Genomic DNA, 56,761 nt, shown 5'->3' on the forward strand with positions numbered 1-56,761 from the left:
GGGCGGCGCGGGCCAGCGATCCGCCGATCAGGCCCAGACCCAGCACGCACAACGCCGGCGGCAGCAACGTCGCGAGATCGGTGGACGGCGCGCCGGCGTGCATGGCGCCATCATCGCCGGTGCCCGCCCGCCGCGACCCGGCGACCCCTTCGGGGGACCGCGGCGTGGCCCCCGCGGCGGGAAGGCCGTAACGTTCTCCCGGTGAGCGCTGCCGGGACGACAACCACCGAGGGCTTCGGGGTCGCGGTGACCCGCGAGGACACCACGTGGCGCTGTTCGCTGCTCGCGCCCGAGCTGCTCGACGACCTGGACGGCGTCATCACCGGCCTGCGCCGGGTCGCCTCCAGCGGTCCGGTGTTCGCGATGCTGGCGGTGGACGACGAGTTCTTCGTCATCGTCCGGCCCATCCCCGGCGGGGCGACCCTGCTGCTGTCCGACGCGACCGCGGGCCTGGACTACGACATCGCCGCCGACGTGCTCGACCTGCTGCAGGTCCAGATGCCCGAGGACGACGAGGTCGATGACGATCCCTGGCCGGAAGGTGATCTCGGCCTGCTGGCCGACCTGGGCCTGTCCGAGCAGGAGATGCAGCTGATCGTCGACGACGTCGACCTCTACCCGGACGAGCAGCTGACCATGATCGCCGCCCGCTGCGGGTTCGCCGACGCGTTCGGCAAGATCCTCGAGAAGGTCTGACCGCCCGGTCGTAGGCGGCTGATGACCGCGCGACGGGCCGCCGACGAGGCGCTGATCCGGCAGGCCCTGCGGCTGGCCCGCCGGGCACCGGCCACCGGGGACGTGCCGATCGGGGCGCTGGTGGTCGACGCGGCCGGCACCGTCATCGGCGAGGGCTGGAACCGCCGGGAGGCGACCGGGGATCCGACCGCGCACGCCGAGATCGTCGCGCTGCGCGCCGCGTCGGCCGGCGCCGCGAGCTGGAACCTGACCGGCTGCACCCTGGCGGTCACCGTCGAACCCTGCACGATGTGCGCCGGCGCGATCGGGCTCGCGCGGATCGACACCGTCGTGTTCGGCTGCTGGGAACCCAAGACCGGGGCGGCCGGGTCACTGTGGGACGTGCTGCGCGACCGGCGGCTGACCCACCGGGTGCAGGTCCGCGGGGGCGTGCTGGAGGACGAGTGCGCGGCCCTGCTGCGGGAGTTCTTCGCCACCCACCGCCGGACGGGAGAATGAGCCCCATGCAGCTCGGCGTCTACAGCTTCGGCGACATCCACCCCGATCCGGTCACCGGCGCCCGCACCTCGCCGGCCCAGCGGCTGGCCGACCTGTTGGAACGGATCCGGCTGGCCGAGCAGGTCGGGCTGGACTTCTTCGGCATCGGCGAGCACCACCGCCCGGACTACGCGGTCTCGGCGCCGGGCACCCTGCTGGCCGCCGCGGCCGGGCAGACCTCCCGGATCGGGCTGAGCAGCGCGGTCACCGTGCTGTCCACCGAGGACCCGGTGCGGGTGTACCAGCAGTTCGCCACCATCGACCTCATCTCCCAGGGCCGGGTGGAGCTGATGGCCGGTCGGGGGTCGTTCATCGAGTCCTACCCGCTCTTCGGGGCCGAATTGGCCGACTACGACGCACTGTACGACGAGAAGATCCAATTGCTGTTGCAGATCGACGCCGGCAACCCGGTGACGTGGTCCGGGCAGTTCCGGCCGGCCCTGGACCGCGCGGTGATCCTGCCCCGGCCCTACCCCAAGCCCGGCGTCGGCGAGCACCTGCGGATCTCGGTGGCGACCGGCGGCAATCCCGAGTCGTCGGTCCGCGCCGGCCTCCTCGGCCTGCCGGTCAACTACGCCATCATCGGCGGTCAGCCGGCCCGGTTCGCCCCGCTGGTCGACCTGTACCGGCGGGCGTTCGCGCAGGCCGAGCGACCCGGCGCGACCCAGGAGGTCGCGGTGTCCGGCATGGGCTTCGTGACCGACGACGGGCGGGCGGCCGAAAGGTTCTTCCCGTACTGGCTGGACTCGATGCGCCGGATCTCCCGCGAGCGCCGGTTTCCGATGCCGGACCGCGCCTCCTACGACGCCCAGGCGGCGCCCGGCGGGGCGTACTTCATCGGTTCCCCCGACCAGGTGGCACAGCGGATCGTGGACCTGCACGGGGTGCTCGCACACGACCGGCAGGGCTTCCAGATGGACCTGTCCAGCGTGCCGCAGGCCGACTCCCTGCGGGCGATCGAGCTGCTCGGCACCGAGGTGGCGCCGCTGGTCCGGGCCTCGCTGGGCTGACTCCGTCCGGCCCGACGAGCGAACTTGTACAGACAAGTGTGCACAAGTTCGGTCATGTCTATTGCGCACGATCCAATTCCCGTGCACACTGAGTTGCACGTACGACGGTCGGTGGTCCGCCCGCCGACATCAGGGTCGGTCGCGACGACCGCCCGCCCACCTCAGGCCCCTGGTCCGTGCCCACTGCCGTGTGCGGGCCAGTGGTGGCCACGCCGATGGGTGCCGCACGCGCGCCCCGCGGCCGGCCCACCATCCGATGCCGAACGAAGGAGTTCAGCGCATGCGAGCAGTACGAGTGGTCGGTTACCACCAGGATCTGGAGCTGACCGAGATCGACAAGCCCGAGGTCACCGGGCCGTTCGACGTGATCGTCAGGATCGGCGGGGCCGGCGTCTGCCGGACCGACCTGCACATCCTCGAAGGCCAATGGGAGCCCAAGACCCACGTGGCGCTGCCTTACACGATCGGGCACGAGAACGCCGGCTGGGTCGACGCGATCGGCAGTGCCGTCACCAACGTCACGGTCGGCGACAAGGTGATCATGCATCCGCTGATCACCTGCGGCCTGTGCCGGGCCTGCCGCTTCGGTGACGACGTTCATTGCGAGAACTCGCAGTTCCCGGGCATCGACACCAACGGCGGGTACGCCGAGTACCTCAAGACATCGGCGCGCAGCGTCGTCAAGATCGACGACTCGCTGGAGCCGGCCGACGTGGCCGCCCTCGCCGACGCGGGGCTGACCGCCTACCACGCCGCCGCCAAGGCGGCCCGCAAGCTGCGCGCCGGCGACCGCTGCGTGATGATCGGCGCCGGCGGCCTCGGCCACATCGGCATCCAGGTGCTCAAGGCGCTCTCCCCGGCCGACCTGATCGTCGTCGACCGCAACCCGGACGCGCTCAAGTTGGCCCAGGAGATCGGGGCCGACATCACCGTCGTCGCCGACGGGACCGAGGTGCAGCAGGTGCTGGACCTCACCGGCGGCAACGGCGCCGAGCAGGTCATCGACTTCGTCGGTGAGGGCGGTTCCACGGCCAAGGGCCTGGCCATGACCCGGCGGGCCGGCGACTACCACGTGGTCGGCTACGGCGAGAACGTCGACATCGCCACCATTGACATCATCTCCACCGAGCGCAACATCATCGGCAACCTGGTCGGCTCCTACAACGACCTGGTCGAGCTGATGGCGCTGGCCGCCCGCGGCAAGGTCACCCTGCACACCGCCAAGTACAAGCTGGACGACTTCCAGCAGGCGATCGACGACCTGGATGCCGGCAAGGTGCGCGGCCGGGCGATCCTGATCCCGTAGCCCCGATCCCCTGGCCGGCCCTCGCTCAGCTCAGCTCGGCCGGCCGGCCGGGCCGGCGGGCCCGGAACGACGACAGACGAACCCCGGTGAGCAGCCAATGGCTGTCTGCTCGCCGGGGTTCGGCGTCGTTCGGGGGTCGTTTCGGGGACGTCGGGGTCGGGGTGCCCCGATGGTCCCGGCGTGATGCCGTGCGGCCCAGCCCGTTTCCCCGGCGCACCGCTTTAGGGCGCCGCGTCGACCCGCCGGATGGCCGGCACGAGGTACTGCTGGGTCAGGACGGCCGGGTCGGGTTCGTACATGCGGAGCACCGGACGGAACGCGCCGGCGGGGGCGGGTAGCCAGTTCGCTCGCTCGGTCGCATCGGCCGGCCGGGCATGGGAGATGGTGATGACGAGCGACCCGTCGGCCTCGTAGACCAGGCCGGCGGTGCGGTCGCCGATCGAATAGCGGTTGATCGGATTCTCGACGAGGTAGTAGTTCGGCACGTCGTACATCGTCAGCGACCAGAATGCGCTCACCGGGGGAGTGGGGTCCAGGTGCAGCCGGTAGGTGCGCTCGCCGCTGAGCGGTTCGCCCCGGTCATCGATATAAGTGGCGATGTAGGCCGCTTCGAACGCCTGGTTGCCCCACAGCCCGCCCAACGCCGCGCCGGCCCGTTGCACGATCCGGCGCTGGGGGTCGTTGATCTTGAATCGGGGGTCGTCCAGGGAGCCGACCTCGAAGAAGTCGAGGTTGTAGTCGAAGGAGTGGTAGGTCAGGTTCCAGCCGTTGACCAGGGCGTTGCCGCCACCGGAGGCCAGCAGCTGTTCCAGCGTCTGCTCCCCGGCCGCAAAACCGGACGCCAGCGCCGCAGACTCCAGCGCCGCGGACTCGAGCGGCGCGTGGCCGGTCAGGCCCAGCGGAGCGAACGATTGCTGCAGGTCCCGGTCCCTCGGCGCCGGGGGGAAGGCCTGACTCCAGGTCCGGTACTTGGCCCAGAAACCCATTGCCGGCGATCCGGACGGCCCCGGTTCGGGCAGCCCGGCCGGGACCGCCGCGGGGTCCAGCGGCGTCAGCGTGGTCGCGTCCTGGAGGGCGTGGACCGCGGGCAGGTCGTCGTCGCCATTGACCGCCCAGCGGCCCACGATCGAGGCGATCCGGGTGGGCACACGCACCACCGTGGTGTCGACGGGAGGGTCGCCGGTCCAGTCGTGGGGGACCAGCAGGTAGCGGGCCGCGCTGCTGCCGGTGGCGCGGTGACCGATGTAGGCGAAATTGTCGGTCCAGGCGCTGACGAACTGGAGCACGAAATAGCGGCCGGCGGTCTCCGGGACCTGCAACAGGATGGGGCCGACGCCCAGGTCGAGCTGGGCCATCGAGTACACCGTGTCGTTGTTGATCGTCACGAACGTGTCGGCCGGTCCGGCCAGGGAACGGGCGTGGCTGAAGGTGTTCCAGTCCGCGGCGGGGTTCTTCCCGATGCCGGTGGCCACGTAGCGGGCGACCTGGTCGAGGTTGAACACCAGCGGGAACCCGTACAGGTAGGCCGTCCGGGCCAGGTCGGGCAGCGGCGCGGTCATGACGCACCGTCGCCGGCCGGCGGCGCGGCCTGGATGCCCGGGAAGGCCCAGGCGCCGGTCAGCGCTTCCGGGCGGGGCCGGTAGAGCCGGACCAGGTAGTTCCAGCCCTCGGTGATCGGGATCGTGTTGGGCCGATCGCTGGAGCCGAACCGGACGGTCGTGGTGCCATCGGGGTTGGCGACGCCGGTGACACTGTTCACGGTGTTGACGTGCCGGTCGTTCGGTTCGAAGTAGCCGTCCTTGTTGTAGACCGAGATCGACCAGAACGCGTCCACCGGCACGTCGCCGACGGTCAACGTGTAGTCGCCCACCGGGAGACCGGGCTCCACGTTGATGTACATCGCCTCCCGTTCCGGCAGCCCGCCCCACCCCGCGGCGGCGCCGAGCAGGTGGTGCACCGGGTCGGTCTCGGTCCGGTCGCCGAACGCGCCGTGGAACGAGGGCAGTCCCTTGGCCAGGGCCAGTACATGCCCGCGCACCTCGGCGTGATCGGCTGCGTCGTACGCCGGGTGGGCGAAGTCGCCCCCGGCGACCGAGGTGACCTGGCAGCGGTCTTGCAGCCGGTTCACCTCGGCGACGTCGGCCGGGTCGTCCGGGTTGACGAGGAATCGGATACCGATCATGACGAACGCCGACCCGCACACGTCCGGGGTCAACTCGAACGTGCCGGCCCGGTGGATCAGCAGCGGAATGTAGTGGTCCTGGTTGACGACCATCGCCGACATGTACCGCTCGCCGGGGTCGGGCAGCGTCAGCGTCGCGCCCTGGGAGACATCGACCACGGTGCCGCTGTAGAGGGTGTCCCGGTTGAGCCGGATGATCGGCTGGTGGTCCAGGGGGGTGGGCGCACGGCGGATCGTCCACTTCCCCGTACCCCCGGCGTCGGACACGACACTGTCGAACATCACGTCGGTCTCGGCGCGGACGAAGTTGTCGACCGTTACCGCGATTTCCTGATCGGACATCAGCTCCCTTTCCCGCCCGACACGCCCCGTCTGACCCGTCAGGCCTGGGCCGATGCTAGTGAAGCCGGCACGCCGTCGGCCCGGCGCCTGGAGCGGGTAGCTCGGAAACCCAGCAGCGGGATGGTTCCTCGCTCGGGTCCCCGAGGCGGGGGATGACCAGCGTGCAGGCCCCTCGTGAGCGAACCGGTGCGCAGCAGGTGATCTGTGCCGATCAGCTCTCGGCGCCCTTGCCGCGCAGGGTCATCCAGGCCAGGGCGGCCGCCGACAGCACCAGAACCACCGCGATTGCCGCGGTGAACACCACGCCGCTGTCGAACGCGTGCCGGGCCGATTCCAGCAGCTGGGCCGCGGCCGGCTCGGGCAGGGTCGCGGCCACCGCGGTGGCCCCGCCCAGGGTCTCGCCGGCGCTGGTCGCGGCGGCCGCGTCGAGACCGGCCGGGACGACGACCTGGGCCGCGTACACGGCGGACAGGATGCCGCCGAGCACGGCGGTGCCGAGCACCGCGCCCAATTCGTAGGCGGTCTCCGAGATCGCCGACGCCGCGCCAGCCTTGTCGGCCGGGACGCTGGACACGATCACGTCGTTGGAGATCGTCTCCGCGGCGCCGATGCCCAGGGACAGCAGCATGAACGCGAGGCCCAGGCCCCACGCGGACGGGTCGTCGGCGGTGAACAGGATCGCCACGTACCCCGCGGCGCTGATCAGCAGACCGCCGGCGACGACGATCCGCGGCGAGAGCACCCGGACCAGCGGCACCACGGCCAGGCCGGCGATGATCGTCACCAGCAGGCCGGGCAGCAGGATCAGGCCGGACTCCATCGGGCTGTAGCCGAGCACCAGCTGCAAGTGCTGGGCCACGAAGAACAGGAACCCGACCAGCGCGAACACGGCAAGCAGGTTGGCCAGCACTGCGCCGGTGAACGCCGACCGCCGGAACAGCCGGACGTCCAGCATGGGGTTGGCCCGGGTCAGCTGCCGGCGGACGAAGGTCGAGCCGGCGAGCAGGCCCAGCACCACCAGGCCCAGCGCGGCGGCCGACAGCCCGTCGTGGGCGATCGACTTGATCGCGTACACCAGCGGCACCATGGTCAGCAGGGACAGCGCGATGCTGACCACGTCGATGGCGCCCGGGTTCGGGTCCTTCGACTCCGGCACGAACACCGGGGCCAGGATCAGCAGCAGCACCAGCACCGGGACGGCCATCAGGAAGGCCGAGCCCCACCAGTAGTGCTCGAGCAGGAAGCCGCCGACGATCGGGCCGAGCGCCGCGCCGCCGGAGAAGCCGGCCGCCCAGATCGCGATGGCCAGCCGGCGCTGCTGCCGGTCGACGAACAGGTTCCGCAGCAACGACAGCGTGGCCGGCATCAGCATCGCGCCGAAGAAGCCCAACGCCGCGCGGGCGGCGATCAGCCATTCCGCGCTGGGCGCATAGGCGGCCAGCGCGCTGACCGCGGCGAACCCGACGGCGCCGATCAGCAGCAGCCGGCGGCGACCGGTCCGGTCGGCCAGGCTGCCCATTGAGACGAGCAGGCCGGCCAGCACCAGCGGGTAGATGTCGACCATCCACAGCAGCTGGGTGCCGGTCGGGGCCAGCGACTGGGAGATCGACGGCAGGGCGAAGGACAGCACCGTCGCGTCGACCGCGACGAGCAGCACGGGCAGCATCAGGACGGCGAGCGCGATCCACTCGCGGGCGCCTGCGCGGCCCTGGTTGGTTTCCGGGGTACGGATATCAAAGGTGGTGACCGGCGCGCCTGACGCCGTGCCGGCGCGCTGGTGCATGGTCGAGGTCATTTCTTCACAGCTCCAGGTTGATCTTGCTTGTACGGTTAACTATACCGACCAGACGGTATAGTAACAAGGTGGGTTGCTCCGGCATTCCCGGCATCACACCGGCCCCGCGCTCCCTCGAGCCGGTTACCCCCTGGATGATTTGGCTGCCCCGGCCGGGCGGCCCTTCCTCGGCCGCCCGGACCCGCCCGGCACGGGTCGCCGCTATACCGTGGTGACCGTGCCGCCACCCCCTGCCGCCCGGGACCGGGTGCTCGACGCGTTCGAGCGGCTGCTGGTCGACCGCGGGGAACGGGCCGCCACCCTGGATGCCGTCGCCCGCGAGGCCGGCGTGTCCAAGGGCGGCCTTATCTACCACTTCCCGTCGCGGGACGCGATGGTCGAGGGCCTGCTGGACCGGATGCATGCCCGCGCGGCGCAGGACGACGCGCTGATGCGGGCCGCGCCGGAAGGGGTCGTCGCCTACTTCCTGCGCACCTCGCAGTTCGCCGACACCCCGTTCGACCGGACCCTGGTCGCGGCGACCCGGCTGCGCTCGCACGCCAGCGCCCGGGAGGCCCTGGCCGGGGTGCAGCGGCATTGGTACGACGCGGTCCAGACCGCGGTGGGGGATCGGACCGTCGCCCAGATGGTCATGCTGATGGGGGACGGGCTCTACTACAACGCCTCCGCGCCCGATGCGCTCGCGTCGACGGGCACACCGCAATACCAGGCGAACGTCGACGAGATGGTCACGCTGGTGTCGGAGCTCGTCCGGCTGCGGTCCGGGGGTGCCGGTTCGGACAGCGGGTCGGTCAGCGGCTGAGCCCATGGTCCGGGGTGGTGGCCGCGCCGGGTGCGGGTCCGGTCGGCGGGCCCTCGGGCTGCATTGGTGTCGTCCCCGTTGGTTTCCAGGTGCCGGTTCCGGTCGGCCCGGCTTCCGGTCGACCGGCTCCCGGACGCCAACCGCCGGGGCGGACTTGAGCGTGCTCGGCAGCCGGTATAGTTTCCGCCGGTAGCGTGTCCGAGCGGCCTAAGGAGCACGCCTCGAAAGCGTGTGAGGGGGCAACTCCTCCGTGGGTTCAAATCCCACCGCTACCGCCACGACCAGCACAAACGCCGAGCGTCTCCTCCGGGAGAGCTCGGCGTTCGGCGTCTTAGTCTCATATCTAGACTCATTCGCGGCCGGGGGGCTTATCGGGCCCTCCGCGAGCTGCGTCAGCTGAGTGTGCAGAAGGTGCCCCTTCAACGCGGCGGAAGGGACACCTTCTGCACACTCGCGGGGGCTGCAGTTGTCCAAGTGCTCGCTCCGCATTCGTGATCGACGATCAGAACGTCTACTGATGATCCGCCGCACGGACAGCGGCCTGTTCGCCCTCCCCGGTGGACGTCACGAGCTCGGCGAGACCCTGACCGAGACCGCGATCCGGGAAACCGTTGAGGAGACGGGCGTGACCATCTGCGTGGACGGGCTGGTCGGGATCTTCTCGAACCCGCATCACGCCGTCGCGTTCTCCGACGGCGAGGTTCGGCAGGAGTTCTCCGTCTGCTTCCGCGGCCGGCCCACCCGGGGGCACCCCCCGGTCGAGCAACGAGTCCACCCACGTCGATTGGGTGCCTTGAGACCAGGTGGGCGGGCTCAATATCCACCCGTCGATTCGCCTGCGCACCGAGCACGGGTACGCAAGCGGTGAGCCCTCCAGCACGTGCGTCGAGGCGGCGTCGCCGATCCAGGCTGCGGCTATCTCGATCGCGACCTCTCGTTGCGGCCAGTTCTCCGCCAGCGCTCGGGCCGCGCGGACTTCGAAGGCGAGATTGGTTTGGGAGCAGGAGAGCTCGCCGTCGGCTTCCCGTTCATGGCCTATATCAGCGACTTCCGGACGTGGCCGCTGAGGGCCGGCTCAGCGATGGACGAGCCCAGAAGCTCCTGGCGACTGAACCGGCCCACCTCCGTTCAGTGGCCGAAAGTCTCGGGGTCGAGCACCAACTCGGTGCCGCGGTCCAGCGCGGCGAGCTGGGCGACTTCTTCGGGCGTGAGAGTGAAGTCGAACACGGCGATGTTCTCGCGCAGCCGCTGCGGATCCTCGGACTTCGGCACCGGCACCAGCCCGAGCTCGATGTGCCACCTCAGCACGATCTGGGCGGGCGTGCGCCCGTACTTGTGGGCCAGTTCGGTGACGACGGGCTCCGAGCGAAGTCCGGGCCCTCGAGCCAGCGGTGACCACGACTGGACCAGGATCCCGTGCTGGGCCGCGAAGGCCCGCCCCTTCTCCTGTACGACGTATGGGCTGATCTGCAGCTGGTTGACCTCGGGTGCCGATCCGGTCTCGTCGATCAACCTCTGCAGGTGCGCCGGGGTGAAGTTCGACGTACCGATCGCACGCACCAGACCGGTGCGCCGCAACTCGAGCAGCCCCTGGAAGGCCTCGACGTACCGGTCCTGGTCCGGGTTGGGCCAGTGGATGAGGAACAGGTCGAGGTAGTCGAGGTTGAGCCGCTCGAGGCTCGCCTCGCACGCCTGCCGGACGCCGTCGACGCTGTGCCACTTCTTGTTGAACTTGGTGGTGACGAAGAGTTCCTCCCGCGGAACACCCGTGGCACGCAGCCCACGGCCGACCCCGCGTTCGTTCTCATAGTTCTCTGCCGTGTCGAAGAGCCGGTACCCCGCCTCGACCGCGGTCGGCACCACCCGTTCGACGGTGGCGTCGTCCATCGGCCACGTCCCCAGGCCGACCTGCGGGATACGGTCTCCGTTGGACAGCGCAAGCGTGGGGGTGGCCGGTGTGCTCAAGGCTGCTCCTCGGGTCGGGATCGTTCGGTCGGGCTTGCAGCATGACTGAGATGGTTCCCGGCCGGTAGGCGCACCCCGTCGTCCAGCCGCGGTTGATCCGCTGAAGTAGTCGACGCAGACCCGCAGCCGACTCGGCCGGGGCGGTCGCGTTGCGGACCGGTTCCCGCTCGAACGAGTGGATCCGGCAGCCGATGGTCGGCGGTACGCCCAGGACGAACATGTGGCGATCCGGCTGGCCCGGCATGGGATCGTCGGCCCCGTGAACGATGACCCGGTGCCGAGCCTGCACGACTGGGTGGGTGGCACGGCGGCGTTGCGGCGACTGATCGACGCGTTCTACGACCGGGTGGAAGGTGATGATCTGCTCGCCCCGTTGTTCCCCGGCGGGGTCGGCGAGCAGCACCGGGCGCATGTGACGCTGTGGTGGGCCGAGGTTTTCGGCGGGCCCGCGAGATACACCAACGAGCATGGTGGGTACGAGAACATGCTGGCCCATCATCGCGGGCTGAACATCACCCCGGAACAGCGGTTCCGGTTCGCCGGGTTGATGTCACGCGCGGCCGACGACGCAGGGCTGCCGGCCGATCCCGAGTTCCGAGCGGCGTTCGTGGGGTACGTGGAATGGGGTACCCGGCTGGCGTTGGCCAACTCGCGGGCCGGCGCCGACGTCGTCGAACACGCCCCGGTGCCTCGGTGGGGGTGGGGAGTCGCGCCGCCCTACCGGCCATAGCTCGGCCATTCCCGGAAGCGCCGTCCGAGCGGCGATGGGTGGATGGTCATCAGAGCTCCGCAGCATCCACAGCGGAACCGGCATCGATCTGCGGATCGTGCCCAGGCGCCTCGCCCCGGTGCGGGCCGGCGGGTTCACCGACCCCGGGATCTACGCCCCGGCGGCGACCAGGACCAGATCGGTCGCGACTCCCAGGAACAGGCCGGTCAGCACGCCCCAGCCGACCAACGCCGCCCGACCGGCCCGGTCCGCCACTCGGAGCAGCTGCAGCACCACGAACAGGATCGATCCGGCGGCCAGGGTCAGGAACAGCACGGACAGTGCGTCGTTCACCACGACCTGCCCGAGCAGGGTGCCCACGAGGGTGGGACCACCGCCGATCAGCCCGAGCAGGGCGAGGAACCCCCAGCCCGGGCGGGGGGACTCCGCCGCGAACGGGGCCACGATGCCAAAGCCCTCGGTCGCGTTGTGCAGGGCGAAACCGATGATCAACAGCACCGCCAGGGACAGCTCACCGGCGGCCGCGCTCTGCCCGATCGCCAACCCCTTGGCGAAGTTGTGCAATCCGATGCCGACCGCGATGAGCAGGGCCAACCGTCCCGCCGGGGTCGTGGCCGCGCTCGGTCGCCGGCCGGCCAGCTCACCGGCTGCTGCCGCTCCCGGGCCGCGCCGCACAACGCCTCGACCGGCGACCCAGCCCTGGTATCCGATCAGGCCGATGAACCCGACCACCACTCCGACTCGCCGGTGCCGGTGAATGTGACCGTGCGGGTCGGCCGGCTGCCCGCCGCGATCGAGGCCTGCGTCTATTTCGTCTGCGCCGAGGCCCTGACCAATGCCGTCAAACATGCTGCGGCCGAACATCTTCGTATCGCCGTTCGGCACCAGGACGCGGTGGTTGCCGAGATCGGCGACGACGGGTCGGGGGGTGCCGACCCGTCGGCCGGCACCAGCCTGCGCGGCTTGGCCGACCGGGTCGAGGCCCTCGGCGGAAACGTTGACCATCGACAGCGCGCCCGGGGAGGGCACCACCGTGATGGCGACCCTCCCCGGGTAGGCGGGGCCGGTCGTCGTCAGTGTGGGAACGCCCCGGCCGGCGGTGGGCATTGCGGGTCGAGCGCGGCCGGGTCGGGGTCGCCGGTCCGGGTGAGGTCCCACGAACCGCCTTCGGGGATGGGTGAGATCGCACCGGGGGCGTTGGTCGGGGACAGTCCTTCGCGGTACAGGGACCAGCGGAAGGCGAGTTCCTCGCCCGGCCGGTTGGCCGCGCCGTGCCCGCCTCCGTCCTGGTAGTTCCAGGTCATGGTGTCGCCGTCGAGCGTCACCGTCCCGTAGGCCCAGGTGCAGTCCCGATCGTTGTGGCCGTTGTGAGCGAAGCGTCCGTGGTCGATGACCAGCACGGTCTCGCCCCAGTCGCCCGCGCCCGCGCCGGCCGCCGCGGCCTGCTCCTCGGTGACGACCGAGCGGTAGGTGCCGTCGATCGGCCCGGTGTCCGTCGACGCGGCCGAGCCCGCGGAAACGGCCGACGTCGACGCCGCCGGGCAGCCGGGTGCGGCATCGTCGGGATCGATGGCAGTGTCGTCCGCGATCTGCCGGATCCGGTCGAGGAAACCGGATGTCGCTGGGTCTTCGCGAAGCCATTGATACACGGGCTCGTACGCCGACCGCAGATCGTCGAGCTGCCCAGCGCTGGCATCGATCAGCGCAATCTGGTCTCGTCGGCAGAGGACTCCCAGATCCTCTGTTTCATAGGTGAGGTCGTTCGCCGCCTTGGCGTCGATCGTCGCTTGAGCAGCCAGCTTCAGCAGGGTTCGATTCTCCTCGCTCAGCGCGGCAAGCGCGTCTGAATTGCCGTACAGCACCAACGGTCGCGGGCGAACGCTGACGTTGACCGTCACCGATCGGGCTGGATCGTCGTAGCCGTTCCCTTGAACGCTGGTCAACTGCTGCTCGAAGCCATCGAAGCCGGCCACCGATGCGCCACTGAACAACGAAGCCGTCTGGTTCGCACCGAGCGACTCGACCGAGCGCACCAGAACGGCGCCGGGCGGGATCGCAATCGAGGCTCCGCGGTAGTCGGACACATCGAGCAGGTCGCGGGTGACACCCACTGGATGCTGGAACGGGCCCGGCAGGATCCCGATTCCGGTCAATCCAGAACCCTCGAGGCCGTCGAGCATCTCCGACGCGATGTCGCTGTGCAGGACTGCGGTCTGGACCGCGCCACGGTCGATCAGCATGGGGGCGAGGAGCGCGTCGAAGGCCGGCACACCCTTGTCGTGCCATGCGCGAACAGCGGTCAGCCCGAGCGGCGCAGTGCCGGCGCGCACCTCATCGATGGAGTCCGATTCCCGGCTCGCGGCTGCCTCGGTGTCCTCGTGCCAATGGTCGACCGGCTCGACGCGCAACGAACCGCCCGAGAGCGACTGGACCTGCCTGACGAACCCCTCCGACTCCCATTCACCCGCTGGGTTCAGCATCCGCAGCACCACCGGCTCGCCCGGCACCCTGCCGCCGGCCTTCGCGCCCGCGGCGGAGGCAGACGGGTCGGTGGCGCCGCACCCCACGAGCGGCGTCACCAGGGCGACAACGGCGACCGCGCAGCACGCCGACCGCCACCGCACTGTCCGGACCGGTGATCCTCGTCGATTCAGTCGCATCGCCCTGGCTCCTTCCGGGTGCCATCATTGCGGACAAACAGGACGGTAGGCAGCGATGGACCGAACCGGATCAGCATGTGCCCGCCGATCGGCCGAGCGAAATTAGGTGCGTGCCCTGATGTGGAAGCCGCCCGGCGACGCCAGGCTGGTCAGGGTGAAGGTGGCCGCGGTCGGCCTGCTCGTCCTCGGGATCGTCTGCGCCGGGATCACCTTGACCGTTGCCGCGCGCGACGGCACGACCGGAGCCCTGCTGATCGTGGGCGCCGGATCCGCCGCGGTACTCGTCGGGAGTGCCGCGGCGATGCGCCGCGACGGCACCAGGTTCGGTCTGTTGCTGGCCCTGACCGGCTGCCTGTGGTTCGTCACCGCCTGGAACGATCCGTGGGTCGGCTCGGCCGTCCCGTTCACCGTTGGGGCTTGTCGGCGGGGGCGCCTTCCCGGTCGTGGCGGCGCAGGCCGCGCTGACCTTTCCGGGCGGCCGGCTGGGTTCGCGGCCTGAGCGAGCTAACGAGCGAACCATAGGCACAGGAGCGGCGGCGGGCGCGGGCGGACCGAGCCGGCGAGGTGCCCGGCGCCGGCGGCGGCGCGACCGGATCGCTGTCGTCACCGGCTATGTCGTGATGGTGGGAGTGCTCGGGGTCGGTTCGGCACTGCTGATGGACCCGGCGGCCGCCACCTGCGCCGCGTGCCCGAGGAACCTGCTGATGGTCCACCCGGACCCGATCCTGTCGGCCGCGGTGTTCCGGCTTGGCGCGGTGGCCGCGATCCAGGTGACGCTGGCGCTCGCCGCGATCTGCGTCGCCCGAATCGTGCAGTCGTCGCCGGCGGGACGTCGCCGGTCGGGGGTGATCCTCGGCTCCGCGGCGGCACTGCTGCTCGCCGAATCAGGGATGCTGGCTCGTTCGATCGGCCCGACCGCCGTCCCGCTCGACCGTTCCACGCTGATCCTGACTGCGGTGCAGGCCATCTCGCTGCTGCTGCTCTCGCTGGGGGTGGTTCTGGACGGGTTGAGGCTCCGTCGGGCGCGGTCCAAGATGGCCCGCTACGCGCTCGACCTCGGCCGCAGCACGGCGGCCGTCGACATGCGTGCGGTGCTGGCGGCCGAACTCGACGAGCCGGACCTGGCCTGGCCTACCCGCTGGCGGACGGGCGATGGGTGGACGCCGCCGGCGCGCCGGCGCGGCCGGAAGGTTCCGGCCGCGCCACCACCGCGCTGGCTGTCGACGGGGACACGCTAGCCGTGCTGAGCCACCGGCCGCGGCTGAACGAGGATCACCGGCTGGTGGCCGAAGTCCTGTCCGCGGCTCGGCTGCCGCTGGACAACGAGCGGCTCGCCGCCCGGGCCCGGGCTCAGGTCGTCGAGCTCACGGCGTCGCAGGCACGCATCATCGAATCCGGTGACGCCGAACGGCGACGCCTCGAACGGGACCTGCACGACGGCGCGCAGCAGCGACTCGTCGCGTTGATGCTGGCGCTCCGGCTCGCCCGAGCAACCGCCTCGGCGGCGGACGCCGGGCTCATCGAATCGGTCGTGGTGGACCTGCGGGAGGTGGTCGCCGCCGTCCGCCGCGTCGCGTCCGGCATCTATCCGGCGGTCCTCGCCGAGGCCGGCCTCCGCGGTGCGCTGGCGGCGTTGGCCGAGGACGTCCCCGGCCCGGTGCGGGTGCGCGCCGTCCCGGCCGACCGGTTCCCGGTGGCCACGGAAGCCGTTGTATACCGGCTGGTCTCGGTGATGGCCAGCTCCGGTGCGATCGAGGTCGGCATCCACCGCAGTGAGCTCAACCTCGTGGTGGACATCGCCGCGACCGGTGATCCCGGACCGCTCACCGATGTCGAGGACCGGACCGGCGCACTCGGCGGCACCCTGGTGATAGACCGATCCGCGCCCGGAATCTCGGTCCATGCGGAGTTGCCGTGCGGGTGATGATCGCCGACGACTCGGCGCTGCTCCGGCAGGGGCTGGCCCGTCTGCTGGCCGACGACGGCTGTGACGTCGTGGTCGATGTCGGTGACGCTCGCGCGTTGCTCCAAGCCGTCGAGGCGGATCCGCCGGACGCGGTGATCGTCGATATCCGGATGCCCCCCAGCCACACCGACGAAGGTCTGGTCGCCGCCCGGACGATCCGGGAACGGCACCCCGGAGTGGCCATCTTGGTGCTGTCCAGTTATCTGGAGTCCGAGTACGCCGCCCGACTGCTGCACGAGGTGCCGGCCCGGGCCGGGTACCTGCTGAAGGAAAGGGTTTCCGACGTCGGCGTCGTCACCGACGCACTACGCCGGCTGGTGGACGGCGAATGCGTGATCGACCCGACCATCGTCTCCCGACTGCTGCGCCGGGCGTCCGGAGCGGTCAGCGGCTTCGACCGCCTGACCGGCCGGGAACGGGACGTGCTCACCCTGATGGCCGAGGGCCGCTCGAACGGCGCGATCGGCAAGGCGCTGTTCCTGTCGAAGAAGACCGTCGAGGCCCATGTGCGGGCGATCTTCCTCAAGCTCGCCCTGACCACTTCGCCCGACGACGACCGCCGGGTGCTGTCCGTGCTGACCATGCTCCGTTCGATGCCCTGACCCGGGCGGTGGTGTCCCGGCCGCCGGCGACCCCGGCCGGGGCCGCCGGGCCCGGCGGCGGTGGTGTGCGGTGGCTCGCGGGCGATGAGATCGCCGCCACCGCGGATGACGTTGGGTCGGGCGGGCTCGGCGAGCTTGTCTGCCCCTGGATCCGACGTCAAGAAGGAGCTGACGGGGGCGATCACCGGGCGGCGGCCGGGACGATGGGCGCGACGATCCAGGGTCTGCCGCGTGCGGACCCGGCGACGTGGTGGTGCCGGGCGAATCGCCACCGAATGCGTCCGACAGGCGCATGGGCCGTTGCGGGCCGGGGAGCGGCGGCGCGGCCATCGGCATCAAGGGGGTGGTGGCACCGTGGCGGAGCCATCGACCGAGCGGGTCGTCTGCTTCGGCCAGCACGGGTCCGAGCACCGCGCCGGTCACGACGACGAACGCCATGCCGGTGAAGAACGTGACGAACGACAGTGCCACTCCGAACGCGCCGAACTGCCGGAAGTTGTCGGTGACCGTCAGCGGCATCCACACGTCGGCGACGACCGCGTAGAGCGAGATTCCCGTGGCGGTGAACAGTGCGGACGGAAGCAGGGGCCGCCACCGAACCTCGCCGCGCAGCATCAACCAGGCGGTCCACCACCACAGCAGGGTCCCGACGGCGACGCCGGCCAGCCAGGTGCCGACGGCGCCGATGTCCCCGCCGATCAGGCTGCTGGCAAACGCCAGAGTCATGAGATAGACCAGAGCCCCGCCGACCCACAGGGCACCGCGACCCTTGTTCCGCAGGCCGCCACCGGACGGGCGCCGCCAGGCCCGCAGGTAGGCCCGTTGCAGTGCCGTCGTGAACGACACCGCGAATGCGACGGTCAGCAGCACCCCGACCGCGCCGGTGGCCGCTCTGGTGGCCTCGGGCGTCGCGAACGCCTGCTGGACCAGGTCAAGAGCTCCGCCGCTGACGCCGAGGCGATCCATCACCGCCGTGACCATCGTTTCGCGGACGGAGTCCCGGGCCAGCGCGGCCGTAATCACCAGCAATGGGAAGAACGACACGAATAGCTTCGCGGCCAGCGCCACGGATCGGTCCACGAACTCGACCTCCAGCATGCGTGACCACAGCACGCCGGCGGGTGTGGACTCCAGCCATTTCGCGCAGCGCCGGACCCGGATTCGGGACAGGTGCAGCAGCCGGACGGCCGGGTCGGTGAGCCCTTCGACCGTCCGCCGGGTCGGATCCAAGCGATCGCCCATCAGTGCCTGCCGATGCGCCCCAGTTGGCGAATCTCCACCTCGGGGCCGGGCCCACCGACGAGATGCATGTCGTGCGCGAGAGCGGCCACCGCACCGGCCAGCCAGAGTCCGGCCCTCAGGCGCGGAGTCATCAGCCACAGACCGGGAACGGCGTGCTCCTCGACGGTGTGATGGTGTCCCGGCCGGTTGATCCTGGCGCCGATCGGCATCCCCCGTCCGGCGATCGCCGCCGGCCTGGTCAGCCGTTCGACCAGGGCGAGCAACCTGATGACGACGCCTGCCTGCCACTTGGCGAGCCACACCGCGATCAACGTGCGCATGTCACTCACTCCTCTGCCGCGATCGGAGCTACGGCTATGGGCGGCCGGGGAAGCGGAACCTTCTCAGCCGCCCATTCATGATCTGACGCCGGCTGCGCCGGGAACAGCTGTATTGGTCCCGCCGGGGTGGGCAGAAGGACTCCCTCGAGTGATGCCGGGGGCGCCGTCCCGGCCCGGCGTGGGACCGGGTTCGTCCGGACCGCAGGAGCCGGGCGACCCTCGCGGGATTTCGGGTCGTTGGACTCTGACCCGCTTCACGCCAACGGCTTACGGTTCTACTTGAGTGCACAGACGGCTTCGGAAGGGAGTGCCGTGATGAGCAATGTCCAGGTCACGAGGTCCCATGGTTCGGCTTCTCCGCCGAACGAGTTCGCAGTCGGGCTGACGTTGTTCGCCGCGGTCATGATGATCATGGTCGGGGCGTTCCAGGCGCTGCAGGGCCTTGTCGCGCTGTTCAATGACACGTTCTACGTGGCCGGCGAGAAGTGGATCTTCTCGTTCGACATCACCACCTGGGGCTGGATCCACCTGGTGGTGGGCGCCGGCGTCGCCGTCGCCGGGTTCTTCGTCCTCCGCGGCGCGGTGTGGGCGCGGGTGGTCGGTGTTGCGATGGCCGCGTTGAGCGCGGTGCTGAACTTCATGTGGCTGCCGTACTACCCGGTCTGGAGCCTGGTGATCATCGCCCTCGACGTGTTCGTCATCTGGGCGCTGATCGCGCACGGGCGCGACGTGGCCGCCTGAGCCGGCCGGTCGGGGGCATCATCAGGACGACCCCGACCTGCCGAGCGAAACGCCGAGCAGCTCCTCCGGGAGGGCTCGGCGTTCGCGTCGCCGTCATCACCGGGCCGTGTCCCGCCGGGCCGCCCGCAGGGGCCGCGGTCGCCGACCTCGTCGTTCGAGGCCGATCGAGCCCCTGGTGGTCCCGGGCCGGAGCGCAGGCGCGGTCCGCGGCGCCGGCAATCGGAACCCGACATCCCCTCACCCGGCGACGGCTCGCGGACACGGGGACCTGCCGCGACCGGTCTGCGCACCGGTCATCGGATCGGTGGATCCAGGACGGTGCGCCCGGCGACGGCCAGCAGGATGTCCGCGGCCGGCAGTTCGGTGACCACAGGGCCATCGCCCAGGACGAGGTCGGTGTCGGTCGCGACGAGCCGGCGGCCGCTCAGGTCGACGCCGAAATAGGCCAGTTGGCGAGGCCCGGCGCCGGCCAGCACCAGTCCGATCCGGTCGGCCGGTGGGCGCGGCAGGCCGAGCGGCTCGGTGATGTCCAGCCCGTGGATGACGTCGTGGCTCAGCGCCCCGGCCTGACCGCCGGCCGGCGGCTGCCACGGATGCCGGACGTTGTCGCGCAGGCTGGCCAGCAGCTCCGCATCCGACAGGGCGGCCGTGTCCTGCCGGGCCTGCTCGTCCGCGAAGCTGTTGAAATCTCCGCCGTGCGCGGCGATCCCAGCCATCACCGTCTCGCCGGTGTGCCGGTAGGGCATCGTCATGTGCGCGACCACCTCGCGCACCCGCCACCCGGCGCAGAGCGAATCGGCGGCCCATTGCTCGGGGCCGGCGTCGGTCAACAGGTCCACGAGGCGTTCGCGTTCGGCGGTGGTCGCCCGGGCGAGCGGGTCGGTCAGGTCGAGCATGGTGAGATCCTTCCGGTTGGGCTGTCGCACCGGGTACGAGCGCCGACGGAGAAATTCATCGGTCCGGCGGCAAGAATTCCGGGAGCTCGAACTCGGCGAACCGTGACCCGCTGCCCAGGAACGTCACGCTGTCGCCGATCCGGCCCGCCCGCGGCTGCACCAGGACCAGGGCGAACGGACGCAGGACGCCGTCGTCGTCGGGCCGGTACTGGCCGAACCCGGGCGACCCGCAGATGTCCGTCGGAACCAGCCGCGCCCCCGCGCAGCCGCCGGCCGCCACCAGCCCGGCGATCCGGGCACCGCCCTGGATCCACCAGGCGAACGGCGGCATCGAGGTGGTCGCGTCGTCCCGCAGCACGGCGGTGAGCGCGTCCACGTCGTGCGCCTCGAACGCGGCGACGTACCGGTCCAGCAGCTCCCGCTGGGCCGGGTCGGCCGGCTCGAACGGGTCGGTCGGGGACGGGCGGTGCCGATCGAGGGTTTCCCGCGCGCGCTGCAGGGCGCTGTTCACCGCGGCGGCCGACGTGTCCAGCAGCGCGGCGGTTTCGGCGGCGGAGAAGTGCAGGACGTCGCGGAGGATCAGGGTGGCCCGCTGCCGCGGCGCCAGGTGCTGCAGCGCGGCGACGAACGCGAGCCGCACCGACTCCCGCTCGACGACCAGGTCGGCGGGATCGGTGGCCGACAGGAGGCGAGCGCCGGGCATCGGCTCGACGAAGCGGTCCGCGGGCAGCGGCGCACCGAGCGAACCGTCGACCGACGCGGGTCCCAGGTCGACGGCCAGCGCCCGCCGCGCGACACCGCGCAGCAGGTCAAGGCACACGTTGGTGGCGATGCGGAACACCCAGGTGCGCAACGATCCCCGGCCCGGGTCGAACCGATCGAGGTGTCGATGCGCGCGCAGGATCGTTTCCTGGGCGGCGTCGTCGGACTCGCTGGACGCGCCCAGCATCCGGTACGCGTAGGCGGTCAGCGGGCGCCGCAGCGCCTCCAGTTCGGCGAGCCGGTCGAGGTCGGTGACGGTCACGGCGCCATCATCGGCGGTGCCGCAGGTAGTCCGCGACCACCGAGGCGCCGAGCCCGTCCAGGTCGGGGGCGACCACGCGTCCGCCGCAGCGGCGGGCGAGCTTGTCGGTGAACATGGCGAGCCGGGGGTCGTCACCGAGGATGAAGAAGGTGACGGCGGCCCGCAGCCCGGTCAGCCGGTCCAGTTCGCCGATCGTCGCGTGCACCGTCTCCGGTGCGGGCGGGTAGGAGAACGTCGGCGAGCCATCGGGTTCCAGGTGGGCGGTGGGTTCGCCGTCGGTGACGACCAGCACCACCGGGGTGGCGTCCGGGTGCCGGCGCAGGTGCTGGCCGGCCAGGATCAACGCATGGTGCAGGTTCGTGCCCTGCACGTACGCGCCCTCCAGCCCGACCAGCTCACCCAGGTCGACGGTCGACGCGTGCCGGCCGAAGGTAATCAACGCCAGGTCGTCGCCGCGGAAGCGGGTGGAGATCAGGTGGTGCAGGGCGAGCGCGGTGCGCTTCATCGGCACCCACCGTCCCTCCTGCACCATCGACCAGGAGGTGTCCACGCACAGCGCGACCGCGGCGCGAACCCGGCGTTCGGTCTCGATCACCTCGACGTCGGTCACGTCCAGGGCGCGGGGATCACCGCCGGCCCGGCGCAGCTGGGCGTTGAGCAGCGTCCGCGGCACCGACCACGGCTCGGTGTCGCCGAACTCCCACGGCCGGGTCGCCCCGGACGCGTCCCCGGCGGCTCCGGAGCGGCGGGTCTCCCGCTCGCCGGTCCGGCCGCCGATCCGGTCGGCGACGTCGGCCAGCGCGGTCTGCCCCAACCGGCGCAACGCCTTGGGCGACAGCAGCAGCGACCCGTCGGGGGCCCGCTGCAGGATGCCCTGGTCGCGCAGCTCGCGTTCCAGTTCGGCGAGCGCGCGGGCGTCGACCCGGGCCTGCTCGCCGAGGACCTCTGCCAGCAGATCCAGGTCGATGTCGTCGAGGCTGGCGCCCGGGTAACCCTGGGCGAGCTGCTCGCCCAGCGACTCCAGCCGGCCCAACTCCTCCAACGCCCGGGTGGCCTCACCCATGCCCATCGGGTTGTCCCCGCGGAACCGGCCGGAGCCGTCCCAGTCCTGACCCGGCCGCAGCTGCTGCAGCATGGCGTCGAGCTGCGAGAGCGACTGGGCCAGCCGCGGGTCGCCGAACGCCTGCTCGGTCAGTGCGGCCAGCTCGGCCCGCTGGTCGGCCGACAGCGAATTCATCATCCGTTGCGCGGCGGCGGATCTCGCCGCCAGGACATCGATGAGCTCGTCGGTGGTGCTTGGATTCTCCGGGAAGTAGTGCCCGTGCTTGTCCATGAACTGCGCGAACTGCTCGGTGGTGTCAGCCAGCCGGGCGTGCTCCTGCAGCAGATCGTTCAGGTCGTCCAGCATCTCCCGGATCGCCTGCACGTCCTGCGATGTCGCGTTCTCCAGGGCCTGCTTCATGCCGGCGAACCGCTGATCGAGCATTTCCCGGCCGAGCAGGTCCCGGATCTGTTCGTAGGCCGCGCGCCCGTCCGGGGACTGCCAGTCGTAGCTCTCCAGTTCCCGCACCGCGCCGCCGGTGTCGCTGGGCAACGCGTCGAGCTGCAACTCGTTGAACCGGGCGTCGTCGGAGTTCTGCCGCGCCAACGTCTCTCGTTCGGCCGCCAACGCCCGGTCGAGCAGTTCCCGCACCTGCTGCAGGGTCCCGTCGAGCCGGTTGTTGCGCTGGAGGTCTCGCCGTCGCTGCCACAGCTGCCGGTTGAGTTCGTCCAGGCCGCGCCGGTCACCGAGGCCGCGGCGCATCAGTTCGCGCAGGGCCTGACGCGGGGAGCTGCCGTCCAGCACGTCCTCGCCGAGCCGGTCGATCGCGGCCCGGAGATCGAACGGTGGCGCGAGCGGGTCGGGACCACCGTCGTAGGGGCCGTAGGAGTATCGACGCCTCATGGCTCAGCCGTACTGGACGGTGTCGTCGTCGGCGCTCTTGGCCAGCTTGCGGGTGAGGAACAGCAGTTCCAGGGCGAGTTCGGCGGCCGACGCCATCGGGCCGGGATCCTCGGTGCCGACGACGCCGAGGCGGTTGGCCACCTCGGTGACGATGCGATTCGGGCCGCGGCCGGACGGCAGGGACTCGACGACGGTCGCGGCCGACACCAGGTCGCCGGTGCGGACGGGGGCGGCGGTCACCGCTTCGGCCAGCGGGCCCAGATCCACGCCGCGCAACGCCCGGCGGGCGGTGTCTGCGGTCGCCCGACGCAGCAGGTGGTCGAGGATCTCGTCCTCCCGGCCCTCCTCGCCGGCGGCGAACTCGAGCTTGCCGCGCAGCACCGACGGCACGGACAGCAGGTCGACCGGCCGTGCGGTGGCAGTGTTTTCGCGGACCAGGGCGGCCCGGCGCAGCGCCGCGCCGGCCACCGTCTCGGCGGCCGCCACCGAGAACCGGGCGGACACCCCGGATCCCTGGTCGATCGCCGACGACTCGCGCAGCAGCCGGGTGAACCGGGCCAGGATCTCCAGCAGGTGCTCCGGCACGGCGGCGACCAGGTCCGCCTCCTGCTTGATCACCGCCACCTCGTCGGCCAGCTCCAGCGGGTAGTGGGTGCGGATCTCCGCGCCGAACCGGTCCTTGAGCGGGGTGATGATCCGGCCGCGGTTGGTGTAGTCCTCCGGGTTGGCCGAGGCGACGAGCAGCACGTCCAGCGGCAGCCGCAGCGTGTAGCCGCGGACCTGGATATCGCGTTCCTCCATCACGTTCAGCAGCGACACCTGGATGCGTTCGGCCAGGTCGGGCAGCTCGTTGATGGCCACAATCCCGCGGTGCGCGCGGGGCACCAGGCCGTAATGGATGGTCTCCGGGTCGCCCAGCGACCGGCCCTCGGCGACCTTGACCGGGTCGACGTCGCCGATCAGGTCGGCGACCGCCGTGTCCGGGGTGGCCAGCTTCTCGGTGTACCGCTGGGATCGGTGCCGCCAGCCGACCGGCAGGTCGTCGCCGAGGTCGCTGGCCCGTCTGACAGAGATCGGCGCAATGGGTTCAAAGGGGTGTTCACCCAGGTCGGAGCCCTCGATGACGGGTGTCCACTCGTCCAGCAGCAGCGGCAGGGTGCGCAGCAACCGGGTCTTGCCCTGGCCGCGTTCGCCGAGCAGGACGATGTCGTGACCGGCCAGCAGGGCGCGTTCGAGTTGCGGCAGCACGGTGGTGTCGAAGCCGACGATGCCGGGCCAGGGATTGTGCTCGGCCCGCAACGCGGTCAGCAGATTCTCCCGGAGTTCCTGCCGGACGCTGCGCAGGCGGTGGCCCGAGGCGCGCAGTTCCCCGACGGTCCGCGGCAGATCGGTGGGTGCGGTGATCGTCACCCCGCCGACGCTACGCCCGGCGGGCGCGGGCCCGGGGGCGTTGTTCGCCCTCGGCGGACGGCGCCCGCCCGGTCGGGCCCGGGGCCCGGTGCGGCGCGCCGGCGGCCGATCCGCCGGCGGCCCGGGGGCGCCACCATCGGGTTCGCCGCCGGGCCGGGCGTCCGGCCGGGCGGCGAGGATCGTGGATATGACGGAAGTCTGACGTGGCGCTGACCAACCGGTGACGGACCGCCGCGGAGGCTGCTGCGGACATGGGCGGCGGCCTACGTTGACCGTCATGCGACGACTGCTGGTACCCCTGATCGGTTCGATGCTGCTGCTGGCCGCCTGCGGCGGGTCGGGCGGGGCCGGATCCACGGCCGCCACCTCGGCGGCGTCCGCGCCGGCGGCGTCGTCGCCGGCGACCGAATCGATGGCCGCTGCGTCGATGAGCGAGCACATGACCGAATCGATGGCCCCATCGGCGGGCGCCGCGGCCGACGATATGCACTCGAGCATGACCGAGGACATGCACTCCTCGATGGCCGAATCCATGACCGAATCCGCGGCCGACCCGATGACCGGGTCCATGACTGATCCGGCCACCACGGGCGTGTCCATCACCACGGCGTCGAGCACCTTCGGGGACATCCTGTTCGACGGGAACCGGCAGGCCATCTACCTGTTCGACAAGGAGACGACGACCACGCCCGACTGCTATGGCGACTGCGCCGCGGCCTGGCCCCCGGTACTGACCACCGGATCGCCGGTGGCCGCGGGCGGGATCAATGCCGCACTGCTCGGCACGACCACCCGGTCGGACGGATCCACCCAGGTCACCTACGCGAACCATCCGCTGTACTACTACGCCGGCGAGGGCCCGGGTGAGGTGACTTGCCACAACGTGCGCGAGTTCGGCGGGCTGTGGTTGGTGGTCACTCCGGCGGGCGAGGCGGCCGCGGCCTGAGTCGGGTGGCCCGCGCCTCGAGGGGGACCTTGGACCCTGGCTCCGCCGACGCCGGGCGGCGATCCTGAGATCGGGCCAATGGCGTTCCATTCAGGCAAGGAGCCACCATGAACACCAACGAACGTCGCATCAGTCAGGAAGCGGCACGCACGGTGGCGGCGCGGGCCGACGGCGTGAACCGGTACGAGCGGGCGGCCGGCCGCAGCATCCGGCCCCGCCCCGCACGAACACGCCGTCGGATTCATAGACTCGCCGGCATGGCGAAGAAAAAGTGGTCCGAACTCAGCACCCAGGCCAAGGTCGGGGTGGTCAGCCTGGCAGCCGTCGAGGCCGTGGTCACCACCATCGCCGCTCGTGACCTGCACGGCCGGACCGATGCTCAGGTGAACGGGCCGCGCTGGCTCTGGCGGATCGCGTTCTTCGTGCAGCCCTTCGGCCCCGTCGGCTACCTGATCTTCGGCCGGAAGCGTTGACCCGCGTCGCGAGGCGTTGACCCACCGTTGAGCCACGCGCGGCCACGAGATGGACCCCGCGCGGCTCATCTCGTCGACTCCTGACGCACCCGTCCCATTCGGTGCGAGTTCAGCCGCGCCGGCGTTGTTGATCCGCGCGGGTGGCGCCGGTGACGACCGGGGCGGTCAGCTGGGATCGGTCCCGGGTTCCGGATGGGTCCCGGGATTCGGATCGGTCCCGGGATTCGGATCGGTGCCGGTGCCCGGATCGGTGCTTCCGGTGGTGGCCTCGGCGCGGCGGGCGCGGGCGCGACGCTTGCCCTCGTGCATGGCCGCGACCCGGGCGACGGGGATGGCTCGGCCCTCCTCGACCAGGGCATCCGGCAGGGCCTGTCGCGCCGGCATCAGCTCCGCCCACGGGTCCGCATCACCCAGCAGACCAGCCGCATTCCGGATGGTGAAGTCCGCCGGCTGCGCGCGGTCCAGGTCGGACCAGGGGAGCGGGAACGACACCGGAAGTCCCGGCCGCAGCCGCGGGCTGTAGGCGGCGACGACCGTGGCTCCGCCGGACCGGGTCGCGTCGATGAACACCTTTCCCTGCCGGTCCTCGACGATGTAGGCGGTGGTCGCGACCTCGGGATCCAGCCGGGCCGCCCGGGCGGCGATCGCCCGTGTCGCGGCGGCCGCCGCCTCCGGCTCGACCCCGTCCACCAGCGGCACGAAGATGTGCACGCCCTTCGATCCGCTGGTTTTCACCGCACCGGCCAGGCCCAACTCGTCCAGCGCGGCCCGAACCAGATGCGCGGTGGCGACGACGACGTCGAACCCCGACCCGGGCGGCGGATCCAGGTCGAGGACGACGAAATTCGGATGCACTGCGCCGGCGGGAAGCAGCGTCACGTGGTATTCGACGGCCCGCTGATTGGCGAACCACAGCAGCGTCCGCCGGTCGTCACCCAGGGCGTACCGGATCTCCCGGTGCGACGCGTACGCCCACACGTTCGTCGTGCGCACCCACTCCGGCGTGTATTTGGGCAGGTTCTTCTGCATGAACGGGGGCTGTCCGGGTCGCACCCGGACCACCGACAGCGGCCGCCCCGTCAGCACCGGAACGATCCGGTCGGCCACCGCATCCAGGTAGTCGACGAGCTCCCGTTTGGTCTCGTCGCCGTCGGCCAGCGGCACGTCCAGGTTGGTCAGCTCCACACCGTCACGGATCTCGGCCGGCGGCGTCGGACGGCGGACGGCATCGGGTGACATGTCCGAACGGTAGTCGCCCGGGGTGTCGCGCGTGTGACCCGCCATATCTTGTCGAACCGCGGGATAAGGCCGCCAGCCGGGCTGGGACGAGTTCATCAATACATGGCTGATCATCGGCCGGATGCCACTGTCCGTGTCCCTTGGTGAATGGTCCAGGCCGCGAACCGGAGCAGGCGTACGGAGCCGGCCCTGGATCACCCTGGCTCCGCCCGCGGTTGGTAGTTCCTCGGTCCTGACCGTCACTGACCTGGATGCCCCATGATCACGATCAAGAATTCCAGCTGGAACGGAAGTTTGGGCCACCCGGAAGACCCTTGAGGGCTTTGCATCCGAGTCGTCTGCCTGGTCTGGACGGAGTCGTCTACGGCGAGGCGTCGACCGGATGCCGGCGCAACATTCGATCACCGATCACATTGCGGTGTCCAAATTAGAGCTCGCGTTCCGATCCGCAGCCTGGGAGACTTCGTAGCGTGAACCTCGCGGCCGCGCACGGCTCCGGCACCGAGATCGCGAACGATCTCGAACTCCTCCGAAATGGCCTGACCGGGAGTGGCATTGTCGACCTCGACGGAAGAGCCATATCTCCGAACGCCATTCGGGCCGCTGTCATCGAGAGATCGCCTGTTGTTGGTTCGCCGCCAACGCCCCCTTCAGGTATCGATCCGCATGGTTTACGGGTGCGAAACGCATTGGTTGCGGGTATTATCGATCTCGAAAACGCGTCAATTCCCTTTGCCATTAGCTTCACCTCGTGCAGAATTCCGGGACTGCGAATCGCAGGCGCGAAACTGGACCAAGGTCTTGATCTGACGGGTTCGACAATAGGAACTGTCGACATGTCTGGAGCCGAAATTGCGGGGGCGATGGATCTGACCGGGGTCAGACTGACCGGCAGGGATTCCAAGGGAAATAGCCTTGACGGGACAGGTGTCCGCGTGAGCGGGGACCTCGTACTAGGAGATCGGTTTGTTGCCGCCGGCGGCATACGACTTCTGGGCGGCTACGTAGGCGGTCAACTGATACTTCGTGGGACCCGGCTGAACTCGAAGAACGAGAACGGCTGTAGCCTCGACGGCGATGATCTCGCAGTTGAGCGCAGTGCATTCCTGGATCGCGGGTTCACGGCGGCCGGATGCATCCGTCTCCTGGGGTCGCACGTCAAAGGGACGTTGGAAATGACCGAAGCGCGGATCGACGGCACCGACAAGTCGGGCCTCAGCGTGCAGGCGAATCGATTGCGCGTCGACAGTGATTTGTTCTTGGATGGTGGGTTTGTTGCGGCTGGCGTCGTCAGCATGCGTGGAATGCGGGCAGGAGGCCGTGTCATTGTCGATATGAGCGGAATCCCGGCACTCCTGCCTGAATCACCGGACGGCGAAGCCCTTTGCGGGCTGATCCTGGACGGATCGTCGATCGACCACCTGAAGATCGAGCTCAGCGGTGATAAGCTTAAAAGTGGCCGCAGAGCGCAACCGGAACCCACTAAGGAATCGGCAAGACGACGGAGAAGAATCTCGCTCGAAAACTGCGTCTATCGTGCGAGACCTAGTTCTGAACAAGAAGATTCCGCAACGGCTTTGTTGGATGCTTGGTTGAGACTAGTGCGATTCCACACGCCAAGATATCAGCCTCAAGCCTATCAACAATTGGCAGCGGTGCACCGAGTCGCCGGATACGATCGCGAGGCTGGCATGATCATGATGGCGCAGCAGGATCATCGTCGGGCCGCTTTGCGTCGGAAAGAGGCAAGCGCGTGGCACCGTGCATCGTTGTGGCTCTCGCGGTTGGGACTGCTGATCTGGAAGATCACATTGGGATACGGGTACCGTTCCCGGCGGGCCCTGGTCTGGTTGCTGATTGTACTGGCCATCTCGACGTGTTTGGTTGCAGTCGCGGCTAGCATTCCTGCGAATGCCCCGACAGTCCCTGGCTCAGCGAGTGATCCGGTTGGGACGAGCCTGCCGGTGGCCTATCGCCCGGGAGACCCGCAAACAGGTCAGCAACCCGGTCATTGCACCGTAGGTGAGGCCGCCGGATTGGTCGTGAGAATCACCATACCCCTGATCTCGAATGTCGGACAAGGATCGTGCATCATCGATACAGCAAGCGGGCTGGGCAGCATCATCGTCTTGGCGTCCATTGCGCTGCAAGCTTTTGCGTGGATTCTGGGTGGTCTGACGGTCGCCGCATTGGCAACCGCCATCAAACGCAGTAGTTAGCCGGGCTACGGGTTGGCGCGGCAGCGTCCTTCCGGGCTATTGCTGTCTGACGATGAATTCCCAGTCTCCTGGGGTGATGACGCGACTTCTCGCGACGCGGGGTCATGGGCGTGCCTCCCGATCGGCCGAGCCGCCCAGCGACACACTTCGCCTGAGGATCGACATTGAAGCCCTCCTATTCAGCCGGTGTTGCACGGCCCTCGACATCCGCTCACCCGGCCATGCAACATCACTTCATGATCTAGTGGTCGTCGCGGTCGAACCGTCAAGCCGCGGAATACAATTGTGTCGAGCGACGGTCACCCTCGTAAGTTGGCAGTCGCGGCCGCGACCGATGCCCAGGCCGCCGCCAGCCCGACGGAGTTGCCTCGAGAGTCTGTAGTGCCACAATTCTTGTAGCGGCCGATATGGTGGACGTGTGCGTCGCGCTCCGCTGCCGGTCCGGGACGGGCTGAATCCGAGCCGGATCCGGCTGCCCGACGAGGGCCCGCCGACCGTCCTGGAATACCTGCTCGACCGGTTCGCCGGGGACGCCGACCGGGTGCGGGAGAAGGTCGAGGCCGGTGAGGTCGTCGACGGTGACGGCGGGGTGATCAACCCGGCCACGCCGTTCGCGGGGCAGCAGTGGGTGTTCATGTACCGCGACCCGGCGCCCGAGCCGCGGGTGCCGTTCGAGATCGAGATCCTGCACCGGGACGACGATCTGCTCGTGGTCGACAAGCCGCACTTCCTGGCCACCATGCCCCGCGGGCTGCATGTGGTCGAGTCGGCGCTGGTCCGGCTGCGGCGGCAACTGGACCTGCCCGACCTCAGCCCGATCCACCGGCTCGACCGGGTCACCGCCGGAGTGCTGATCTTCAGCCTGCGGCCGGCCAATCGCGGCGCCTACCAGACCATGTTCGCCCAAAGGAAGGTCACCAAGTACTACGAGGCCGTCGCCCCCTACCGGCCCGACGTGAGCATGCCGGCGACGGTCGAATCGCGGATCGTGAAATACCGGGGAACGCCGACCGCGCAACAGGTTCCGGGGGAGCCGAACGCGTTCACGCGGATCGAGCTGCTCGCCGTGCACCGCCATGCGGACCACGACCGGGGCCTGTACGGGCTGCACCCGGCCACCGGCAAGGTGCACCAGCTGCGCCTGCACATGAACTCGCTCGGCCTGCCGATCGTCGGCGACAACTTCTACCCGACGCTGCTCGACACCGACCGGCAGGATTACTCCGACCCGCTGCAGCTGCTGGCCAAGAGCATCGAGTTCGACGACCCGATCACTGGCGAGCACCGGCGGTTCACCAGCCGCCGCCGGCTGGCCGGCTGGGCATCTGCCGTCACCACCGCCGCCGCCTCTTCGAGTTGATCATGGCGTTCTCTGCGCGACACGCCGACGACACGCCGGCGGCGCAACAGAGATTGCCATGATCAACTCGAAGGGCGGGGTCCGGGGGGTCCGGGGGCCCGAGGGCGCGAACGGCCGGCCGGCCGGGCGGGTGGCGGACAACGGCGGCGGACAGAGGGAGCACCACATGAAATCGCTGGTCCAGGACTACGTCGACGGGCTCTACCGGGACCTGACCGGGGAGCGGGCCGGATCGGTCGCCGACTACATCCCCGAGCTGGCGGTGGTCGACCCGGACTCGTTCGCGATCTGCCTGGCCACCAGCGACGGCTACGTCTACGAGGCCGGCGACAGCCGCAAACGGTTTGCCATTCAGTCGATCTCGAAGCCCTTCACGTACGCCCTGGCGTTGACCGACCGCGGCCTGGGCGCGGTCGCCACGAAGGTCGACGTCGAGCCGTCGGGCGAGCCGTTCAACGAGATCAGCCTCGACCCGGTCACCGAGCGGCCCCGCAACCCGATGATCAACGCCGGCGCGATCACCTCCGCCTCCCTGGTGCTCGGCGACGGCGTCGACGAACGGTTCGAACGGATCCGGCAGTTCTACTCCCGGTTCGCCGGGCGCGAGCTGACCCTCGACCGTGAGATGTACGAGTCCGAGGACCGGACCGGGAACCGCAACCGGGCCATCGGCTACCTGCTGCGCGAGTACGGGATCCTCGAGGAGGACCCGAACACCACGCTGGGCGTCTACTTCCGCCAGTGCAGCATCGAGGTCGACTGCCGCGACCTGAGCCTGATGGCCGCCACCCTGGCCGACAGCGGCGTGCACCCGTTGACCGGCGACCGGGTGCTGGACGCGGCGACCAACCAGCGGGTGCTGTCGGTGATGACGACCTGCGGCATGTACAACGCCGCCGGTGACTGGGTCACCGAGGTCGGCCTGCCGGCCAAGAGCGGGGTCGGCGGCGGCATCCTGGCCGTGCTGCCCGGCCAGCTGGGCCTGGCCGTGTTCTCGCCGCGGCTGGATTCGCACGGCAACAGCGTGCGTGGCGTCGCCGCCTGCCGGCGCCTGTCCAAGGACCTGGAACTGCACTTCCTGCACGTCAGCCGGGCCGCCCGGTCCGCGGTCCGGGCGTCCTACGACGTGGTCGACCGGCCCAGCCGGCGCCGGCGCTCCCCGGCCGAGCACGAGCTGCTGCTTCTGGTCGGCCGCCGGGCCCGGGTCTACGAGCTGCACGGGGACCTGCTGTTCGCCGGCGCCGAATCGGTCATCCGCCGGCTCACCGGGGAGGCCGACGACCTGGATGTGCTGGTGCTGGACGTCCGTGGGGTCGACGAGACCGCCGCCGTCACCCGCCGGATGATGGTCGAGATCCGCGAGGAGCTGCGGGCCTACGGCGTCGAGGCCGTCCTGGTCGACCCGACCGGCGCGGTCGTCCAGCTGGATCCCGACCCGGCCAAACGGGTCCGGCACTTCACCGACATCAACGAGGCGGTGGCCTATGCCGAGGACGTCCTGCTGGCCCGGCACACCGGGCCCGCCGAGCACCCCGGCGTCATGCCGATCGAGGATCACCCGTTGCTCCGGGACCTGCCCGCCGACCGGCTGGAGCTGATCCGGCCGCGGTTGGAGCGCCGCACCTACACCGACGGCGACGCCGTCGTCCGCAGCGGTGACCCGGCCCAGGGCCTTTTCCTCATCGTCGCCGGACCGGTCGAGGTCAGCGTCGACGACCAGGCGGGCGTCCGGCACCACCTGTCGATGTTCACCGCCGGGACCACGTTCGGCGTCGCCTACGCGGTGGCCGGTCGCGAGTACGACATCGACGCCACGGCCCGCGGCGAGGTCGAGGCGATGGTGCTGCCGGCCGCGGCGATCGCCGAACTGACCTCTGCCGCCCCCGACCTGCTGCTGACGTTGATGAGCCGCCTGGTCACCGGCGCGTTCGAGCAGATGGACTGGGTGACCCGGGCGCTGGTCAACGGCTGATCGGGCGGGCGCCGACGGCTGCCGCCGCGCCCAACAGGGTCAGCACCAGGGTCCCGGCGAACGCCGTGAGCAACGACGCGGTCCAGACGCCGGTCGAGTCGTGCAGGGCGCCGAGCAGGGTCGGGCCGATGGCCGCCACGCAGTAGCCGCCGGTCTGCACGATCGAGGAGAGCTGCCGGTTCTCCCGCAGGGTCCGGGCCCGCCACACGACGACCGTGAAGATCGTGACGAAGCCGCCGCCCTGCGCGACGCCGCTGGCGGCGCTCCACACCGCCCACAGGTCGGGCGCCAGCAACAGGCCGAGCGGCAGCGCCGCCCACAGCACACCGTTGACCAGGAACGACACCAACGGTCCGCCCAGCCGGTTGATGATCACCGGGGCGCCGAACGCCCCCACCAGGGCGGCGACCTGGAAGATCGAGGACGCCGCGCCGGCCGCACCGCGGGACATCCCCTGCTGGTCGACCAGCACCGTGGGCAACCAGGCGGTCAGCCCGTAGTAGGCGTACGCCTGCCCGGCGAACGCGCCGGTGAGCAGCCAGGTGGACGGCCGGCGGAACACCGAGGTGCGGGGCTCGGCGGGCTCGCCGGCCGGCCGGACGTGGGGGTGGGCCGGCGGGACCGGGCCACGGCGGGCGCGGGCCGCCAGCGGTCCCCACACCGCCGCGCCCAGCACCGGGACCACGGCGGCGGCGGCCAGCGCGACCTGCCAGCCGAACGCGGCGGCCAGCGGGCCGCTGAACGCCAGCACCAGCATCGAGCCGACGTTGAGCGCGGCGGTGTAGGTGCCCGTCATCACCGCGGCCCGGGACCGGAAGTCGCGGCCGACGATCAACGGGCCGAGCAGGTTGCCGACCGTGATGGCCAGCCCGATCAGCAGGGTGCCGACGAACGCGGCCGGCACCGCGCCGGCCGAGCGCACCAGGATGCCGACGAAGATCACCAGCAGGGTGGCCAGCACGGACAGTTCGATGCCCAGCCGGCCGATCAGGCCGGACGCCGCCGGCGACGCCAGCCCGAAGCACAGCACGGGCAGGCTGGTCAGCAGCCCGACGGTGCCCGCGGTCATCCCGAGGTCGGTCTGCAGGTCGACCGCCACCGCGGACACCGCGACCAGCGGTCCGCGCAGGTTCAGCGCGAGCAGGACCAGCCCGGCCGTTGCGCCGGCCCTCGAGGCCGGCGGCTGCCGCTGCTCGGACACGCGTGGGTCCTCTCGTTCGACGGGCAGCCCGCCCGGGCGGGCGCGTGCCGGGTCCATCCTGCCGCCTCGACCGGCCGATCATTCCGGCGTCGGTGCCTGCGAGCCGCACGCGCCGGCCAGCGGAACACAGCGCAGCGTGATGGGATGTCGCGCAGCGTGTGAGCGACGAGGGGATGACGGATGGCGTCGACGGAGAGGTCCGAGGAGCCCGCGGTCCGGACGGTGCGAACCGCCGCCGGCGACGTGGACTGCGCCGTGGTCGGCGAGGGACCGCCGGTCCTGGTCGTGCACGGCTCACCCGGTGGCCACGACGCCGGCCTGGCGATGGCCCGCTTCCTGGTCGCGGACGGGCTGCGGGCAGTCGTGCCGGATCGACCCGGGTACTTCGACACACCGCTGAGTTCGGGAACGACGATCGACGGGCAGGCCGACCTGTACGCGGCGCTGCTCGACGCGCTCGGCATCGACCGGGCGGGGGTGCTCTGCTGGTCGGGTGGCGGGCCGTCATCCTACCGGTTCGCGGTGCGGCACCCCGACCGGGTGACCGCCGTCGTCGCCTGCGCCGCGGTCAGCCGGCGGTATGTGTTCGCCGGTGAGAAGGGCGCCGACAAGCTGATCATGGACACCGGCTTCGGCCGGCGGATGCTGCAGCTGATGGCCAGGCACACCCCGGAGAAGCTGGTCGAAGCGACGATCGCGTCGGAGGGCGACCTGACCAAGGACCAGCTCGCGGAGCGGGTCGCGCACGTCATGGCCGACCCCGAGCGGGAACAGTTCACCCTCGATCTGGCCGTGGCCGCCAACCACACCGGTCCGCGCAAGGCGGGCTTCGACAACGACATGGCCCAGTTCGGGGCGATCGAGTCGTTGGAGCTGGACCGGATCGGCGGGCCGTGCCTCCTCGTTCAGGGCACCGCCGACACCGACGTGCTGCCCGACTACAGCGGGTTCGCCGCCGAGCAGATCCCGGGCGCCGAGCTCGTCGAGCTGGCCACCGGCACCCACCTGGCGTTCTGGGTGCACCCGGAGTCGGCGCCGGTGCGGCAGCGGGCGATCGAGCTGTTCCGGTCCGCCGCCGGCTGACGGGTCCGGGGTCGGCGAGCCGGTCAGCGGCGTGGTTTCGCCCGGATCGTCACCCGGCCGGACAACACCGCGACGCCCACCAGCATCGCGTAGATCCGCAGGCCGTGGGCCCGCCGGACAAACCGGCGATCGGGGGGCACCGCCCCGCGCCAGGCCGCGGAATGGTGGGCGTCAGGTTCGGTCATGTCCTTCGGAGGCGCGGACCACGGGGTCAGATACGGGCGGCCGATCGTTCGATCACCCGAGGCGGTCGACCACCGCGTCCAGCACCGCCCGCCAGTGTTCGCGCTGCCGGGCGCGTTCGGCCGGGTCGGAAAGCCGTTCCTGGTGGAACCGGATCACCGTGCGCCCGCCGCGCACCGAGACGGTGACCTGAACGGTCGACTCGTGGTCCCAGTCCGGTGGTTGCCAGGTCAGCCGGAGCCGGCCGGTCGGGTGCAGGCTGCGGATCTCGCCGCGGGTGCCGTCGGTGGTGCGGTAGCGGGTGCCCTTGGCGGCGGCCGGATCGGGCAGTCGCACGCCGGCCCCGAGCCAGGTCGCCACCCCGTCATCGCTGACCAGGCTGCGCCAGACCTGGTCGGGTGGCAGATCAACGGTGCGGGAGACGCCGATCTCGAAGCCGGCGTCCCGGGTCAGGCCGACGGGGGTTGTGCTCATCGGCCCACCCTCCCGGAACGCCTCGCAAGCTCGGCCCTACCGGCTCGGCCGGACCGACGAGAGCGTCGATGATTCGCTCGCTGGCGCTCGCTCATCGGCCCACCCTCCCGGAACGCCTCGCAAGCTCGGCCCTACCGGCTCGGCCGGACCGACGAGAGCGTCGATGATTCGCTCGCTGGCGCTCGCTCATTGCTCCTCCAGATGGCGGGATCGGTGGTCCCGGACCTTGTGCCGGTTGCCGCAGCGCTGCATCGAACACCAACGCCGGGCGCCGGGACGGGACGTGTCCAGGAAGACCAGCCGGCAGTCGTCGGCGGCGCACTCGCGGATCCGCGCCGCGGCCGGCCCGGCCAGCACCGCGAGGCCGTCCCGGGCGACGGTGGACAGCACGGCGGACGCGGCCGCCGGGGTCCGCCAGCCGTCCCAGGTGGGCGCCAGGGGCGCTGCGGCGGCCGCGAGCTCGATCGTCGCCCGGTCGGTCTCGCCGGCCGGAGTCCCGGCGATCGCCGCCCGGGTCGCCCGCCACAGGGCGTCGCGCAGGCCGCGGGCCGGCTCGAGATCGGCATCGTCCGCCGTAACGTCGCCGCCGGCCAGCGCCAACCGGCTGGCACCCACCCAATCCCGCAGGTCGGCGGGCTCGTGGAGACGATCCCAGACCGCCAGGTCGTCCGGTCCGCCGGTGAGCAGGAACTCGAGGAACAGCGCCCCGGGGTCGAACCGCCAGCTCGCCCCGTCCCGTGGGGTGAGGACGATCCCGTCTGACATCATGAAACCACTATAACCGGTTACGAGACCGCGGAGGGAATCGACTGGTTGGATCCAGAGGTGAGCACGCGGTCGGGGTCAGGATTCGGGTTCGAGGTCGGCACGCGGCTGCCCGGCCGCCAGGGGCGCACCGGCGTCATCAGCACGCCGCACGGCGCCATCCGGACCCCGGCGTTCGTCGCTGTCGGCACCAAGGCGACGGTGAAATCACTGCTGCCCGAATCGGTCGCCCAGCTGGGCGCGCAGGCGGTGCTCGCCAACGCCTACCACCTGTACCTGCAGCCCGGTCCGGACATCGTCGACGAGATCGGCGGTCTCGGCGCGTTCATGAACTGGCCCGGCCCGACGTTCACCGATTCCGGCGGCTTCCAGGTGATGTCGCTGGGCGTCGGCTTCAAGAAGGTGCTCGCCATGAACACCGCGGGCCTGCAGTCCGACGACGTCATCGCCCCCGGCAAGAACCGGCTGGCCACCGTCGACGACGACGGGGTGACGTTCAAGTCGCACCTGGACGGCTCGATGCACCGGTTCTCGCCGGAGATCTCGATGGGGATCCAGCACCGGTTGGGCGCCGACATCATCTTCGCCTTCGACGAATGCACCACGCTGATGAACACCCGCGGCTACCAGGAACGGTCGGTGGCCCGCACCCACGCGTGGGCGGCCCGCTGCGTGGCCGAGCACCGCCGGCTGACCGCGGAACGGGCCGGCAAGCCGTACCAGGCGCTGTTCGGCGTGGTGCAGGGCGCGCAGTACGAGGACCTGCGCCGGCAGGCCACCCGCGACCTGTTGACTTTGGGCTTCGACGGGTTCGGTATCGGCGGCGCGCTGGAGAAGGAGAACCTCGGCACCATCGTCCGCTGGGTGTGCGAGGAACTGCCCGACGAGCTGCCCCGGCACCTGCTGGGAATCAGCGAGCCCGACGACATGTTCACCGCCATCGAGAACGGCGCCGACACGTTCGACTGCGTCTCCCCGTCCCGGGTCGCCCGCAACGGCTCGCTCTACATCGAGGACGGCCGGATCAACATCACCAACGCCCGGTTCAGGCGGGATTACGGGCCGCTGGACGAGTGCTGCGACTGCTACACCTGCGCGCATTACACCCGCGCCTACCTGCACCACCTGTTCCGGGCCAAGGAGATGCTGTCGGCGACCCTGGCCACCATTCACAACGAGCGGTTCGTGGTGCGGCTGGTCGACCGGATCCGGACCAGTATCGACGACGGGACGTTCGCCGAGTTCCGCGCCGAGTTCCTCGGCCGCTACTACGCGGCCCGGCCGAGCGTCCGGCCGACCGGATGAGCCACGTCGTCACCGGACCCGGGTGACCGCCCCGGCGTCCGCACCGTCCGCGTCCACGATCATCAGGGCCGCGTGCAGGGACGTGCGGGACTCGACCGGCTCCAACGGGACGCCGAGGATGCGCTCGATCACGCCCAGCCGGGCGTACAGCGTCGGCCGGGACAGGCCGGTGGTCCGCGCGGTGTCGGACTTCGACCCACCGGCGGCCAGGTAGGCCCGCAGGATGGCCATCAGGTTGTCGCCGGTCCGGGCGTCGTGGTCGAGCAGCGGGCCGAGTTCGGTCTCGGCGAATGCCTGCACCCGGTGGTCGTGGCGCAGCAGGGCGAACAGTCCACGCAGCCGGACGTCGGCGGACCGGAACAGGCGTTGCCGGCCGGCCATGGTGGTGCCGACCTCGGCGACGTGCTCGGCCTCGACCAGGCCGGCGGCGGCCCTGATCAGGCCGGGCGAGGCCGGCGCCGTGCCGGCCGCCCAGTCGCCGATCCCGCGTCCGGCCAGCCGATCGGCCAGCCCGGCACAGACCGCGTCCAGGGATCCGCCGACCGCGGTCGGGTACGGGCAGGTCACGATCAGGGCGATGGTGCCCTCCCGGCGGATGGACCCGAGCGCGGTCAGCCCGGCCGACGTCACCGCCTGCCGAGCGGCGACGAGCACCCGCCGGTCGGTGGCGCCGTGGCTGATCGCGTCCCCGCCCGGGGCGCGCGGGACCTTGATCACCAGCGGGATGTACCGGGCGCTGACGGCCAGGCCCAGTGCACCGGCGCGGGCCAGCGCGTCGGCCTCGTCGGTGATCCGGCCGCTGACCAGGTCGTCCAGCAACCCGCCCAACGCCTGCACCAGCAGCGCGTCCCGGTCCTGTTCGATCATCCGCTGCAGTTGCAGGGACTGGGCGGCACGCTCCAGAACCATGCGGGCCGGACCGGATTCGCCGGCGTGCCCGGGCAGCACCAGCCGGCCCCACTGCTCGACCCCGACACCGACCGGGGCAGTCGACCACTCGACCTCGGCCGCGCCGCCGTGACGGCGGGAGCGGTCGGCCCAGCCGTCCAGCAGGTCCGCGGCCGCGGCGCCGGCCCGGCAGAAGGCCAGCACATGCCGGTTCAGATCCTCGAGAACGACCGGTGCGTGCAGGATCTCGGACGCCTTGGTGACGATGTCGGTCGGCGACGCGCGGCCGATGTTCAGCGAGGTGAACGCCTCGTGCACGGCCCGGGCGAACTGCAGTTCGTCGTACCGGTCGGCAATGATCATCCGGTGCACCAGTTCGGTGACGTCGACGAACCGGATCGGCCGGTCGAGCGCGATCACCGGCAGCGTCAGCTCGTCGGCCAGATCGGCGACGCACGAGGGCATCTCGATGACGTGCAGGCCGAGTTCGACGATCAGCGCGCTCACCCGGAGCTCGGCGAGCATGCGCAGGTAGGTCCCCACCTGGTCGGGGCTCCCGGCCAGCGTGAGCCCGGTGCTCATCACCAACTCGCCACCCTGGAGGAGTCCGGTCAGGTCGGCGGTATCGCTCAGGTGCACCCAGCGGACCCGGCGATCCAGATAGGCGGCCCCGCCGATCACGCGGGGTGCGCCGGCGGCCACGACGGGAAGGTCGAGCACCTCGCGCACCGTGGGAATCACCGACACAGTGTAAAGAATTGGTCGGTTGATTTGACAGCCTGAACTCGACGGATCTGGCACGGTGAGGGTGGTCGAGTCGTCTCCCCAGTTGCGAGGTCCCATCCCGTGGTCGCTCCTGCCCAACCGCTCATCACCCACTGGTCGGACAACAAGCCGTTCCCCGGCAGCAGCGCCGCCACCGCGCCGGTCACCAACCCGGCCACCGGCCAGGTCACCGGCCGGGTCGCTTTGGCCACCGTCGAGGACGCCCGGGCCGTGATCGACGCCGCCGCCGCGGCCTTCCCGGCCTGGCGGGACGCCTCGCTGGCCACGCGCACCAAGGTCCTGTTCCGCTTCCGCGAGCTGCTGGAGGCGCGCAAGGGGGAACTGGCCGCCATCATCACCGGCGAGCACGGCAAGGTGCTGGCCGACGCGCTCGGCGAGGTCGGCCGCGGTCAGGAGGTCGTCGAGTTCGCCTGCGGCATCAGCCATCTGCTGAAGGGTTCGGCCAGCGAGAACGCCTCCACCGGCGTCGACGTTCACTCGGTGCGGCAGCCGCTCGGCGTCGTCGCGATCATCTCCCCGTTCAACTTCCCGGCCATGGTGCCGATGTGGTTCTTCCCGATCGCCATCGCCGCCGGCAACACCGTCGTGCTCAAGCCGAGCGAGAAGGACCCGTCCGCGGCGTTGTGGATGGCCGAGCTGTGGGCCGAGGCCGGCTTGCCCGGCGGCGTGTTCAACGTCCTGCAGGGGGACAAGCAGGCGGTCGACGCGCTGCTGACCCACCCGGTGGTCAAGGCGATCTCGTTCGTCGGCTCCACCCCCATCGCCCGGTACGTCTACGCCACCGGCACCGCGAGCGGCAAACGGGTGCAGGCCCTCGGCGGAGCGAAGAACCACGCGATCGTGCTGCCCGACGCCGATCTGGACCTGGCCGCCGACGCGCTGGTCAATGCCGGCTTCGGCTCGGCCGGCGAGCGGTGCATGGCGATCTCGGCCGCCGTCGCCGTCGGCGACATCGCGGACGAGCTGGTCGCCAAGGTCGCCGAGCGGGCCCGGACGATCCGGACCGGCGACGGCACCCGCGGGTGCGACATGGGACCGCTGGTCACCGCCGCACACCGGGACCGGGTGGCCGGCTACATCGACGCCGCCGCGGCCGCGGGGGCGGCGGTGGTGGTCGACGGCCGGGAGATTGCGGCCGGCGGCGCGGACCGTGCCGATGGCGGGTTCTGGCTGGGCCCGACCCTGCTGGACCACGTCACCACCGACATGTCCTGCTACACCGACGAGATCTTCGGTCCCGTGCTGTCCGTCGTCCGGGTCGAGAGCTACGACCAGGCCCTGGATCTGGTCAACGACAACCCGTACGGCAACGGCACCGCGATCTTCACCAACGACGGCGGCGCCGCCCGCCGCTTCCAGAACGAGGTGCAGGTCGGCATGGTCGGCATCAACGTGCCGATCCCGGTGCCGGTGGCCTCGTTCAGCTTCGGCGGCTGGAAGGATTCGCTGTTCGGCGACACCCACGCGCACGGCACCGAGGGCGTGCATTTCTTCACCCGTGGCAAGGTCGTCACCTCCCGCTGGCTGGATCCCAGCCACGGCGGGATCAATCTGGGCTTCCCGCAGAATCAGTGACAATGCAACCGATCGACGAGGAGCCCGGCCGATGACCGCCCTGATCGAACCCGCCGTCGACGCGAGCGGTGCCGCCGACCACCTGTGGATGCACTTCACCCGGATGGGCACCTTCGCCGACCGGCCGGTGCCGGTCATGGAGCGGGGCGACGGTGCGTACCTGTGGGACACCAACGGCCGCAAGTACCTGGACGCCCTGTCGGCGTTGTTCGTGGTGCAGGCCGGCTACGGCCGGGACGAGATAGCCGCCGCCGCCGACGCGCAGACCCGCAAGCTGCCGTACTTCCCGGTGTGGTCGTACGCGACCCCACCGGCCATCGAACTGGCCGACCGGCTGGCCGCGCTGGCCCCGGGCGATCTGAACAAGGTGTTCTTCTCCACCGGGGGCAGCGAAAGCGTCGAGACGGCGTGGAAGGTGGCCAAGCAGTACTTCAAGCTGACCGGAAAGCCGAACAAGACCAAGGTGATCAGCCGGTCGGTGGCCTACCACGGCACCACCCAGGGCGCGCTGTCCATCACCGCCGTCCCCGGCTTCCAGATCCCGTTCGCGCCGCTGGTTCCGGGCGCGGTGAAGGTGCCGAACACCGACTTCTATCGCGCCCCGGAGCATCTGGCCGACGATGAGAAGGCGTTCGGCCGCTGGGCCGCCGACCAGTTCGAGCAGGCGATCCTGATGGAGGGCCCCGACTCGGTGGCCGCCGTGTTCGTCGAACCGGTCCAGAACGCCGGCGGGTCGTTCCCGCCGCCCCCCGGTTACTTCGAACGGCTGCGCGAGATCTGCGACGAGCACGACGTCCTGCTGGTGTCCGACGAGGTGATCTGCGCGTACGGGCGGCTGGGCACCATGTTCGGCTGCCAGAAGTTCGGCTACCAGCCCGACATCATCACCAGCGCCAAGGGCCTGACGTCCGGGTACGCCGCGCTGGGGGCCGCGATCATCTCCGAGAGGATCTTCGAGCCGTTCCGCACCGGGACGGTCTCGTTCCCGCACGGGTACACCTTCGGTGGGCACCCGGTGGCCTGTGCCGTCGCGCTGGCCAACCTCGACGTGTTCGAGGCGGAGGACCTGCTGGGCAACGTACTGCGCAACGAGGGGGCGTTGGGCGCCGCTCTCGGCAAGCTCAAGGACCTGCCGATCGTCGGCGACGTCCGCGGCAACGGTTACTTCTGGTCCGTCGAACTGGTCCGCGACCGGGCGACCAGGGAGCCGTTCAGCCGGGCCGACTGCGAACGGGTGCTGCGCGGGTTCATCGCCCCGGCGATCTTCGAGGCCGGCGTCTACTGCCGCGCCGACGACCGCGGCAACGCCGTCGTCCAGTTCGCCCCGCCCTTGATCTGCGGTCAGCCCGAGTTCGACCAGATCGAGTCCGCCATGCGCTCGGTGCTGACCGACGCCTGGACCAAGCTCTGAATCCCGCCCGTCAGCCCGAAGGAGAAACCCGCATGAGCCTCGTCGTCGGCGTCCCCAGCGAGATCAAGAACAATGAGAACCGGGTGTCCGTCCAGCCGGACGGCGTCGCCGAACTCGTGCACCACGGTCACCAGGTCCTGGTCGAGGCCGGCGCCGGCGTCGGCAGCCGATTCGGCGACGCCGAGTACACCGCGGCCGGCGCGACGGTCGTCGGCACCGCGGACGAGGTGTTCGCCGGGGCCGACCTGATCGTCAAGGTGAAGGAGCCGATCCCGGCCGAGTACCACCGGTTCCGGGTGGGCCAGCAGCTGTTCACCTACCTGCACCTGGCCGCCGACCGGGAGCTGACCGAGTTCCTGATCGAGAAGAAGATCGACTCGATCGCGTACGAGACGGTGCAGACGCCGGACCGGAAGCTGCCACTGCTCACCCCGATGAGCGAGGTGGCCGGCCGGCTGGCCGTGCAGGCCGCGGCGCACGCCCTCGAGTCGCCGGCCGGCGGCGCCGGGATCCTGCTCGGCGGCGTGCCGGGCACCCCGGCGGCGAAGGTGACGATCATCGGTGGCGGGGTGTCCGGCACCGAGGCGGCCAAGATCGCGCTCGGCATGCGGGCCATCGTGCGGGTGTTCGACACCAACCCGGCGCGGCTGGCCTACCTGTCCGACATCTTCGAGGGCCGGCTCGATCTGGTCACCCCGAACCGGGCCCGGATGGCCGCCTACATCGCCGACTCCGACGTCGTCATCGGCGCGGTGCTGGTGCCCGGGGCGAAGGCACCCAAGCTGGTATCGCGGGAGATGATCGCCTCGATGCGACCGGGTTCGGTCGCCGTGGACATCGCCATCGACCAGGGCGGCTGCTTCGAGACCAGCCGAGCCACCACGCACGCCGACCCGACGTACGTCGAGGAGGGCGTCGTGCACTACTGCGTCGCCAACATCCCCGGCGCCGTCGCCCGCACCTCCACCCTGGCGCTGACCTCGGCGACCCTGCCGTACCTGGTCACGGTCGCCGACCGGGGCGTCGCCGGTGCCGCGGCCGCCGATCGGGCGCTGGCGCTGGGCCTGTCCACGCTAGGCGGACACCTGACCAACGAGCCCGTCGCGCAGGCGCACGGCCTGCCGTACCGCAACCCGGCCGACCTGCTGGCCGCGGCCTGACATTCACGGGCCTACCCGCCGCCTACCGCCTGCCGCCTGCCGCCCGCCGCCCGCCGACCGCCGCCCGCGAGCCCGCCGCCCGCCCTCACGGCCCTACCCGCTGTTGATCATGGGCGGACGGCCGGTCTGCGCGACTCAGAACGGCCACCAGCCCATGATCAACAGCGAACGGGGGGACGCGGGAGGCGGGGGTCAGACGCGGACCGCGGCGCCGGGCACGTAGCCCGGCTCGTGCCGCTTGACCAGGGCGATCACCGGGTAAGTGATCGGCAGGAAGACGACCTCGATCAGCACCTTGTACACGTAGCCGGTGATGACGTAGCTGACGAACTCCCCGCCGGTGATCACCCCGTAGAACGCCACGGTGCAGAACACGAGCGTGTCGGCCAGCTCGCCGACCACGGTGGAGCCGATCAGCCGGAGCCACAGCTTGCGTTCCTGGGTTCGCTCCTTGATCTTGACCAGCACGTAGGCGTTGAGCAGCTGCCCGGCCAGGTAGCCAAGGATGCTGGCCAGCACGATCCGGGGGACGAACCCGAGGACCGCCTCGAAGGCCGCCTGATTCTCGTAGGCGTCGGCGGCCGGCGCGATCTGGACCAGGTAGAAGGTCAGCGAGGCGAGGACAGAGAGCCCGAAGCCCATCAGGATCGCCCGTTTGGCGCGCTTGAACCCGTACACCTCGCTCAGCACGTCGCCGAGGATGTAGGTCATCGGGAACAGGATCGCCCCGCCGTCGGTGATGATCGGCCCGAACTGGATCAGCTTGGTCGCACCGATATTGGAAATCAGCAGCAGTCCGCAGAACAGCACGACGATCAGGTCGTAGTTGCCGGTGCGCGGCTTCGAGGTCGCCGGGTCCGGCGGCAATTCGGTCACCGCGCCATCCAAGCAGCCCGCCCCACCCCCAGTCCCCCTGCCCCGCGCGGATCAACTACCGCGGCGTGGAACAACTCACCCCGAATGTGAAGCGTGGGACAGGAGGCGACGACTTCGTCCGCGCGGCGGTGTGGATGGTTCGTGTGGACACCTGCGCGGATCAACCGACGGCGAATGTGACGGGTGGGACGGAAGTCGACGACTTGAGCCGCGCCGGCGTTGTTGATCCGCGCGGGGCAGGGGGACTGGGGGTGGGGCGGGGTCCGGTCGGTGCGGGGTCAGTGGGTCGGTCGGGGGCGGGCCCGGGGTCAGACGGTCGGGAGAGTGGCGGGGTCGACGATCCACGGGTCGCGGGGCAGCGCCGCCGGATCGAAACGGGGGAGCAGGTCTGTCGGGGTCACCCGCTCGCCGGGGCCGGCCAGGCCCAGCGAGGCCGCGAGCAGCCCGAGCACGTCCACCGCGGACCGTCCAAGGGCCGCCAGATCGGTCAGGGTGACCGCGCCGTCCCGCTTGGCCAGCCGCTGCCGGTGCGTGTTCAGAGCCAGCGGCACGTGCGCGTACGCCACCGGCGGCCGGCCGAGCAGCGAGGCGAGGTAGGCCTGCCGGGGGGCGGAGGTCAGCAGGTCGTCGCCGCGGACGACCTGATCGACGCCCTGGGCGGCGTCGTCGACGACCACCGCCAGGTTGTACGCGGCGACCCCGTCGTTGCGCCGCAGCACGAGGTCGTCGACGGCGCCGGTGAACGCGCCGGCCAGCTCGTCGTCGACGGTCCACCGGGTCGCCCCGGCCCGCAGCCGCCACGCGCTCGGCCGGCCGTCGGCCCGGCGCTCGGCGACCTGCGCGGCGGTCAGCGACCGGCAGGTGCCCGGGTACGCGCCGTCGGCCCCGATCCGCTGCGGGAACGACGGGTCCGGATGCGGCGCGGACGCCGCCTCACGGATCTCCCGGCGGGTGCAGAAGCACTCGTAGGCGAGGTCCCGGTCGATCAGCGAGCTGATCGCCGCGTCGTAGAGCGGGGTCCGCGCCGATTGCTGCACGACGGGCCCGTCCCAGTCCAGCCCGATCGCGGCCAGATCGGCCAGCTGGCGCGGCGCCGCGCCGGGCCGAACCCGATCCAGGTCCTCCATCCGCACCAGGAACCCGCGTCCGGTCGAGCGGGCGAACAGCCAGGCCAGCAGCGCTGTGCGCAGGTTCCCCAGGTGCAGATCACCGGACGGGCTCGGCGCGAACCGCCCCGCGCCACCCGACTCCGTCGCGCTCATCGCCGTCGCTCGCGACGAGCCGACCTCGGGGTGCGACCGCTGCTCCGATGGCGCGGGGGGAGGATCCGGGGGTGTGGGACGGCCCGATCGTCCCCACGGATCAGCGGGTCGGCGCACGCCGGGTCTTCGTTCATCGCGGACCATCATGTCAATCGGAGCCGGGTCGAGAGGGGACGATGGGCCGATGCCGGAGGTCGAGGACTATCTGCGGGCGCTCGCGCGCATCTGCCGGGACCTGCTCGGTGACGAGCTGGTCGGCGTGTACGCCGCCGGCTCCCTCGCCCTCAACGGTTACCGGCCCGGGCGCAGCGACATCGACGTCGCGGTGGTGGTCCGAAGCCCGCTCGACGAGGAATCCAAACGGGTCCTGGTGCGGGGCCTGCGACACGAGAACCTGCCCTGCCCCGCCCGTGGCCTGGAGCTGGTCGTCTACCGGACGGATGTCGCCGGGTCCGGCTCCGTCGAGCCCGGTTTCGAGGTCGAGCTGAACACCGGCGCCCGCATGGACTTCCGAGTGACGTTCGACCCGGCGGACCGGCCGCCCGCGGACGGGGCGTTCTGGTACGCGATCGATCGCGGCATCCTGGCCGACCACGGTCGGGCCGTCGTCGGACCACCGGCCGCGACGGTCTTCATCTCCCCGTCCGAGTGGGACCTGGCCCACCTGCTTGCCGCGTCGTTGCGGTGGCACCTGAACTCGCCGGCGGCCGCGTCGGACGATGCCGTGCTCAACGCCTGCCGCGCCCTGTGCCGGGTGCGCATGGGCCGGTGGTTGGCGAAACCGGTCGCCGGAGCCGCGGTGAAATCTCAGCCCGGTTCGCTGGACGTCACGGTGATCCGGGAGGCCTTCCGGGCCCGGGACGGTGGTCCACCGCCCGACGCCGCCGGTGTGCGGCGGTTCCAGCGGGAGGTCCTGCGGCTGATCGAGGGCTGATCGAAGGCTGGTCGCGGCGCCGAGGCGCGGGCCGGGCCCGGCCCATCCGGCGGTGCAGCTCAGCCCGGAACGCAGCTCAGCCCGGGACGCGGCTCAGCCCGCGGTGCGGTCGACCGGGACGCGGCTCAGCCCGCGGTGCGGTCGACCGGGGTCGACGCCGGCGCGGGATTCGCTGCCCGCGCAGGAGGGCCGGCAGCCGCGGCTGCTTCGGCGGGTCCGGCGGCAGGGGCGGGCTGGGCGCGTTCGGCCGGGACGGGCAGCTCGGGAGGCGGGTCGGGCATCGAGGGCGCGCCGGCGATCAAATCGGACACCCACCGCCACCGCGGATCCCACCTGGTCTGGAACTTCGTCTCGCGCCGAAGAGCTCGTTCGATCTTGCGCGGTCGGCGGTATCGCCGTCCCCACCAGGAATTCGGCCGAGCCAGCCGGATCGCCGCCCACCAGGCCACCGGCGCCACGAAGCAGCCGACCAGCGCCGACCGGTACTTGCCCTTGAGGACACAGACCAACAGCAGCAGGAAATGCGCCACGACGCCGGTGAGCAGGGTGACCCGGATCTCCAGGTCGTCGACGGACAGCTCGTCGACGCCCAGCGGGCTGAAGCCCAGCAGTACGAACCCGAAGACCGCGGTGGCCAGGCCGATCATCTCCACCGAGACCCGACCCTCGTTGGCCCAGTAGACGTCCTGCAGGTGCAGGATCAGCGCGAACTCGTCGAGGATCAGCGAGATCCCGATACCGGACAGCACGCCGGCGATCTCGATCCACGGCGAATCCGGCCCGCGCAGCGCCATGATCGTGCCCAGGATCAGCAGGATGATCCCGGGCACCGCGTGGTGGACGTGCACGCCGGACGAGGACACGTTGTTCTTGAACGGCCCGATCCCGGCCCGGATCAGCCGGGTGATGATCCGGGTGGACAGGAACGTGACGATGAACGCGGCGAAGCACAGCAGCAGCGGGAGCTTGCCCGGATCGATGATGTTGTCCTGCCACCACTGTCCCATGGGCGAATGGTAGGTGGGCGAGCCATCATCGTGCGGGTGGTTCCGGGGCCGGGTCGCCGGGCCGCGGGTCCGCGGCCCCGGGGAGCGCGGGCCGGCCGGTCGGCGCGCCGGCGATGACGTCCGACAGCCATTGCCAGCGCGGATCCCACTGCTCGTCGAAGTGCGTCTCCCGCTGCAGGCATCGTTCCAGCGTGCGCCCTCGGTATCGGTGTCGGGCCCACCACGATCCCGGCCGGGCCAGCCGGACCGCCGAGAACCAGGCCACCAGCGGGACGAAGCAGCCGATCAGCGCCGAGCGGTACTTCCCTTTCAGGACGCAGATCAGCAGCAGGCCCCCGTGGACGAGCACTCCGACCAGCAGCGTGATCCGGATCTGCAAGTCGCCGACGGTCAGGTCGTCGACGCCCAGCGGGCTGAACCCCAGGAGCGCGAGCCCGATACAGGCGGCCACCAGCCCGATCATCTCGACCGAGATCCGGCCCTCGTTGGCCCAATACACATCGTCCAGGTGCAGGATCAGCGCGAATTCGTCGAGCACCAGTGAGGTGCCGACACCGACCAGCACGGCGGCGATCTCGAACCAGGGCGACTCGGGCAGCCGCAGCGCCATCAACGCCCCGAGGATCAGCAGGATGATGCCGGGCACCGCGTGATGGATGTGCACGCCCGAGGCGGAGACGTTGTTGCGAAACGGCCCGACACCGGCCCGGATCATCCGGGTCACCACCCGGGTCAGCAGGAACGTGACGACGAACGCCACCAGGCACAGCAGCAGCGGGAGCTTGGCGGGTTCGACGATGTTGTCGTACCACCACTCACTCACGAATAGGCCTGCCAGGTCGCCACCGGAGCCGGCGCCCCGAGGGCCGGCGCGCGGACCGGGATCAGCGCCACCAGACCCACGGCGAGCACCAGCAGGATGCCGACGATCCCGGCCCGATCGGCCCCGAACACGAAGGTGAAGAAGCCGAACAGGGTCGGCGCCAGGAAGGACACCGCCCGTCCGGTCGTCGCGTACAGGCCGAAGATCTGTCCCTCCCGGCCCAACGGGGCCAGCCGGGCCATGAACGTCCGGGACGACGACTGCGCCGGTCCGACGAACAGGCAGAGGACCAGTCCGAAAATCCAGAACATGGTCGGGCCCGAGACGAACAGCAGGACGCCGCCGGCGACGAGCATGCCCGAGAGTGAGAAGACGATGACCCTCTTGGGTCCGAGCCGGTCGTCGAAGATGCCCGCGGTCAACGCGCCCAGCGCCGATACGACGTTGGCGACGACGCCGAAGATCAACACATCGGCGCTGTCGATGCCGTACACGGTGACGGCCAGCACCGCTCCGAAGGTGAACACCCCGGCCAGACCGTCCCGGAACAGGGCGCTGGCGCCCAGGAAGTACACGGTGTGCGGGGCCGTCCGGTAGAGCTCCTTGAGGTCCCGGAACAGGACCCGGTAGGAGGCGAAGAAGCCGACCCGCTTCGAGCGGGGCGCGCCGTGGATCTCCGGGACCGCGAACAGCACCGGCAGCGCGAACAGCAGGAACCAGGCGGCCGCGAAGATCGCGACCATCCGGATGTTCAGCCCCGCCGCCGAGGTCACGCCGAACCAGCCGACCTCGGGGGCGATGAAGCCGACGTAGCAGATCAGCAGCAGCACGATGCCGCCGAAGTACCCCATCGACCAGCCGAAGGCGGAGACCCGGCCGATCGTCAGCGGCGTCGACACCTGATGCAGCATCGCGTTGTAGGAGACCGACGCGAACTCGAAGAAGATCGACCCGAGGCTGAGCAGCACCAGGCCGAGCCACAGGTAGTGGTAGTCGTTCTGGACGAAGAACAGGCCGGCCATGGAGATCACCGTGAGTGCGGTCCACACACCCATGGACAGTTTCCGTCGACCGCCGGCGTCGGCGCGCTGCCCGGTGATCGGCGCCAGCACCGCGACGAGGAAGCCGGCGATGCCCAGCGACCACCCGAGCCAGGTGTTGGCCGAGATCGAACCGGGCAGGTCGTCGCCGACCGCATCGGTCAGGTAGACGGAGTAGACGAAGGTCAGGATCACCGCGTTGTAGGCCGCCGAGCCCCAATCCCACAGCCCCCACGCGACGATGCGGCCGGTCGGCACCGGCCGGCGGTCGGCGCCCGGCTCGACGGAGGCAGTGCTCACCGGGCGAATCTATCGGCCCACCCGTTGTCCCGCCGACCGGCGGGCCGTCGATCACGGTGGTCCCGGGATCGGGGTTGGGTAGAGGCGCTCGGAGGCCCCTGGGAACAGCCGGTAGTCAGCCTTCGGCTCTTCAGTCCTCAGCCCTCAGCCGGAGTCCGGAGTTCTCGGTCCGGCCGCCGGCGATGGCTCGAGCCGGTCGTCGGCGGCCGCGGCGATCAGCGAGCGGAAATGGTCGAACGACGCCCGCCGCTGACGCTCCGGCGCGCCCGGGTCGACCCGCACCAGGCCGGTCCGGGCGCTCCGGCCGGCCGATCCCTCCCAGCCGTCCAGCAGCGACCAGTGGAAGTAACCGCCGACCGGTACCCCGGCCGCCGCGGCCCGCCGGACCGCGGCCAGATGCCCGTCCAGGAACTCGACCCGGTCCCGGTCCGGTCCGCCGGCGTGGGTGTCGGCGTCGGCGTCGGCGGCGGTCGTGGCCTGGACATCAGCGACGGTGTCGGCGTCATCGAACGCGCCGCCGGTCGCCGAGACGAACACCGGGGGCAGCCGCGGGTACCGGTCCCGCAGGTCCAGCAGGGTTCGCTCCAGGGCCGGCGGGTGGATCGGCAGGTCCGTCGCCGAGCGGGGGACGCCGTCCATCGGCACCAGGCTCAGCGGCACCGACCGGTTCTCCGGCGCCGCCGCCACCACGACCGGGTGCTCGTACGTCACCCCGTAGAAGTCCAGCGGCGCCGCGATCGCCGTCAGGTCCCCGTCGGCGATGAGGTCGTCGGGCACCCCCGGGAGGCCGGCAAGCCGAGCGGGGTAGCGGCCGAGCAGCACCGGGTCGGCGAACTGATGACTGTGATAGGCGTCGTAGAAGCCGGCCGCCCACCGGTCGGCGCCGCTCGACGAGGCCGGCCGGACCGTCGTGTGGTTGTTCACCAGGCCGACCGTGCCGGCGCCGCGCGCCCGGAGCGCCGCGACCGCCCGGGCGTGCCCGAGCAGCAGGTGATGGGTGACCTGGAAGGCACCGCCCAGCAGGGTCAGGCCCGGGGCATCCACGCCGACCGCATGCCCCAGCGCCATGTGCGAGAACGGATCGTCCAGCGTCACCCAGGCCTCGGCGCGGTCGCCGAGCCGGTCGGCGACGAGCGCGGCGTACTCGCCGAACCGCTCGGCGGTGTCGCGGAGCAGCCAGCCGCCGTCCAGCATCAGCTCCAGCGGCAGGTCCCACCGGTACAACGCCACCCATGGCCGGATGCCGCGGGCGAGCAGGCCGTCGACCAGCGCGTCGTACCCGTCGAGCGCGCCCGCGTCGGCGGGGCCGGAACCACCCGGTTGGACCCGCGGCCACGACACCGAGAACCGGTAGGCGTCGACGCCCAGGTCGGCGAGCAGGTCGAGGTCGCCGGCGCCCTGCCCGATGCCGATAGCGGGATCGGGAGCGGTGCCGTCGGCGATGCGGCCCGGCGCCGCGGCGAACGCGTCCCAGACGCTGAGGCCGCGGCCCGCCCTGCCCTCGACGTGCGGGGCCCCGGACGCCACTCCGTACCGCATGTCAGGCCGTCCCGTCGGGCAGGGGGCCGGTCAGGTAGCGCTGGATGGTGCCGCCGACCGAGGCGATCAGCTGGGCCGGCGGCAGCGCGACGACCGGCTCCAGGAAGAGCAGGTAGCGGCCCACGATCAGGCCGAGGACCTGGGTCATCACCAGCCCGGTCCGCCGATTGCGCTCAGCCTCCGGCAGGCCCAGCGACGCGGCGAACGGTCCGGCCACCGAGCCGACGACGAATTCCCGGAGCAGCCGGGCGCGGCCCTCATCGGCCAGCGCGGTGCGCAGCCACCCGGCCAAGCCGGCCCCGGCCGGTGATTCCCACACGGTCAGGATCATGGTCACCATGCGCTCGCCGAGACCGTCGATTCCGGCGGCGCCGACCCGCTGCAGGATGGCCGGGAGGTCGATCGGCATCTCGATGGTCGCCATGAACAGGTCGTCCTTGGTGCCGAAGTAGTGATGCACCAGCGCCGGGTCGACCCCGGCCCGGCCGGCGATCCGGCGGATGGACGACCCGTCGAAGCCGGACTCGGCGAAGGTCGTGCGGGCGGCGTCCAGGATGGCCCGGCGGGTGTCCGGATTGCCGGGCCGGCGGCCGGTCCGGGCCGGGCGCCGCGCGGCGGCCTTTCCGGCGGTCATCCAACTCCTCGCGGTGACGTGCTCAGGGGGTACGGCGGCGAAGGGTGACCGCGGCCAGGATCAGCCCCAGGATCACACACCCGCCGACGACCACCAGGTCGATCCAGAAGGTCGAGGTCGGCTCCGAATTCGCTCCGACCTCCTGCAACGCCTCGACGGCGTAGCTCAGGGGCATGACGTCGGACAGCGCCGACAGCCAGCCGGCCATCTCGTCCCGCGGCACGAACAGGCCGCAGAGCAGGATCTGCGGGATCACCACCACCGGCAACATCTGCACGGCCTGGAACTCGGTGCGGGCCAGCGCCGAACAGGCCAGCCCGAGGCCCACCCCGAGCAGCGCGGTCAGCACGGCGATCAGCACCACCAGGCCGGCCGAACCGGCGGTGATCATGGAGTAGAGCCAGTACGCGCAGGCCGCCGCCACCACGGCCTGCCCGGCCGCGGTCGTGCCGAACGCGATGCCGTACCCGAACAGCAGGTCGCCCTTGCCCGTGCGGGTGGTCATCAGCCGTTCCAGCGTCCCGCTGGTCCGTTCCCGGAGCATGGCGATGCTGGTGATCAGGAACATGATCACGAACGGGAAGATGCCCAGCATGATCAGCAGGATCTGCCCGACCTGGGGTGAGCCGTCGTACATCGCGTAGACCAGGCCCATCAGCACGACCGGGACTCCGATCAGCAATCCGATGGTGCGCGGGTCGTGCCGCAACTGGCGCAGGATGCGGCCGGTCGTCGCCGTCAGGATCCGGGGATTGACCACCGCGTTGATCTGTCGTCCCGTCGCGGGCGCCGTCGCCGCGGGAAGGGGCGCCGGGCTGAGGTGTTGATGGTTCGCTCGATGCCGCTCGCTCATCGCCCCGCGCCCTCCCGAATGAGTTGCAGGAACGCGCGGTCCATGTCGTCGGTGCCGGCGTGCTCCTTGATCGCTGCCGGGGTGTCGTCGGCGAGCAGGGCGCCGTCCCGGATCAGCAGCAGCGTGTCGCACCGGTTGGCCTCGTCCATCACGTGCGAGGAGACCAGCACGGTCACCCCGGCCGCCGCCCGCTCGTGGAAGTAGCCCCACAGCTCCTCGCGCAGCACCGGATCCTGGCCGACCGTCGGCTCGTCGAGCACCAGGACGGGCGGGTCACCGACGATCGCGCAGGCCAGCGAAGCCCGGGACTGCTGCCCACCGGACAGGTTGCCGACCAATTGCCCGGCCGCGGCCGCCAGGCCGACCTGCTCGACCGCCGCCCGGGCGCCCGCGGCGCCGGTCCCGGCGATCGCCGCGAAGTAGCGGGCGTTTTCCAGCACCGTCAGGTCCAGGTAGACCGACGGCGCCTGGCTGACGTAGCCGATCCGGTTCCGCAGTGAGGGTGACCCGGCCGGGTCGCCGAGCACGGTGACCGTGCCGGACCGGATGACCTGGACGCCCACGATGGCCCGGATCAGGGTGGTCTTGCCGGAGCCGGAAGGGCCGAGCAGTCCGGTGATCCGGCCGGCCCCGGCCCGGCAGCTGAGCCCGTCGAGTGCCGTGGTTCGGCCGCGGCGCACGACCAGCTCGCGGACGACGATCGCGTCGGACATCGCGCACCTCCCCGTATTTCAACGAAGGGTGAATTTCCCTGATGGCGAGGGTAGCCCCGGCGTCACCGGCATGTCAACGCGCGATGAATTCACCTGTGACGCGTGTCGTTCGACACGAGCGGTTTCCCTCGTCCCGTTAGCCTCAGGGCATGTCGCGCAGCCTGTACATCACCGCGCCGGAGGCCCATTCCGGCAAGTCCGCGGTGGCCCTGGGTCTGGTCGACCTGCTCAGCCGCCGGGTCGGCCGAGTCGGGGTCTTCCGCCCGATCATCAACCGGGATCATGACCACGACACCGTCATCGACCTGTTGATCGCCCACCCCGGCGTCCGCCAGGCGTACGACGAAGCCGTCGGTGTCACCTACGCCCAGTGGCACGCCGATCAGGACGCCGCGCTCTCCCGCATCGTCGACCGGTTCGGCGAGCTGAGCGCCGATTACGACGCCGTCGTCGTGGTGGGCAGCGACTACACCGACGTCACCACCGGAAACGAGTGGGCGAGCAATGCCCGGATCGCCGCCAACCTCGGCTCGCCGGTGGTCATCGTCGTGCACGGGTCCGAGCGGACGCCGGCGGTGATCGCCGCCACCATCGAGCTGGCCCGCTCCGAGCTGGTCGCCTGGCACGCCCAACCGGTCGCGGCCATCGCGAACCGCGTCGACTCCGAGTCGATCGCCGCGGTCCGGGGACTGCTCGCGTCGACCGGCCTGGTCTCCGGCGCCATCGCCAACGTGCCCATTCTGGGTGCGCCGACCGTCGCCGACCTGCGGGACGCCTGTGGCGCGGTGCTGTGGCGGGGCGACGAGCAGCTGCTCGCCCGCGAGTCGATGGGCTTCCTGGTGGCCGCGATGACGCCGCCCAACGTCCTCAAGCGGCTGCGCCCGTACACCACGGTGATCGTGCCCGGGGATCGCTCGGACATGCTGCCGGCGCTGATCCTGGCGCACCAGTCGGCCACCTTCCCCGAACTGGCCTCCATGGTGCTGACCGGCGGCTACACCCCCGAGGCTTCGATCACCCGGCTGATCGACGGCATCCGGCCCGACATGCCGATCCTGCTGGCCAACTCGGGCACGTTCGAAACCGCCACCGGGCTGGGCCGGGTGCGCGGCCGGCTCACCGCCCACTCCGCGATCAAGCTGGAGAAGGCGTTGCAGGCCTTCGCCGAGGGCGTGGACGCCGACGCGATCGTCGGCGCGCTGGACGTCGCCGACCCGAGCGTGGTCACCCCGATGATGTTCCAGTACCGGCTGATCGAGCGGGCCCGGACCGACCGGCGACACGTGGTGCTGCCCGAGGGCGAGGAAGAGCGGATTCTGCGGGCCGCGGCGATCCTGCTCCGGCTCGACGTCGCCGACCTGACCCTGCTGGGCGACGAGATGGCGATCAAGGCCAAGGCCGACACGCTGGGCCTGGACATCTCGGCGGCTAGGATCCTGTCGCCGAACGACCCCCGGTTGGTCGCGACGTTCGCCGCCGAGTACGCCCGGTTGCGCGCGCACAAGGGCATCACCCTGGAGCTGGCCACCGACATCGTCAGCGACGTCTCGTATTTCGGCACGATGATGGTGCACCTGGGGATGGCCGACGGGATGGTCAGCGGCGCTGTGCACACCACCGCGCACACGATCCGGCCGTCCTTCGAGATCATCAAGACGGCCCCGGGGACCACGGTCGTCTCCAGCGTCTTCCTCATGTGCCTGGCCGATCGGGTGCTGGTCTACGGGGACTGTGCGGTCAATCCCGACCCGACCGCGCCGCAGCTGGCCGAGATCGCCATCTCCTCGGCGCAGACCGCCGACCAGTTCGGCGTCGACCCGCGGGTGGCGATGCTGTCCTACTCCACCGGCAGTTCGGGTTCGGGCGAGGACGTGGAGAAGGTGCGAACCGCCACCGAGATCGTCCACTCGAAACGGCCGGACCTGATGGTCGAAGGGCCGATCCAGTACGACGCGGCGGTCGATCCGGACGTCGCGGTCACCAAGCTGCCGGATTCCAAGGTGGCCGGCCGGGCCACCGTGCTGATCTTCCCGGACCTGAACACCGGCAACAACACCTACAAGGCCGTCCAGCGCAGCGCGGGCGCGGTCGCGATCGGTCCGGTGTTGCAGGGTCTGAACAAGCCGGTCAACGACCTGTCCCGCGGGGCCCTGGTCGCCGACATCGTCAACACCGTGGCCATCACCGCGATCCAGGCCCAGGGGGCAACGTCTTGATGAAACATCCCATCCTGGTGGTCAATTCGGGCTCGTCGTCGATGAAGTACCAGTTGATCGACCCCGACGAGGGGCAGGCGGTGACCACCGGCCTGATCGAACGGATCGGCGTCGCCGGCAGCGAACCGGGCCAGGCCGCGCACAAGCAGGACGGCAAGGTATTCGAATTCGTCGGCGAGATTCCCGACCACGCAGCCGCCATCGAGGTGATGAAGGATCTGTTCGACCGGGCCGGTCGGCCGATCGAGCGGTCCGGACTGTTCGCGGTCGGGCACCGGGTCGTGCATGGCGGGTCCCGCTTCGGCGAGCCGACGCTGGTCGACGGGACGGTGCTGGCGGAGATCAAGGAGCTGTCGGTGCTCGCGCCGCTGCACAACCCGGCGAACGCCGTCGGCATCGAGCAGGCCCTGCTCGCCTTCCCGGACGTGCCGCAGGTCGCCGTGTTCGACACCGCGTTCTTCCGTGATCTGCCCGCGGCCGCGGCGACCTACGCCATCGACCGCACCGTGGCGGCCGACTACCAGGTGCGGCGGTACGGCTTCCACGGCACGTCGCACCAGTACGTGTCCGGTCAGGTTGCGCAGGCCCTCGGCCGGGACCTGGCCGGCCTGCGGCAGATCGTCCTGCACCTGGGCAACGGCGCGTCGGTGTCCGCCGTCGCCGGCGGCCGGGCGGTGGAGACGTCGATGGGCCTGACCCCGCTGGAGGGGCTGGTCATGGGCACCCGGAGCGGCGATCTCGACCCCGGCATCGTGTTCCACCTGGCCCGGACCGGCGGCCTGTCGATCGACGAGATCGACAACTTGCTGAACCGGCGGTCCGGCATGCTCGGGCTCGCCGGGGTGTCCGATTTCCGCGACCTCGACGCCCTGATCGAGGCCGGTGACGCGGACGCCGCGCTGGCCCTGGACGTCTACTGCCACCGGGTCCGCAAGTACATCGGCGCCTACCTGGCGGTGCTCGGCGGCGCGGACGTGGTCACCTTCACCGCCGGGGTCGGCGAGAACGCGGCGAACGTCCGGGCGACGGTGCTGTCCGGGCTCGAAGGGCTCGGCCTCGTGCTGGATCCCGAGCGCAACGCGGTCCGATCGCCCCAGCCGCGGATCATCTCCGCCGACAACTCGCCGGTGACGGTGATGGTGGTGCCGACGAACGAGGAACTGGCGATCGCCCGGGCGACCCTGGCGCTGGTTCGCTGACCGGTGCTGGCGGTCCTGCAGGGCCTGACGACGATCGGCATCGTCGTCGGGGTCGGTTACGGGCTGGCCCGCACCACCCTGCTGCCGCCGGGTGCCCCGGTGGTGCTGTCCCGGCTGGTGTTCTTCGTCGCGACGCCGGCGCTGCTGCTGGAAA

General features: G+C 70.8%; 53 protein-coding genes, 1 tRNA gene and 1 pseudogene (2 of these 55 only partly in view). 27 read left to right on the top strand and 28 right to left on the bottom strand.

Annotated elements, in window-relative coordinates; genetic code table 11:
* Positions 1–103, bottom strand: the 5' end (the start) of a protein-coding gene (locus ACILSK_RS14880) for a prephenate dehydrogenase (RefSeq protein ID WP_395727953.1). Its footprint begins 917 nt before the window's first position; the window shows 103 of its 1,020 coding nt (coding positions 1–103); the start codon lies at positions 101–103; its stop codon lies off the left edge, out of view.
* 98 nt (positions 104–201) lie between these two features.
* Here ACILSK_RS14880 and ACILSK_RS14885 point away from each other — a divergent pair, with 98 nt between their 5' ends.
* The 4 genes from ACILSK_RS14885 to ACILSK_RS14900 all read left to right on the top strand — a co-directional run bounded on the left by ACILSK_RS14885 (position 202) and on the right by ACILSK_RS14900 (position 3,549).
* A complete protein-coding gene (locus ACILSK_RS14885; RefSeq protein WP_395727954.1) occupies positions 202–696 on the top strand; it encodes a tRNA adenosine deaminase-associated protein in 495 nt (164 codons plus the stop codon).
* Between the two features lie 21 nt (positions 697–717).
* The gene (tadA, locus tag ACILSK_RS14890) at positions 718–1,194 is read left to right on the top strand and encodes a tRNA adenosine(34) deaminase TadA (RefSeq protein ID WP_395727955.1); all 477 of its coding nucleotides are present in this window, start codon (positions 718–720) and stop codon (positions 1,192–1,194) included.
* Between the two features lie 5 nt (positions 1,195–1,199).
* The gene (locus tag ACILSK_RS14895) at positions 1,200–2,243 is read left to right on the top strand and encodes an LLM class flavin-dependent oxidoreductase (protein ID WP_395728072.1); all 1,044 of its coding nucleotides are present in this window, start codon (positions 1,200–1,202) and stop codon (positions 2,241–2,243) included.
* Positions 2,244–2,523: 280 nt separating this feature from the next.
* Positions 2,524–3,549: an NAD(P)-dependent alcohol dehydrogenase gene (locus ACILSK_RS14900; protein WP_395727956.1), complete on the top strand. Its 1,026-nt coding sequence runs from the start codon at positions 2,524–2,526 to the stop codon at positions 3,547–3,549.
* A 221-nt stretch (positions 3,550–3,770) separates the two neighbouring features.
* Here the strand turns inward: ACILSK_RS14900 and ACILSK_RS14905 are convergent, their stop codons facing one another.
* From ACILSK_RS14905 to ACILSK_RS14915, 3 genes are all read right to left on the bottom strand, one after another.
* Positions 3,771–5,108 (bottom strand): DUF1254 domain-containing protein, encoded by a 1,338-nt coding sequence (locus tag ACILSK_RS14905; RefSeq protein WP_395727957.1) that lies wholly within the window; start codon positions 5,106–5,108, stop codon positions 3,771–3,773.
* Positions 5,105–6,073, bottom strand: coding sequence for a DUF1214 domain-containing protein (locus tag ACILSK_RS14910; RefSeq protein ID WP_395727958.1), 969 nt, complete (start codon positions 6,071–6,073; stop codon positions 5,105–5,107). Before ACILSK_RS14910 ends, ACILSK_RS14905 begins: the two co-directional genes overlap by 4 nt.
* A 211-nt stretch (positions 6,074–6,284) precedes the next feature.
* Positions 6,285–7,868 carry an MFS transporter gene (locus tag ACILSK_RS14915; protein ID WP_395727959.1) on the bottom strand — a complete coding sequence of 528 codons (1,584 nt, stop codon included), beginning with the start codon at positions 7,866–7,868 and terminating at the stop codon, positions 6,285–6,287.
* A gap of 217 nt (positions 7,869–8,085) precedes the next feature.
* Here ACILSK_RS14915 and ACILSK_RS14920 point away from each other — a divergent pair, with 217 nt between their 5' ends.
* The 3 genes from ACILSK_RS14920 (at position 8,086) to ACILSK_RS14930 (ending at position 9,538) form a co-directional block, all read left to right on the top strand.
* Positions 8,086–8,670, top strand: a complete 585-nt coding sequence (locus ACILSK_RS14920; protein ID WP_395727960.1) for a TetR/AcrR family transcriptional regulator — start codon at positions 8,086–8,088, stop codon at positions 8,668–8,670.
* Positions 8,671–8,858: 188 nt separating this feature from the next.
* A tRNA-Ser gene (locus tag ACILSK_RS14925) sits at positions 8,859–8,948 on the top strand.
* A 239-nt stretch (positions 8,949–9,187) separates the two neighbouring features.
* Complete coding sequence (locus ACILSK_RS14930; protein ID WP_395727961.1) at positions 9,188–9,538, top strand: NUDIX hydrolase; 351 nt, start codon at positions 9,188–9,190, stop codon at positions 9,536–9,538.
* 260 nt (positions 9,539–9,798) lie between these two features.
* Here ACILSK_RS14930 and ACILSK_RS14935 read toward each other — a convergent pair whose 3' ends face one another.
* Positions 9,799–10,635, bottom strand: a complete 837-nt coding sequence (locus tag ACILSK_RS14935) for an aldo/keto reductase (RefSeq protein WP_395727962.1) — start codon at positions 10,633–10,635, stop codon at positions 9,799–9,801.
* A 259-nt stretch (positions 10,636–10,894) separates the two neighbouring features.
* Here ACILSK_RS14935 and ACILSK_RS14940 point away from each other — a divergent pair, with 259 nt between their 5' ends.
* Positions 10,895–11,365, top strand: a complete 471-nt coding sequence (locus ACILSK_RS14940; RefSeq protein ID WP_395727963.1) for a group II truncated hemoglobin — start codon at positions 10,895–10,897, stop codon at positions 11,363–11,365.
* A gap of 150 nt (positions 11,366–11,515) precedes the next feature.
* Here ACILSK_RS14940 and ACILSK_RS14945 read toward each other — a convergent pair whose 3' ends face one another.
* Complete coding sequence (locus tag ACILSK_RS14945) at positions 11,516–12,397, bottom strand: ZIP family metal transporter (RefSeq protein ID WP_395727964.1); 882 nt, start codon at positions 12,395–12,397, stop codon at positions 11,516–11,518.
* 41 nt (positions 12,398–12,438) lie between these two features.
* Complete coding sequence (locus ACILSK_RS14950; protein ID WP_395727965.1) at positions 12,439–13,944, bottom strand: hypothetical protein; 1,506 nt, start codon at positions 13,942–13,944, stop codon at positions 12,439–12,441.
* Between the two features lie 187 nt (positions 13,945–14,131).
* Here ACILSK_RS14950 and ACILSK_RS14955 point away from each other — a divergent pair, with 187 nt between their 5' ends.
* From ACILSK_RS14955 to ACILSK_RS14970, 4 genes are all read left to right on the top strand, one after another.
* Positions 14,132–14,524 carry a hypothetical protein gene (locus ACILSK_RS14955; protein WP_395727966.1) on the top strand — a complete coding sequence of 131 codons (393 nt, stop codon included), beginning with the start codon at positions 14,132–14,134 and terminating at the stop codon, positions 14,522–14,524.
* A 121-nt stretch (positions 14,525–14,645) separates the two neighbouring features.
* Positions 14,646–15,263 carry a hypothetical protein gene (locus tag ACILSK_RS14960; RefSeq protein ID WP_395727967.1) on the top strand — a complete coding sequence of 206 codons (618 nt, stop codon included), beginning with the start codon at positions 14,646–14,648 and terminating at the stop codon, positions 15,261–15,263.
* A 44-nt stretch (positions 15,264–15,307) separates the two neighbouring features.
* Entirely contained in the window at positions 15,308–15,949 is a 642-nt protein-coding gene (locus tag ACILSK_RS14965; protein WP_395727968.1) for a histidine kinase, read from the top strand.
* Positions 15,949–16,593, top strand: coding sequence for a response regulator (locus tag ACILSK_RS14970; protein ID WP_395728073.1), 645 nt, complete (start codon positions 15,949–15,951; stop codon positions 16,591–16,593). Before ACILSK_RS14965 ends, ACILSK_RS14970 begins: the two co-directional genes overlap by 1 nt.
* A 450-nt stretch (positions 16,594–17,043) precedes the next feature.
* On the opposite strand, the pseudogene ACILSK_RS14975 reads toward ACILSK_RS14970, so the two are convergent.
* Positions 17,044–17,835, bottom strand: a pseudogene (locus tag ACILSK_RS14975) (YhjD/YihY/BrkB family envelope integrity protein); the annotation flags it as partial.
* Positions 17,835–18,155 (bottom strand): hypothetical protein, encoded by a 321-nt coding sequence (locus ACILSK_RS14980; protein ID WP_395727969.1) that lies wholly within the window; start codon positions 18,153–18,155, stop codon positions 17,835–17,837. The gene ACILSK_RS14980 and the pseudogene ACILSK_RS14975, both read right to left, overlap by 1 nt.
* A gap of 315 nt (positions 18,156–18,470) precedes the next feature.
* Between ACILSK_RS14980 and ACILSK_RS14985 the strand changes: the two genes are divergently transcribed.
* Positions 18,471–18,896, top strand: coding sequence for a hypothetical protein (locus tag ACILSK_RS14985; protein WP_395727970.1), 426 nt, complete (start codon positions 18,471–18,473; stop codon positions 18,894–18,896).
* A 293-nt stretch (positions 18,897–19,189) separates the two neighbouring features.
* Here the strand turns inward: ACILSK_RS14985 and ACILSK_RS14990 are convergent, their stop codons facing one another.
* From ACILSK_RS14990 to ACILSK_RS15005, 4 genes are read right to left on the bottom strand one after another with little or no spacing between them, the layout of a single operon-like run.
* Positions 19,190–19,792 carry a maleylpyruvate isomerase family mycothiol-dependent enzyme gene (locus tag ACILSK_RS14990; protein ID WP_395727971.1) on the bottom strand — a complete coding sequence of 201 codons (603 nt, stop codon included), beginning with the start codon at positions 19,790–19,792 and terminating at the stop codon, positions 19,190–19,192.
* 55 nt (positions 19,793–19,847) lie between these two features.
* Entirely contained in the window at positions 19,848–20,816 is a 969-nt protein-coding gene (locus ACILSK_RS14995) for an RNA polymerase subunit sigma-70 (protein ID WP_395727972.1), read from the bottom strand.
* A gap of 7 nt (positions 20,817–20,823) precedes the next feature.
* Positions 20,824–22,761, bottom strand: coding sequence for a hypothetical protein (locus ACILSK_RS15000; protein ID WP_395727973.1), 1,938 nt, complete (start codon positions 22,759–22,761; stop codon positions 20,824–20,826).
* Between the two features lie 3 nt (positions 22,762–22,764).
* On the bottom strand, positions 22,765–24,165 hold the full coding sequence (locus ACILSK_RS15005) for an ATP-binding protein (protein ID WP_395728074.1): 1,401 nt from the start codon (positions 24,163–24,165) through the stop codon (positions 22,765–22,767).
* 283 nt (positions 24,166–24,448) lie between these two features.
* Between ACILSK_RS15005 and ACILSK_RS15010 the strand changes: the two genes are divergently transcribed.
* The gene (locus ACILSK_RS15010; RefSeq protein ID WP_395727974.1) at positions 24,449–25,117 is read left to right on the top strand and encodes a hypothetical protein; all 669 of its coding nucleotides are present in this window, start codon (positions 24,449–24,451) and stop codon (positions 25,115–25,117) included.
* Between the two features lie 257 nt (positions 25,118–25,374).
* Complete coding sequence (locus tag ACILSK_RS15015) at positions 25,375–25,590, top strand: PLDc N-terminal domain-containing protein (RefSeq protein ID WP_395727975.1); 216 nt, start codon at positions 25,375–25,377, stop codon at positions 25,588–25,590.
* Positions 25,591–25,755: 165 nt separating this feature from the next.
* On the opposite strand, the gene ACILSK_RS15020 is transcribed toward ACILSK_RS15015, so the two are convergent.
* Positions 25,756–26,829: a DNA polymerase domain-containing protein gene (locus ACILSK_RS15020; RefSeq protein WP_395727976.1), complete on the bottom strand. Its 1,074-nt coding sequence runs from the start codon at positions 26,827–26,829 to the stop codon at positions 25,756–25,758.
* Between the two features lie 470 nt (positions 26,830–27,299).
* Here ACILSK_RS15020 and ACILSK_RS15025 point away from each other — a divergent pair, with 470 nt between their 5' ends.
* From ACILSK_RS15025 to glsA, 3 genes are all read left to right on the top strand, one after another.
* Positions 27,300–29,048: a hypothetical protein gene (locus ACILSK_RS15025; protein ID WP_395727977.1), complete on the top strand. Its 1,749-nt coding sequence runs from the start codon at positions 27,300–27,302 to the stop codon at positions 29,046–29,048.
* A gap of 418 nt (positions 29,049–29,466) precedes the next feature.
* The gene (locus ACILSK_RS15030; RefSeq protein ID WP_395727978.1) at positions 29,467–30,408 is read left to right on the top strand and encodes a pseudouridine synthase; all 942 of its coding nucleotides are present in this window, start codon (positions 29,467–29,469) and stop codon (positions 30,406–30,408) included.
* Between the two features lie 166 nt (positions 30,409–30,574).
* A complete protein-coding gene (gene glsA / locus ACILSK_RS15035) occupies positions 30,575–32,380 on the top strand; it encodes a glutaminase A (RefSeq protein WP_395727979.1) in 1,806 nt (601 codons plus the stop codon).
* Here the strand turns inward: glsA and ACILSK_RS15040 are convergent.
* Entirely contained in the window at positions 32,370–33,581 is a 1,212-nt protein-coding gene (locus ACILSK_RS15040; RefSeq protein ID WP_395727980.1) for a CynX/NimT family MFS transporter, read from the bottom strand. The two genes, glsA and ACILSK_RS15040, sit on opposite strands and share 11 nt — an antisense overlap.
* Positions 33,582–33,761: 180 nt before the next feature.
* Here ACILSK_RS15040 and ACILSK_RS15045 point away from each other — a divergent pair, with 180 nt between their 5' ends.
* Positions 33,762–34,664: an alpha/beta fold hydrolase gene (locus ACILSK_RS15045; RefSeq protein ID WP_395727981.1), complete on the top strand. Its 903-nt coding sequence runs from the start codon at positions 33,762–33,764 to the stop codon at positions 34,662–34,664.
* Positions 34,665–34,687: 23 nt separating this feature from the next.
* Here ACILSK_RS15045 and ACILSK_RS15050 read toward each other — a convergent pair whose 3' ends face one another.
* From ACILSK_RS15050 to ACILSK_RS15060, 3 genes are all read right to left on the bottom strand, one after another.
* Entirely contained in the window at positions 34,688–34,849 is a 162-nt protein-coding gene (locus ACILSK_RS15050; protein ID WP_395727982.1) for a hypothetical protein, read from the bottom strand.
* Between the two features lie 52 nt (positions 34,850–34,901).
* Positions 34,902–35,321 (bottom strand): SRPBCC domain-containing protein, encoded by a 420-nt coding sequence (locus ACILSK_RS15055; protein ID WP_395727983.1) that lies wholly within the window; start codon positions 35,319–35,321, stop codon positions 34,902–34,904.
* Between the two features lie 186 nt (positions 35,322–35,507).
* Positions 35,508–36,089, bottom strand: coding sequence for a CGNR zinc finger domain-containing protein (locus ACILSK_RS15060; protein ID WP_395727984.1), 582 nt, complete (start codon positions 36,087–36,089; stop codon positions 35,508–35,510).
* A gap of 57 nt (positions 36,090–36,146) precedes the next feature.
* Between ACILSK_RS15060 and tgt the strand changes: the two genes are divergently transcribed.
* Positions 36,147–37,391, top strand: a complete 1,245-nt coding sequence (tgt, locus tag ACILSK_RS15065) for a tRNA guanosine(34) transglycosylase Tgt (protein ID WP_395727985.1) — start codon at positions 36,147–36,149, stop codon at positions 37,389–37,391.
* 9 nt (positions 37,392–37,400) lie between these two features.
* On the opposite strand, the gene ACILSK_RS15070 is transcribed toward tgt, so the two are convergent.
* Positions 37,401–39,020, bottom strand: coding sequence for a PucR family transcriptional regulator (locus ACILSK_RS15070; RefSeq protein WP_395727986.1), 1,620 nt, complete (start codon positions 39,018–39,020; stop codon positions 37,401–37,403).
* Between the two features lie 105 nt (positions 39,021–39,125).
* Here ACILSK_RS15070 and ACILSK_RS15075 point away from each other — a divergent pair, with 105 nt between their 5' ends.
* The 3 genes from ACILSK_RS15075 to ald are packed head-to-tail and all read left to right on the top strand — an operon-like array spanning position 39,126 to position 43,211.
* The gene (locus ACILSK_RS15075) at positions 39,126–40,640 is read left to right on the top strand and encodes a CoA-acylating methylmalonate-semialdehyde dehydrogenase (RefSeq protein WP_395727987.1); all 1,515 of its coding nucleotides are present in this window, start codon (positions 39,126–39,128) and stop codon (positions 40,638–40,640) included.
* 31 nt (positions 40,641–40,671) lie between these two features.
* On the top strand, positions 40,672–42,051 hold the full coding sequence (locus ACILSK_RS15080; protein ID WP_395727988.1) for an aspartate aminotransferase family protein: 1,380 nt from the start codon (positions 40,672–40,674) through the stop codon (positions 42,049–42,051).
* A gap of 32 nt (positions 42,052–42,083) precedes the next feature.
* Positions 42,084–43,211, top strand: coding sequence for an alanine dehydrogenase (gene ald / locus ACILSK_RS15085; RefSeq protein WP_395727989.1), 1,128 nt, complete (start codon positions 42,084–42,086; stop codon positions 43,209–43,211).
* 192 nt (positions 43,212–43,403) lie between these two features.
* On the opposite strand, the gene ACILSK_RS15090 is transcribed toward ald, so the two are convergent.
* Both ACILSK_RS15090 and gluQRS read right to left on the bottom strand, forming a co-directional pair.
* Entirely contained in the window at positions 43,404–44,087 is a 684-nt protein-coding gene (locus ACILSK_RS15090) for a queuosine precursor transporter (protein WP_395727990.1), read from the bottom strand.
* A gap of 308 nt (positions 44,088–44,395) precedes the next feature.
* A complete protein-coding gene (gene gluQRS / locus ACILSK_RS15095) occupies positions 44,396–45,349 on the bottom strand; it encodes a tRNA glutamyl-Q(34) synthetase GluQRS (RefSeq protein ID WP_395727991.1) in 954 nt (317 codons plus the stop codon).
* 184 nt (positions 45,350–45,533) lie between these two features.
* On the opposite strand from gluQRS, the gene ACILSK_RS15100 reads away from it, so the two are divergent.
* Complete coding sequence (locus tag ACILSK_RS15100; RefSeq protein ID WP_395727992.1) at positions 45,534–46,283, top strand: nucleotidyltransferase domain-containing protein; 750 nt, start codon at positions 45,534–45,536, stop codon at positions 46,281–46,283.
* A gap of 125 nt (positions 46,284–46,408) precedes the next feature.
* On the opposite strand, the gene ACILSK_RS15105 is transcribed toward ACILSK_RS15100, so the two are convergent.
* From ACILSK_RS15105 to ACILSK_RS15135, 7 genes are all read right to left on the bottom strand, one after another.
* Positions 46,409–47,290 carry a hypothetical protein gene (locus tag ACILSK_RS15105; RefSeq protein ID WP_395727993.1) on the bottom strand — a complete coding sequence of 294 codons (882 nt, stop codon included), beginning with the start codon at positions 47,288–47,290 and terminating at the stop codon, positions 46,409–46,411.
* A 25-nt stretch (positions 47,291–47,315) separates the two neighbouring features.
* A complete protein-coding gene (locus ACILSK_RS15110; RefSeq protein ID WP_395727994.1) occupies positions 47,316–48,113 on the bottom strand; it encodes a hypothetical protein in 798 nt (265 codons plus the stop codon).
* Entirely contained in the window at positions 48,110–49,453 is a 1,344-nt protein-coding gene (locus ACILSK_RS15115) for an MFS transporter (protein WP_395727995.1), read from the bottom strand. The genes ACILSK_RS15110 and ACILSK_RS15115 overlap by 4 nt, the downstream gene beginning before the upstream one ends.
* A gap of 144 nt (positions 49,454–49,597) precedes the next feature.
* Positions 49,598–50,992, bottom strand: coding sequence for a family 1 glycosylhydrolase (locus ACILSK_RS15120; RefSeq protein WP_395727996.1), 1,395 nt, complete (start codon positions 50,990–50,992; stop codon positions 49,598–49,600).
* Position 50,993: 1 nt separating this feature from the next.
* Positions 50,994–51,626, bottom strand: a complete 633-nt coding sequence (locus ACILSK_RS15125; RefSeq protein ID WP_395727997.1) for a TetR family transcriptional regulator — start codon at positions 51,624–51,626, stop codon at positions 50,994–50,996.
* Positions 51,627–51,648: 22 nt separating this feature from the next.
* On the bottom strand, positions 51,649–52,479 hold the full coding sequence (locus ACILSK_RS15130) for an ABC transporter permease (RefSeq protein WP_395727998.1): 831 nt from the start codon (positions 52,477–52,479) through the stop codon (positions 51,649–51,651).
* Entirely contained in the window at positions 52,476–53,192 is a 717-nt protein-coding gene (locus ACILSK_RS15135) for an ABC transporter ATP-binding protein (RefSeq protein WP_395727999.1), read from the bottom strand. Before ACILSK_RS15135 ends, ACILSK_RS15130 begins: the two co-directional genes overlap by 4 nt.
* 149 nt (positions 53,193–53,341) lie before the next feature.
* Here ACILSK_RS15135 and pta point away from each other — a divergent pair, with 149 nt between their 5' ends.
* The 3 genes in view from pta to ACILSK_RS15150 are tightly spaced (at most 3 nt apart) and all read left to right on the top strand, a layout consistent with a single transcriptional unit that may run on beyond the window.
* Positions 53,342–55,408 (top strand): phosphate acetyltransferase, encoded by a 2,067-nt coding sequence (pta, locus tag ACILSK_RS15140; RefSeq protein WP_395728000.1) that lies wholly within the window; start codon positions 53,342–53,344, stop codon positions 55,406–55,408.
* Positions 55,408–56,607, top strand: a complete 1,200-nt coding sequence (locus ACILSK_RS15145) for an acetate kinase (RefSeq protein WP_395728001.1) — start codon at positions 55,408–55,410, stop codon at positions 56,605–56,607. The genes pta and ACILSK_RS15145 overlap by 1 nt, the downstream gene beginning before the upstream one ends.
* A gap of 3 nt (positions 56,608–56,610) precedes the next feature.
* Positions 56,611–56,761 carry the start of an AEC family transporter gene (locus ACILSK_RS15150; RefSeq protein WP_395728002.1) on the top strand. The gene runs 773 nt beyond the window's last position, so only the first 151 of its 924 coding nucleotides appear in the window; the start codon lies at positions 56,611–56,613; its stop codon lies off the right edge, out of view.

This window comes from Nakamurella sp. (genome assembly GCF_044224575.1).
GTDB lineage: Bacteria > Actinomycetota > Actinomycetes > Mycobacteriales > Nakamurellaceae > Nakamurella.

What these genes read in the sequence shown, in the direction of transcription:
- ACILSK_RS14990 (WP_395727971.1), bottom strand. Translation starts at nt 19,792, where the DNA reads ATGCTCGACCTGACCGACCCGCTCGCCCGGGCGACCACCGCCGAACGC.
- ACILSK_RS14915 (WP_395727959.1), bottom strand. Translation starts at nt 7,868, where the DNA reads ATGACCTCGACCATGCACCAGCGCGCCGGCACGGCGTCAGGCGCGCCG.
- ACILSK_RS14970 (WP_395728073.1), top strand. Translation starts at nt 15,949, where the DNA reads ATGATCGCCGACGACTCGGCGCTGCTCCGGCAGGGGCTGGCCCGTCTG.
- pta (WP_395728000.1), top strand. Translation starts at nt 53,342, where the DNA reads ATGTCGCGCAGCCTGTACATCACCGCGCCGGAGGCCCATTCCGGCAAG.
- ACILSK_RS15080 (WP_395727988.1), top strand. Translation starts at nt 40,672, where the DNA reads ATGACCGCCCTGATCGAACCCGCCGTCGACGCGAGCGGTGCCGCCGAC.
- ACILSK_RS14895 (WP_395728072.1), top strand. Translation starts at nt 1,200, where the DNA reads ATGCAGCTCGGCGTCTACAGCTTCGGCGACATCCACCCCGATCCGGTC.
- ACILSK_RS15050 (WP_395727982.1), bottom strand. Translation starts at nt 34,849, where the DNA reads ATGACCGAACCTGACGCCCACCATTCCGCGGCCTGGCGCGGGGCGGTG.
- ACILSK_RS15000 (WP_395727973.1), bottom strand. Translation starts at nt 22,761, where the DNA reads ATGAGGCGTCGATACTCCTACGGCCCCTACGACGGTGGTCCCGACCCG.
- ACILSK_RS15130 (WP_395727998.1), bottom strand. Translation starts at nt 52,479, where the DNA reads ATGAGCGAGCGGCATCGAGCGAACCATCAACACCTCAGCCCGGCGCCC.
- ACILSK_RS15010 (WP_395727974.1), top strand. Translation starts at nt 24,449, where the DNA reads ATGCGACGACTGCTGGTACCCCTGATCGGTTCGATGCTGCTGCTGGCC.
- ACILSK_RS14985 (WP_395727970.1), top strand. Translation starts at nt 18,471, where the DNA reads ATGAGCAATGTCCAGGTCACGAGGTCCCATGGTTCGGCTTCTCCGCCG.
- ACILSK_RS15015 (WP_395727975.1), top strand. Translation starts at nt 25,375, where the DNA reads ATGGCGAAGAAAAAGTGGTCCGAACTCAGCACCCAGGCCAAGGTCGGG.
- glsA (WP_395727979.1), top strand. Translation starts at nt 30,575, where the DNA reads ATGAAATCGCTGGTCCAGGACTACGTCGACGGGCTCTACCGGGACCTG.
- ACILSK_RS15145 (WP_395728001.1), top strand. Translation starts at nt 55,408, where the DNA reads ATGAAACATCCCATCCTGGTGGTCAATTCGGGCTCGTCGTCGATGAAG.
- ACILSK_RS15045 (WP_395727981.1), top strand. Translation starts at nt 33,762, where the DNA reads ATGGCGTCGACGGAGAGGTCCGAGGAGCCCGCGGTCCGGACGGTGCGA.
- ACILSK_RS14905 (WP_395727957.1), bottom strand. Translation starts at nt 5,108, where the DNA reads ATGACCGCGCCGCTGCCCGACCTGGCCCGGACGGCCTACCTGTACGGG.
- gluQRS (WP_395727991.1), bottom strand. Translation starts at nt 45,349, where the DNA reads ATGAGCGCGACGGAGTCGGGTGGCGCGGGGCGGTTCGCGCCGAGCCCG.
- ACILSK_RS14960 (WP_395727967.1), top strand. Translation starts at nt 14,646, where the DNA reads ATGGTGGGAGTGCTCGGGGTCGGTTCGGCACTGCTGATGGACCCGGCG.
- ACILSK_RS14910 (WP_395727958.1), bottom strand. Translation starts at nt 6,073, where the DNA reads ATGTCCGATCAGGAAATCGCGGTAACGGTCGACAACTTCGTCCGCGCC.
- ACILSK_RS15055 (WP_395727983.1), bottom strand. Translation starts at nt 35,321, where the DNA reads ATGAGCACAACCCCCGTCGGCCTGACCCGGGACGCCGGCTTCGAGATC.
- ACILSK_RS14930 (WP_395727961.1), top strand. Translation starts at nt 9,188, where the DNA reads ATGATCCGCCGCACGGACAGCGGCCTGTTCGCCCTCCCCGGTGGACGT.
- ACILSK_RS15135 (WP_395727999.1), bottom strand. Translation starts at nt 53,192, where the DNA reads ATGTCCGACGCGATCGTCGTCCGCGAGCTGGTCGTGCGCCGCGGCCGA.
- ACILSK_RS15105 (WP_395727993.1), bottom strand. Translation starts at nt 47,290, where the DNA reads ATGGGACAGTGGTGGCAGGACAACATCATCGATCCGGGCAAGCTCCCG.
- ACILSK_RS15100 (WP_395727992.1), top strand. Translation starts at nt 45,534, where the DNA reads ATGCCGGAGGTCGAGGACTATCTGCGGGCGCTCGCGCGCATCTGCCGG.
- ACILSK_RS15120 (WP_395727996.1), bottom strand. Translation starts at nt 50,992, where the DNA reads ATGCGGTACGGAGTGGCGTCCGGGGCCCCGCACGTCGAGGGCAGGGCG.
- ACILSK_RS14900 (WP_395727956.1), top strand. Translation starts at nt 2,524, where the DNA reads ATGCGAGCAGTACGAGTGGTCGGTTACCACCAGGATCTGGAGCTGACC.
- ald (WP_395727989.1), top strand. Translation starts at nt 42,084, where the DNA reads ATGAGCCTCGTCGTCGGCGTCCCCAGCGAGATCAAGAACAATGAGAAC.
- ACILSK_RS14980 (WP_395727969.1), bottom strand. Translation starts at nt 18,155, where the DNA reads ATGCGCACGTTGATCGCGGTGTGGCTCGCCAAGTGGCAGGCAGGCGTC.
- tadA (WP_395727955.1), top strand. Translation starts at nt 718, where the DNA reads ATGACCGCGCGACGGGCCGCCGACGAGGCGCTGATCCGGCAGGCCCTG.
- ACILSK_RS15125 (WP_395727997.1), bottom strand. Translation starts at nt 51,626, where the DNA reads ATGACCGCCGGAAAGGCCGCCGCGCGGCGCCCGGCCCGGACCGGCCGC.
- ACILSK_RS15060 (WP_395727984.1), bottom strand. Translation starts at nt 36,089, where the DNA reads ATGATGTCAGACGGGATCGTCCTCACCCCACGGGACGGGGCGAGCTGG.
- ACILSK_RS15020 (WP_395727976.1), bottom strand. Translation starts at nt 26,829, where the DNA reads ATGTCACCCGATGCCGTCCGCCGTCCGACGCCGCCGGCCGAGATCCGT.